The sequence below is a fragment of the Paraburkholderia sp. BR10936 genome (assembly GCF_040965735.1).
In the GTDB taxonomy this organism is placed as follows: Bacteria; Pseudomonadota; Gammaproteobacteria; order Burkholderiales; family Burkholderiaceae; genus Paraburkholderia; species Paraburkholderia nodosa_A.
In genome coordinates, this window is record NZ_JBFRCM010000008.1 from 226,899 (window position 1) to 284,569 (window position 57,671).

40 protein-coding genes (2 of these 40 cut by a window edge) are annotated in these 57,671 nt (G+C 61.7%); 26 read left to right on the forward strand and 14 right to left on the reverse strand.

Translation table 11 applies throughout. From position 1 onward, the window contains the following. The 8 genes from AB4Y36_RS19025 to AB4Y36_RS19060 form a co-directional block, all read right to left on the reverse strand. Positions 1-969 carry the beginning of a hypothetical protein gene (locus AB4Y36_RS19025; RefSeq protein ID WP_368683807.1) on the reverse strand. Its footprint begins 1,029 nt before the window's first position, so 969 of the gene's 1,998 nt are visible here — the first part of the coding sequence; it begins with the start codon at positions 967-969; the stop codon falls past the left edge of the window. Positions 970-1,391: 422 nt separating this feature from the next. Further along, complete coding sequence (locus AB4Y36_RS19030; protein WP_368603914.1) at positions 1,392-1,850, reverse strand: GtrA family protein; 459 nt, start codon at positions 1,848-1,850, stop codon at positions 1,392-1,394. Beyond that, complete coding sequence (locus tag AB4Y36_RS19035) at positions 1,843-2,925, reverse strand: glycosyltransferase family 2 protein (RefSeq protein WP_368683808.1); 1,083 nt, start codon at positions 2,923-2,925, stop codon at positions 1,843-1,845. Before AB4Y36_RS19035 ends, AB4Y36_RS19030 begins: the two co-directional genes overlap by 8 nt. Before the next feature lie 59 nt (positions 2,926-2,984). Next, a complete protein-coding gene (locus AB4Y36_RS19040) occupies positions 2,985-3,971 on the reverse strand; it encodes a cupin-like domain-containing protein (RefSeq protein ID WP_368683809.1) in 987 nt (328 codons plus the stop codon). A gap of 115 nt (positions 3,972-4,086) precedes the next feature. Then, positions 4,087-5,232: an SGNH/GDSL hydrolase family protein gene (locus AB4Y36_RS19045; RefSeq protein WP_368683810.1), complete on the reverse strand. Its 1,146-nt coding sequence runs from the start codon at positions 5,230-5,232 to the stop codon at positions 4,087-4,089. Between the two features lie 31 nt (positions 5,233-5,263). Further along, positions 5,264-7,567 (reverse strand): condensation domain-containing protein, encoded by a 2,304-nt coding sequence (locus tag AB4Y36_RS19050; RefSeq protein ID WP_368683811.1) that lies wholly within the window; start codon positions 7,565-7,567, stop codon positions 5,264-5,266. Positions 7,568-7,570: 3 nt separating this feature from the next. After that, positions 7,571-17,488: an amino acid adenylation domain-containing protein gene (locus AB4Y36_RS19055; RefSeq protein ID WP_368683812.1), complete on the reverse strand. Its 9,918-nt coding sequence runs from the start codon at positions 17,486-17,488 to the stop codon at positions 7,571-7,573. Positions 17,489-17,919: 431 nt separating this feature from the next. Further along, on the reverse strand, positions 17,920-18,630 hold the full coding sequence (locus tag AB4Y36_RS19060; RefSeq protein WP_368683813.1) for a 4'-phosphopantetheinyl transferase superfamily protein: 711 nt from the start codon (positions 18,628-18,630) through the stop codon (positions 17,920-17,922). Positions 18,631-19,230: 600 nt separating this feature from the next. On the opposite strand from AB4Y36_RS19060, the gene AB4Y36_RS19065 reads away from it, so the two are divergent. The 3 genes from AB4Y36_RS19065 to AB4Y36_RS19075 all read left to right on the forward strand — a co-directional run bounded on the left by AB4Y36_RS19065 (position 19,231) and on the right by AB4Y36_RS19075 (position 23,678). Continuing rightward, a complete protein-coding gene (locus tag AB4Y36_RS19065; RefSeq protein WP_368683814.1) occupies positions 19,231-20,169 on the forward strand; it encodes a glycosyltransferase family 2 protein in 939 nt (312 codons plus the stop codon). Between the two features lie 306 nt (positions 20,170-20,475). Further along, complete coding sequence (locus tag AB4Y36_RS19070) at positions 20,476-22,347, forward strand: HAD-IIIC family phosphatase (RefSeq protein WP_368683815.1); 1,872 nt, start codon at positions 20,476-20,478, stop codon at positions 22,345-22,347. A 134-nt stretch (positions 22,348-22,481) separates the two neighbouring features. After that, a complete protein-coding gene (locus tag AB4Y36_RS19075; protein ID WP_368683816.1) occupies positions 22,482-23,678 on the forward strand; it encodes an acyltransferase family protein in 1,197 nt (398 codons plus the stop codon). Between the two features lie 102 nt (positions 23,679-23,780). Here the strand turns inward: AB4Y36_RS19075 and AB4Y36_RS19080 are convergent, their stop codons facing one another. The 3 genes from AB4Y36_RS19080 to AB4Y36_RS19090 all read right to left on the reverse strand — a co-directional run bounded on the left by AB4Y36_RS19080 (position 23,781) and on the right by AB4Y36_RS19090 (position 27,553). Further along, complete coding sequence (locus tag AB4Y36_RS19080; protein WP_368683817.1) at positions 23,781-24,962, reverse strand: hypothetical protein; 1,182 nt, start codon at positions 24,960-24,962, stop codon at positions 23,781-23,783. Between the two features lie 483 nt (positions 24,963-25,445). Then, the gene (locus tag AB4Y36_RS19085; protein ID WP_368683818.1) at positions 25,446-25,871 is read right to left on the reverse strand and encodes a GtrA family protein; all 426 of its coding nucleotides are present in this window, start codon (positions 25,869-25,871) and stop codon (positions 25,446-25,448) included. A 593-nt stretch (positions 25,872-26,464) separates the two neighbouring features. Further along, the gene (locus AB4Y36_RS19090) at positions 26,465-27,553 is read right to left on the reverse strand and encodes a TAXI family TRAP transporter solute-binding subunit (protein ID WP_368683819.1); all 1,089 of its coding nucleotides are present in this window, start codon (positions 27,551-27,553) and stop codon (positions 26,465-26,467) included. Between the two features lie 1,760 nt (positions 27,554-29,313). Here AB4Y36_RS19090 and groES point away from each other — a divergent pair. Continuing rightward, entirely contained in the window at positions 29,314-29,604 is a 291-nt protein-coding gene (groES, locus tag AB4Y36_RS19095; protein ID WP_028202123.1) for a co-chaperone GroES, read from the forward strand. Positions 29,605-29,648: 44 nt separating this feature from the next. Further along, on the forward strand, positions 29,649-31,289 hold the full coding sequence (gene groL, locus AB4Y36_RS19100; RefSeq protein ID WP_042262253.1) for a chaperonin GroEL: 1,641 nt from the start codon (positions 29,649-29,651) through the stop codon (positions 31,287-31,289). 209 nt (positions 31,290-31,498) lie between these two features. Here the strand turns inward: groL and AB4Y36_RS19105 are convergent, their stop codons facing one another. Further along, positions 31,499-32,344 (reverse strand): hydroxymethylpyrimidine/phosphomethylpyrimidine kinase, encoded by an 846-nt coding sequence (locus tag AB4Y36_RS19105; RefSeq protein WP_069267691.1) that lies wholly within the window; start codon positions 32,342-32,344, stop codon positions 31,499-31,501. 283 nt (positions 32,345-32,627) lie between these two features. Here AB4Y36_RS19105 and AB4Y36_RS19110 point away from each other — a divergent pair, with 283 nt between their 5' ends. The 9 genes from AB4Y36_RS19110 (at position 32,628) to AB4Y36_RS19150 (ending at position 40,451) form a co-directional block, all read left to right on the forward strand. Beyond that, positions 32,628-32,798, forward strand: a complete 171-nt coding sequence (locus AB4Y36_RS19110; protein WP_008342674.1) for a rubredoxin — start codon at positions 32,628-32,630, stop codon at positions 32,796-32,798. Between the two features lie 194 nt (positions 32,799-32,992). After that, positions 32,993-34,510 (forward strand): hypothetical protein, encoded by a 1,518-nt coding sequence (locus AB4Y36_RS19115; protein ID WP_368683820.1) that lies wholly within the window; start codon positions 32,993-32,995, stop codon positions 34,508-34,510. Positions 34,511-34,744: 234 nt separating this feature from the next. Beyond that, positions 34,745-35,323: a YqgE/AlgH family protein gene (locus AB4Y36_RS19120; protein ID WP_028202127.1), complete on the forward strand. Its 579-nt coding sequence runs from the start codon at positions 34,745-34,747 to the stop codon at positions 35,321-35,323. Beyond that, positions 35,320-35,754 (forward strand): Holliday junction resolvase RuvX, encoded by a 435-nt coding sequence (gene ruvX, locus AB4Y36_RS19125; RefSeq protein WP_342947778.1) that lies wholly within the window; start codon positions 35,320-35,322, stop codon positions 35,752-35,754. The genes AB4Y36_RS19120 and ruvX overlap by 4 nt, the downstream gene beginning before the upstream one ends. Positions 35,755-35,787: 33 nt before the next feature. Further along, complete coding sequence (pyrR, locus tag AB4Y36_RS19130) at positions 35,788-36,309, forward strand: bifunctional pyr operon transcriptional regulator/uracil phosphoribosyltransferase PyrR (protein ID WP_368683821.1); 522 nt, start codon at positions 35,788-35,790, stop codon at positions 36,307-36,309. A 92-nt stretch (positions 36,310-36,401) separates the two neighbouring features. Beyond that, the gene (locus tag AB4Y36_RS19135; RefSeq protein ID WP_368683822.1) at positions 36,402-37,421 is read left to right on the forward strand and encodes an aspartate carbamoyltransferase catalytic subunit; all 1,020 of its coding nucleotides are present in this window, start codon (positions 36,402-36,404) and stop codon (positions 37,419-37,421) included. Between the two features lie 34 nt (positions 37,422-37,455). Next, the gene (locus AB4Y36_RS19140; RefSeq protein WP_368683823.1) at positions 37,456-38,754 is read left to right on the forward strand and encodes a dihydroorotase; all 1,299 of its coding nucleotides are present in this window, start codon (positions 37,456-37,458) and stop codon (positions 38,752-38,754) included. A gap of 55 nt (positions 38,755-38,809) precedes the next feature. After that, positions 38,810-39,586: a lysophospholipid acyltransferase family protein gene (locus tag AB4Y36_RS19145; protein WP_368683824.1), complete on the forward strand. Its 777-nt coding sequence runs from the start codon at positions 38,810-38,812 to the stop codon at positions 39,584-39,586. Between the two features lie 49 nt (positions 39,587-39,635). Further along, positions 39,636-40,451, forward strand: a complete 816-nt coding sequence (locus AB4Y36_RS19150; protein ID WP_368683825.1) for a 2OG-Fe(II) oxygenase — start codon at positions 39,636-39,638, stop codon at positions 40,449-40,451. A 21-nt stretch (positions 40,452-40,472) separates the two neighbouring features. Here AB4Y36_RS19150 and AB4Y36_RS19155 read toward each other — a convergent pair whose 3' ends face one another. After that, positions 40,473-41,324 carry a symmetrical bis(5'-nucleosyl)-tetraphosphatase gene (locus AB4Y36_RS19155; RefSeq protein WP_368683826.1) on the reverse strand — a complete coding sequence of 284 codons (852 nt, stop codon included), beginning with the start codon at positions 41,322-41,324 and terminating at the stop codon, positions 40,473-40,475. 419 nt (positions 41,325-41,743) lie between these two features. Here AB4Y36_RS19155 and rfbB point away from each other — a divergent pair, with 419 nt between their 5' ends. The 12 genes from rfbB (at position 41,744) to AB4Y36_RS19215 (ending at position 57,010) form a co-directional block, all read left to right on the forward strand. Next, entirely contained in the window at positions 41,744-42,805 is a 1,062-nt protein-coding gene (rfbB, locus tag AB4Y36_RS19160; protein ID WP_368683827.1) for a dTDP-glucose 4,6-dehydratase, read from the forward strand. 11 nt (positions 42,806-42,816) lie between these two features. Beyond that, positions 42,817-43,710 carry a glucose-1-phosphate thymidylyltransferase RfbA gene (gene rfbA / locus AB4Y36_RS19165; RefSeq protein ID WP_368603894.1) on the forward strand — a complete coding sequence of 298 codons (894 nt, stop codon included), beginning with the start codon at positions 42,817-42,819 and terminating at the stop codon, positions 43,708-43,710. Continuing rightward, positions 43,695-44,246, forward strand: coding sequence for a dTDP-4-dehydrorhamnose 3,5-epimerase (rfbC, locus tag AB4Y36_RS19170; RefSeq protein WP_368683828.1), 552 nt, complete (start codon positions 43,695-43,697; stop codon positions 44,244-44,246). The genes rfbA and rfbC overlap by 16 nt, the downstream gene beginning before the upstream one ends. Further along, entirely contained in the window at positions 44,239-45,138 is a 900-nt protein-coding gene (gene rfbD, locus AB4Y36_RS19175) for a dTDP-4-dehydrorhamnose reductase (protein ID WP_368603892.1), read from the forward strand. Before rfbC ends, rfbD begins: the two co-directional genes overlap by 8 nt. 97 nt (positions 45,139-45,235) lie before the next feature. Beyond that, on the forward strand, positions 45,236-46,186 hold the full coding sequence (gene rfaE1, locus AB4Y36_RS19180; protein WP_368683854.1) for a D-glycero-beta-D-manno-heptose-7-phosphate kinase: 951 nt from the start codon (positions 45,236-45,238) through the stop codon (positions 46,184-46,186). A 32-nt stretch (positions 46,187-46,218) separates the two neighbouring features. Beyond that, positions 46,219-47,205, forward strand: a complete 987-nt coding sequence (rfaD, locus tag AB4Y36_RS19185; protein WP_368683829.1) for an ADP-glyceromanno-heptose 6-epimerase — start codon at positions 46,219-46,221, stop codon at positions 47,203-47,205. Between the two features lies 1 nt (position 47,206). Next, complete coding sequence (locus AB4Y36_RS19190; RefSeq protein ID WP_368603889.1) at positions 47,207-48,106, forward strand: glycosyltransferase family 2 protein; 900 nt, start codon at positions 47,207-47,209, stop codon at positions 48,104-48,106. Between the two features lie 58 nt (positions 48,107-48,164). Beyond that, the gene (locus AB4Y36_RS19195; RefSeq protein ID WP_368603888.1) at positions 48,165-48,947 is read left to right on the forward strand and encodes an ABC transporter permease; all 783 of its coding nucleotides are present in this window, start codon (positions 48,165-48,167) and stop codon (positions 48,945-48,947) included. A 9-nt stretch (positions 48,948-48,956) separates the two neighbouring features. Then, the gene (locus AB4Y36_RS19200) at positions 48,957-49,706 is read left to right on the forward strand and encodes an ABC transporter ATP-binding protein (protein WP_368603887.1); all 750 of its coding nucleotides are present in this window, start codon (positions 48,957-48,959) and stop codon (positions 49,704-49,706) included. 1 nt (position 49,707) lies between these two features. Next, positions 49,708-51,600, forward strand: coding sequence for a glycosyltransferase (locus tag AB4Y36_RS19205; RefSeq protein ID WP_368683830.1), 1,893 nt, complete (start codon positions 49,708-49,710; stop codon positions 51,598-51,600). Between the two features lie 32 nt (positions 51,601-51,632). After that, complete coding sequence (locus AB4Y36_RS19210; protein ID WP_368683831.1) at positions 51,633-55,064, forward strand: glycosyltransferase; 3,432 nt, start codon at positions 51,633-51,635, stop codon at positions 55,062-55,064. 2 nt (positions 55,065-55,066) lie between these two features. Beyond that, positions 55,067-57,010, forward strand: a complete 1,944-nt coding sequence (locus AB4Y36_RS19215; RefSeq protein ID WP_368683832.1) for a glycosyltransferase family 9 protein — start codon at positions 55,067-55,069, stop codon at positions 57,008-57,010. Here the strand turns inward: AB4Y36_RS19215 and AB4Y36_RS19220 are convergent. After that, positions 57,007-57,671 carry the 3' portion of an acyltransferase family protein gene (locus tag AB4Y36_RS19220; RefSeq protein WP_368603883.1) on the reverse strand. 553 nt of this gene lie beyond the right edge of the window, so 665 of the gene's 1,218 nt are visible here — the last part of the coding sequence; its start codon lies off the right edge, out of view — the gene reads right to left on this strand; its stop codon occupies positions 57,007-57,009. The two genes, AB4Y36_RS19215 and AB4Y36_RS19220, sit on opposite strands and share 4 nt — an antisense overlap.

Consider the following 57,671-nt stretch of genomic DNA (forward strand, 5'->3'; position numbering starts at 1 on the left):
CAATTGCATCTTCAAACTGAAGAACGTCTTGAAGCCTTTGTACCAATATGCGACGTCGTTATAGGGTGGGTACGTCGTGTGGAAAGGCGTACCGAAGCCGAACACCGGCAAGCCCGCCACAAGTTGACTGGTCGGGTGGATTGGCCGACCGAACTGCGCCGGTCCGCCTTGCCAATTGGTCAGGTGAGGAAGCTCGTTTACGTGCCAGGGGACATTCAAGGCGCCCGAGGCGCCAAGCGTAAATTCCCCATAGGACCAGGAAATCCCGGCGATGTAGACGGCAAAGAGAACACCGAAGGTTCCCGCAACCGCACCGAATGACTTCCACAAGCCGCCCCTCATGCAGCAATAGATGAAAAGCGTCAACATGAAGAGACAGGCAAATGGAGTGAATACCCCTTTCACCCAAACACCGAGACCAAGGACCAGACCGAGCAAAGTTGCGGTCAAAAGGTCTTTGCGACGAATCAGGGAGAGAAGCAGGCCGGAAGCCAGGAGGAAGCCGGTGGTCACAAGCAAGTCTGGACACGCGGCTGAAACGGAATCGAGCGCGAGACAGGCGCCAAGAAAAACGCAAACCCCAATCCAGACGGTGAAAGGGTGCTTGCCCAGCGCAAGCGAACCAGGCCAATACAGCGCGAGCGCACTCCGGATCAGTCCGCGCCAGGCGGCATAGGCAACGAGATAGATTACCCAGTTGACTGCCGTAATGGCATACCACTCGCCGTCCGGCGTGGGCGCGGCCAGTGCCCGGGCGCCGGCAACCAATGCGGGATAGCCGGGATTCCAGAAGGGGTTGAAAATTTCGCGCCAGTCGAGGTGCGTGACGGCCCAGCTGACATTGAGATAGGAAATCCAGTCGCCATAATATTGCGTCCGACCGTAGAGGCCTTCGACGATACCGAGTATGCCGACGACGATCCAGGACAGGATCAAATGCACATTCCCCCGTGACCACTTTATTGTCATGTAGCACCTCCACGCTTGCAGCTAGAAGATCAGTAGATAAGGGAGTTAACCGCCCAGTGGCCCAATCAGCAAAATGAGCTATTAACGCCCAATATCAGTCGAGGTGTGAGCACGGGCCGCTGTTCGCCTTGTCGGACGCAAACGCCGGTACGGTCCGGAGCGATCCAGCACAATGTGGCGAATCCTCGGAATGGATGGCGTGTTTCTACACGCCCGTTCGTCGCTCGATGTCGTCCCGGCCGTCACATGACAGCAGGGCGTCTCGCTTACGGTCGTGCAGGCAAGTCACGCGATGAATTTAGCCGGTCGAATCGAACCTCTCTGTGCGTTGGGCAACGCGGGCTTTCGATCGAGCGAGGCAGATTCATCGGCGTGTGCGTGCGCACAGACAATTCCCAGGTTCGCCGAAAGGGGAGTGGCGTTCAGGACGGCGGTGCATCGCCTGCCGTCGGGACCTGATTCGACGCATTGGAGGCCGCTCCGGAAAAGCGCGCCTTTTCGTTGAACGTCCACGCCGAGTTGAGCAGATAAGTCAAGCCGAGAACGAGGGCAGTCGTGACCAGCTGCGCAATGAGATAGTTCAAACCAAGGCTGGTGACGAAGAACTTCATGCACACACCGTTCATCAATACGCCGAGCAAGGCGATGATGGCGAACTTCGGTGCGGTCGACAGGGGATTGCTCTTGCTTCGGAACGTGATCTGGCGGTTGAGGCTGTAGTTGACGATCGCGCCGACGGTCGCCCCGGCCATGGAACTGACCGCCGGGGAGGCAAGACCGGAGTGGACCATCGCAATCAAAATCGCATACTGTGCGACGGTGCCGATCGCACCGACGCCCGCATAGACCACAAACCTTCTTGCCGCGCGCAGATCAGGCATCGCTCGTGCCCGCAGATTGATAGCGGTGGCGGATCAGGTAAACCGGCCGATTTTTCGATTCGTAGTAGATGCGGCCGATGTATTCGCCAAGTACGCCTATACCGATCAACTGAACCCCGCCGAGCAGGAGCACGGCCGAGATCAATGACGCGTAGCCAGGTACGGCGACCCCTTGAATCAAGGTTCGCACAATGAGAAACGATGCATACAGTATCGCGATACATGCCACGAAGCTGCCGACGTAAGTCCATACGCGAAGCGGCAGCGTGCTGAAACTCGTGAAGCCCTCCAGCGCGAAGTTCCACAGTTTCCAACCCGAAAACTTCGATCGGCCGGCGAGGCGAGGCTCACGCACATACTCGACGACTGCGGTCCGGTAGCCGACCCAGGCAAACAGCCCCTTCATGAACCGCCGCGTCTCGGGCAGTTGTTTGAGGGCGTCCACGACCTCCCTCGTGATCAAACGGAAGTCACCCACGTTCTCCGGGATCTTCGTGTCGCACATCGCGTTGTGTATGCGATAAAAGATTGCCGCGGTCTGGCGCTTGAGGAAGGAATCCGTGAGCCGGCTCACACGTTTGGCAACGACGACATCGTGGCCTTCGCGCCATTTCTCGACCAATAGCGGAATGATTTCTGGCGGGTCCTGCAAATCCGCGTCGAAAGGAATCACAATGGCGCCGCGTGCTTCGTCGAGTCCTGCCGAAAGTGCGGCCTCCTTGCCGAAGTTGCGCGTCAGGTCGATGACACGGATGCGGCTGTCTTGCTTCGACACGCGAATCAGCATGCCCAGCGTGTCATCGCGGCTGCCGTCATTCACGCAGACGATTTCAAACCCGGTTCCGTCGATCGATTCAAGTACAGGAATGACCGTGCTGAAGAACGCGCCGATCATCTCCTCCTCGTTATAGAACGGCACGACGAGCGACAACAGGCAGGGCTCACTAACCGAGGGAACTTCCGCAAGCGCTGGGTTGGACCGCGCCGTCGTCTCGCGCGCGCCTGCCGGCGAGGTTGACGCTTCCCTCAGGAGCGGCTCCCGAGCCAGAAAGTGAGGGCGGCCGATATAGTCCATGATTACCTCGCGCAGATGCCGCGGTTGTCCGACTGGCGTAACGATTTCATCGCAGTCGTTCAGCGTTTGACCAGGCGCCGAACCGCGTTCAGCGGGGACTTCAATCGGGTTACCGGCGAGTGAACGACTTCCGCAAATGTTTTGGGATGGCGATGTTCGAGCGTCGAGATGACTTTTCGTTTCAAGCTGTCGCGCAATGGCGAAACACCGGGTGGCAACGGCTTCAGCCCCATCATGCGCAGAACGTAGTTAGCCTGGTAAACCCGCGCGCGTCGCTCGAGCGACTTCATGCAGTAGTTGATGCTGATACTCACTGAAATGTTGTCGTCGTTCTTGACCCAATGCGGCGCCAATGGAGGGTGATGCACCACTTCGCCCGGGTTGAGCCGGAAGATCGTGCCGCGACTCTGCAGTTGACGACGATAACGCGCGGCCTCGAAGTTGCCCGCGTAGTAGCGTTCGACTTCCTGGTCCGGAACCAGCTCGCGATCGGTAGCCGGGAAGAGGCATACGTCTTTCGAGCCCTGCAACTGGAAGAGGAAGTTGGTTTCGTGATCGATGTGGAAGGGCGTCGAGATATTCGGCGACGAGACCAGCAACGTCATCGTCACCAGGGTGATGTCGCTGCGCAGCGGGTAATCGGACAACGCCTCGAGCTCGGCTGTAATCGTGTCAAGGACCTGGGCGTAGTCTGCGTCGTAAAGGTGTGCCTGAGTGAGCTTGATCCAGGAGTCGTTTTCGTGAACGCTCGCAAACGCTTCTTTCAGCCGCGTGCTGTGGGGCATGGCGCTGAATCTGGCTTCCAGCGAACTATTCTTGAAGTTGATCGCGCGGACGTTGCCATTCTTTTCAAGCATCCGCAGGGCGACCTCCTCGATCCTTGGGATCTCGAACAAGCCGCTTTCATGCAACAGGTGATTGAATTTGAACGGATGCAGATTGAAGTTGCTTTTGAATTCCTTGTTGCAGGCGTGCAGGATTTTTCCGTCTGAGGCGAGTTGGGGTGATGCATCGTCCAACGCCGCACTATGGCTAGTCACAGACATGGCACACCTTTGCAGGTTAGAGGGTATTGCTTGCAGGCTACTATCGCGCCCGTGGGCCAGATGTGCGTTGACGAACATCCAGGGCGATTTAGGGCGTTTACCCGCGATGAGCGGTCTAGTTGACAGCTTCCTGCCTGGTCGCCGAAGGTGTGTCGGCGGCTCTGAAGCTTGGCCGGAGAAAATCGACGACCTCGGCGTCCGTGATCGGTTTGATATGCAGCCCGAAAGCGGCGTTCAGTGAAGTGACAAGGTACTGTGCCCAAAGGGTATTCCAGACGACGCCGGCATGAGTGTCTGAAAGGTAGGTGTTGTGCGGATCGTCGCCAGTGGTATTGGTGATTGCCCAGCCAGGCCCCAGATGCACGGTCTTGTAATTCGGGCGGCCATGATCATCTCGATCGCCCCACAGGCTTCTGAACCACAAGCCAGCGTCGAGAACATGGACATGGCGGTTCGCTGAGGCGAGCGCGCGCATGCCATTGTTGAAACGATCAATGCCGGCATCGATATTGGCGATCTCCCTGGCGGATTGCCAGCTGTTGAACTCGCCAGGCCAATCGGCGTCGCTGCCCCCGGTCACAAGCACGACATAGGTATCCGGATGATATTTTTGGATTAGCGCGACGGCTTCGCCAATGGACTTGATGCAGGCATTGATTGCGCTCGCGGGGCGCACTGCATCGGGATCGCGGGACAGCTCGTCAAAAAGCTCGTGGCTGCTGAGATCGTTGTCGCCAATCTGGATCAGTACGACGCCGCCTCGCCACGCTAGGGGTTCCATGTCCATCAAATCGACGAGTCGGATCGCCTGGCGCTGCGATTGCCCCATCAACTGGCTGCAGGTCGCGCCGCTAACCGCAAAGTTATAACGGTAGTCCTCTTTGGGAGGCGTGCGGGCGAGCGCACCCAAAGCTTCGCTGGCAATGGCCCGATACTTGCCGGTTCCCCAAACGCCCCATTTGCCCTGGTCGATCTGGTCTCCCCGCAACTGCGCGAGCACCTCGGTCCACTGCCACGTGGTCGCGCGCCACTGGCCTCCTCGCGCGTGCGGATCGCTCAACATGACCGTGTCGTGGTAGGACTGGCTATTGGAGTCACCAAGCACGGCTAATCGCACCCTTCCAGATGGCGATTCCGACGCGCTGGCGACGGTGACCGGCACACGGCGAAACAGGCCGGGAACGGCTAACCTGACAAAAAGGCCGGTGACGGACAGTACGCCGAACAGCGCGATCAGCAACACCCTACGCGAACGGGACATAGGCCATTTACCCTATCGTGGCGCACCGAGATCATGACCCTTCGAGGGCGTTTTCCTGTTCGTCGTGCGCGGTTTCGGCAAAGCGGTCGAGCAGTTGCTTGCCCATCACCGCCGCGCCGGCCGCGCGGAACATCTGGTTGTGCATGCCAGGAACCTCGGTGACGACCAGTTTGCCGCTGATCACTTCACCCCAGCCCATGTCGTGCGCAAACAGGCGGCCCTTGAGCACCTGACCGCTGCGGAAGATCTGGACATTGCCGTCGTAGGGCTTCGGACGATACCGTACCTGCTGCTCGCGCAGATAGCCGATATTGCGGCCATACCAGAGATTGTCGTCGATCATGTTGTTCGCGCTGTCGTTCTTCAGGAGACCGAACTTCACCGCAAGCTGCGTCAGACGAAGCCAGCGAACGGTCCGAAACTGCTGGAGGAACGCAATCATGGAGATCTCGCCACGCTTCGCCAGGCGGTAGTCGCGCGGGATGTCGTCCATGCGCACCTGGACTTTGCGCAAAAGGCGATCGTACCAGGGCATCGATTCCCGATACCCCGGGCACCAGGAGTCGGTGAGGACGACGAGTTCCACCGTTTCGCCTTCGCGGCGCAACTGGTGAGCCGCCTCCAGCGCCATCGCGCCCAGCACACAATAGCCCATGAGAATATAAGGGCCGCTTGGCTGGATCAGTCTGATGAGTCGCACGGCGTCCGCGGCGAGATCCTCGAAAGCGCGCAACGGGAAGTTGGGCTGAGGCGTCTTCGGCACCATGGGAACGTCGACGATGGGCCGCACGTCGCCGACCTGTTTGGCCAGTTCATACAGGACCGCGATGTTGTTGAGCACGATGACGGGCGTTTGCGAACCCTCCTCGTTGAAGCGCACGACGTTGTGCGCTTTCGCCTCCAGCTCCGCACGGCTCATAAAGCCGCTCACGCCCACGCCCCCCGCGACTTGCGCCGTGTCGTTTCCGGCGGCGGGCGCGGGCGCTCGCTGCGGCATGACTTCGGCGGTTTCCAGCACCTCGCGCCATTGGGCCAGATGCCGGTCGATCGTCTCGATGTCGTAGAGGTCGGTGTCGCCCTCACAGGAGATGCGCCAGCCTTCCGGGCGCCGCACCATGAAGAAGTTGAGGTCGTAGAGCGCGCCCGCGTTGAAGGAGGGCGAAGTCGTCGCGGCGAAATCCTGGCGTCGGACCTCATCGCCCATGCCGACGAAGCTTTGCTGCAAAGCGAAGTTGACCGAGCATAGCGGCGGCCGGTTCATATCCGACACTTCGCCGGCCATCTCCATCATCTCTTCGAACGGCACGTGCAGATGCTCGATAGCGTCGCTGAGCTTGGCGCCACACTGTGCGGTGATATCGGCAAGCGTGCTGCCCTGGGTCACATCGAGGCGCAGGATCACCGTGTTGATGAGCGGCCCGATTACACCTTCGAGTTCCTGCTGATCGCGCACCGACATCTGCGTGCCCATGGCGACTTTGGGCTGCCCAGTCGTCTTTTGCAGCGACATCGCAAGGCCCGCGGCCGCCACGCTGAAGAGCGTCACGCCTTGCGCCTTGGCTGCCGTGATCAGACGCTCGCTCAAGTCGCCCGGCAACAGAATCGAGCGAATGACGCCCTGGAAGCGCCGCTGCGGCGGCCGGGGGCGGTCGCCCTTTACGTCGAAGCGGCTGAACCCTTTAAGCTCCTGGCGCCAATGGACGCGAGCGCGATCGATCGCCGCACTAGCCAGGAACTCACCCTTCCATAGCGCGTAATCGCCATGGTGCAGCTCGACGTCCGCGTACTCGGGATCATGGCCCGCGTGCAACGCCGCGAGTCCTTCCACGAGTTCGCGCACGAGGATCGCGAAGGACCAGCCGTCCATCACCAGCGAATGGAAGGTCAGCTGCAACTCGCCTTGCGTCCTCGACCTCGGCAACCACACGGCGCGGAAGAAGGACGCCGACGACACGTCGAAAGGCGTGCGTGCCTGCTCTTGACCCACACGCTGCGCCTCGGCCAGCGCCGCTTGTTCGTCCAGACCGCCGAGATCCACCACCGCGAGCCGGAAGGGGGCGCGGCTCCAGACCTGCTGGCGCAGCCCCGCGCCCGTCATCAGGAAGCCGGTGCGCAAGATCTCGTGCCGCGCGACCAGTTCGCTGAGCACCTGTTCGATGCTCGCGGCAGTAAGCGGGCCCGACAATTGCAGCCGGAAGGCGATGTTGAGCGCGGAGGCCTTAGGCGACGCCTTCTGCTCGTGCCAGTAACGTACCTGGCAGGCGGTCGCGGGGAACAGGGCGTGGCCCGCCTCGACCTCCTGCACAGGTGCGATATTCAAGGCTATCGAGTTCATCGCTCAGGCTCCCTCGGCAATCCTGCGCTTGAAGTTGAGGATCGACGGCCGCGCCGCCGCGGGCGCCTCGACCGGCTCGTCCGTCTGCGTGCCGTCAAGGCTCGCGGCCAGCTGCTCGATCGTGACGTTCTTCATGAGCTGACGCGCATCCACGCCCAACCCGCGCTCGTTCATTCGTGCAACGATGCGGAAGAGCTGGAGGCTGTCTGCACCGAGGCTGAAGAACTTCTGGTCGATGCCCACCTGCTGCAGGCCGAGCACCTCGCCCCAGATCGCGGCGATGGTGGCCTGTGTCGGCGTCATGGCCGCGGGTTCGGCTGCAGCGACCACGATTTGCGCGGCCTCGCGCGCCGCCGGTTCGATCGGCACCGGCGCTTGCGGCACGACCTTGAGCGCGGCATGCGGCTGGCGCACCGGCGCGGCCACCATGTCCGCCGTCGGCACGGGCAGGGCCTTGCGGTCGAGCTTGCCGTTGCTGGTCTGAGGCAGCGCGTCGAGCGTCATCCACAGTGTCGGCACCATGTAGGACGGCAGTTGACCGGCGACATGCGCTGCGACTGCGCTCTGATCCGGTTTGTCGGAGCCAGCGCCAACCAGGTAGCCCACGAGGCGCGCGCTGTCGGCCACGGTATGCAGGGCGACGGCAGCCGCGGCAACACCGGGAGCCTTGCGCAGGGTGGCCTCGATATCCTCGATCTCGATGCGGAAGCCGCGCAGCTTGATCTGCTGGTCGCGACGGCCCAGGTGCTGGAGCGAGCCGTCGGCGAGCCGCTTCGCGAGATCGCCGGTACGGTAGAGCCGGCGCGGCGCGGCGCCTTCGATGGCAACCGACTTGAAGGCGGCATCGGTCAGGTCGGGGCGGTTGAAATATCCCTTCGCCAGGCCTTCACCGCCAATCCACAGTTCGCCACTCACGCCTTCGGGCGCCAGATGCAGGTCGTCGGTCAGCACGTGCAGGTCGGTATTGGCGAGCGGCGCGCCGATCACCACCGGTGCGTTCGCAACGACACGCGAGGCGGAGGACCAGATCGTCGTCTCGGTCGGGCCATAGAGGTTCCACACCTCCGCGCCGGTCGCGAGCAGGTCGTCGGCGAGGTCACGCGGCAACGGCTCACCGCCGCACAGGATCTTGAAGCCCTTCGGCGCCTTGAAGCCGGCCTCGAGCAGCATGCGCCACAGCGAAGGCGTCGCCTGGAGCACGGTGGCGGCTTCTTCCTTCAGGCGGGTCACCAGTTCGAAACCGGTGCGCACTTCCGCGTGGCCGGCGATGAAGGTCCGCCCGCCGGCGATGAGCGGCAGGAACAGCTCGAGACCCGAGATATCGAAGGAGAACGTCGTCACCGCGACGATGGTGTCCCTGACCGTAAAGCCCGGCGCGTGCGCCATCGAGAGCAGGAAGTTGCTCAGCGCGCGATGGCCGATCTCCACGCCCTTGGGCTGACCCGTCGAGCCCGACGTGAAGATCACGTAGGCCGAATCCGCGTCCGTTACGGCGGGCAGCGCCACAGTCTCGTCATCGTCCTGCGCGAGGAGCGCCTCCACGTCCAGCACGCGATGCGCGCCCGGTTCCAGCACCGTGAGGCTTTGCTCATCGCTGAGGATCGCGGCGATGCCGGCGCCATCGAGAATCTGACGCAGGCGTGCAGGCGGCATCGTCATGTCGAGCGGCACGTAGGCGCAGCCCGCGCGCCACACGCCGATCATGGCGGCCACGATCATGGCGCTGCGTTCCATCGCGATGGCGACGCGTGAGCCCGACGCGATACCCGCCGCCATGAGCCGGCGCGCGATCTGGCTGGCGCGCGCATCGAGTTCGCCGTAGGTCAGGCTCGTCGAGTCGTCCGACACGGCCGTCGTATCGGGAGCCTGCCAGGCCTGCGCGGCGATCAGCGCGGGCGTCGTCTGCGAGAGATCGTAGTCGCGCTGGGAAGCGTTCAGCTCGTCACGCAGATGGTGGATTTCCGCATCGCTCAAGAGCGGCAGGGCTGCGACAGGCGTTTCGGCATCGCGGGCGATCGCCGTCAGCAAGGTTTCGTAGTAGCCGAGCCAGCGCTGGATCGTCGTTTCGTCATAGACGTCGGTGTTGAAGTCGCAATCGAGCCGCAGGCCCTGGGCCGATTCGATCACGTTCAGGAACAGATCGAAGTTGCTGTAGGCCTTCGCGTTCGGCGCGAAGTGCGTGGTGACGCCTGCCATGTCGAGTTCGCCGTCGACCTTTTCCAGGTTGAACTGCAGATCGGTCAGCGGCAGCCGGTTGAGATCGCGCTTGATGCCGAGGTCACGCACGAGTGCGCCGTAGGTGTAGTTCTGGCGGTCGCCTGCGTCGTAGAGGTGATCGCGCACCGCCTTCATGTGCGTGGCGAAAGGCTTCTCGCGGTCGAACTTCACGCGCAGCGGCAGGAAGTTCACGCAGTGCCCGACCAGCAGCGCTTCGCCCGCTTGCGACTGGCCGGCCATCGGTGCGGCGATCACCACGTCGTCATTGCCGGACAGACGGCCGAACAGCACCTGGGCCGCGCCGAACAGCGTGGCGAACAGCGAGCAGCCCTGCTTCGACGAAGCGGTCTTCACCTGCTTGAGAAGATCGGCTCCGAGATGGCGGGTCGTCGACGCGCCGTTGAAGCTCTTGCGTTCCGGACGCGGGCGGTCGCCGGGCAAATCGGGTTGCGGCGCCGGGATGCGATGGACGTTCATCCAGAACTCGCGCGTTTCCTTGTCGACACCGATTTCGTCCTGCGCCTTGGCGAAGGCGAGGAAGCTCTGCACCTCGTCGAGTTCCGGCTGCGTACCCCAGACTTCTGCGGCGTAGAGCGCAGCCAGATCGCGCAGGATGATGTTGATCGACCAGCCGTCGCAGACGATGTGATGCGCCGTGAACACGAACGCCCACTTCTGCGCTTCGAGGCGAACCAGTGCGGCGCGCGCGAGCGGGCCTCGGGTCAGGTCGAAGACCTCGCGGGCTTCCGCGTCGATGATGGCCTTGAGCTCGCCCGCCGGATCGGCGTGAGTGGAAAGGTCGATCGGGACCAGCGGCACGGTCGTCGTCGGTTCCGCGAACATCATGTCGCCCACGCGCGAGAAGTGCACGCGCAGCGCATCGTGGCGGGCAACCGTCGCGGCGAAGGCCCGTTCGAACGCGGCCTCGTTCAGCTTGCCATTGAGTTCGAGCGTGAACGACTCATTGAACGCGAGCGAGGCTTCGTGGCCCTGCTGGGCCGACATCCAGATTTCCTTCTGCGGCTCGGTGAGCGCCGATTGCGTGAGCGCCGGTTCGACCTGCGTCAGCGCCGCGGTGTCCTGCGCGCCGCCGAGAATGCCGACGCGCTGGAGCGCATCGATGCTCGCGATGAAGGCGTCGCCGATCTTGCGGATGTCCTCGTCCGAATGGCTCGTCGTCAGGAAGCAGGGGAAGCCCTCCATGATATGCACGCCGAGGTAGCGCATATACGGATAGAAGAGGCTGCCCAGGCGATCCTCGCCCGCGAGATTCACATAGAACCAGCTCGAGAAGGATTCGGCCCGCGTAGCGATGCCGACCTTCTCCAGATGCGCGTTGACGCGCTGCACGAGGCCGGCCATGCGTTCGCCGAGGCCTTCCTGCAGCGCCGGGCCCGCTTCCTTGAGGTGCAGGAGGACGGCCTTCATTGCGGCCAGCACGACGGGATGGCGCACGAACGTGCCTGCGAAGAACGTCGGCGGAACTTCGGGTACCGAAGCATCGCCGAATTGCCACTGACCACCGTCGAGCGCGTCCATGTACTGCGTGGTGCCGGCGAGCACGCCAATCGGCAGGCCGCCGCCGACCACCTTGCCGTAGGTCGCCATGTCGCCCTGGATGCCCCACAGGCCTTGCATGCCGGCCGGGTGGACGCGAAAGCCCGTCACGACCTCGTCGAAGATTAGGGCCGACTCATTGGCGGCCGTCACGTCGCGCAACTGCTGCACGAACTCCTTCGGACGCAGATTGGGATGGCGCGACTGCACCGGCTCGATCAGGACGGCTGCGATATCGTCGATGTTTGCCTTGATCCACTCGAGGCTTTCGGGACGCGCGTAGGGCAGCACGACCATGTTGCCCACGGAGGTCTGCGGAATTCCCGGGGCGAGCGGGAATGCGCGCGGCACGCCCGCTTCGCTGCCAGGCTTCACGAGCACTTCGTCGAACTGGCCGTGATAGTCGCCGTCGAAGCAGACGACCTTGTCCTTGCCGGTCACCGTGCGCGCGAGACGCATCGCCGCCATCACGGCTTCCGAGCCGGTATTGCAGAACGTGACGCGCTGATGGCCCGTCATGTCCGAGAACATCTGGGCGACTTCGCCCGCGAGCGGCGACTGCGGTCCGATAGCGAAGCCTTCCGCCAATTGCGCGTTGACCGCCTCGACCACGAAATCGGGCGTGTGGCCGAACGCGGTCTGGCCGTAGCCGTTGACCACGTCGATGTATTCGTTGCCGTCCACGTCCCAGATCTTCGAGCCCTTCGAGCGCTGGGCGACGATCGGATAGACGAGCTCCTTCCATTCCTCGCGGAAGCCGCTGGCGGTACGCGGATCGGCAAGCACCGACCGATAGGACTGCGTACGGGACTTGGAGGTGGCGGTTTTCGCCGAGTAGCGCGTGGCCAGATCGGTGATGAACGCCTGCTGCGCGTCGGTCATCTGGGCCGAGTGCGAGGCGCCGGGCTTGTACGCGGTGAAGCGCGACGGGCGGTTCTCCTCGAACTTGATCTCCGGGCCGGCGGCGTGCGCGGGCGCGGTGGCAGGCGCGGGCGCTGCAGCGGCAACGACCGGCGCGGCGGCGACGGCTGCGGGCACCACGATTTGGGCCGCTGCGGGCTGCGGCACGGCCAGCGGCGCACCTTGCAGCACCTCGAGCTGACGCGCCATCACCGACTGCATCGCGGCGAGCTGGTCGCGGATCACCGACTGGAGGTCGCCCGTGGCTGGCTGAACAGCCACAGGTGCACTCACTTGCACTGCCGCAGCGGCGACCGGAGCAGCCGAGACTTGAACAGCGACCGGCGCAGCGACAGGTGCAGCAACCGGCGCAGCCTCAGCCGGCACTTCCGGATCGGGCGGCATGGCGCCATCGAGGAACTGCGCGAGAGCGGGCAGCGTCGGATAGTCGCTCATGATCTGCCGGAAGCTGATCGTGACGTCGTAGCGGCGGCGCAGCTGCCGGGACACTTGCCCCATGAACAGCGAGTCGTAACCGAGATCCCAGAACGTCACGTCCGGATTGGACGTATCCGGTGCTTCGCCGGACATTTCGGCGAGCAGCGACGCCAGTTCGGCAATGAGACGCGGTTTGCGGTCGATTTGGACGGTTTGGGCCATGGCGGTCTCAGGAATATCGATTAGGGCTTCGGACGGGGCTTGTGCGGCAATCGCTGGGGCAACGGTCGTCGGCTGGCGTGAAGAGGCGGTTGCCGGGGCGTCAATCCAGTGCCGTTCCGGCTCGAAGGGGTAGGTCGGTAGCGAAACGCGGCGGCCGGATTCAGCGCGGAGCGTTTGCCAGTTCGGCTTGACGCCGTTCAGCCACAGGCGCCCGGTTGCCTCGGCGAGGACGGCAAGCTCGCGCTCGCGCGTCGCGAAGTCGGGCAGCGAGGCAATCGCGCCCTGATGCCGGTCCTTGGGCAGGCCCTGCAGGACAAAGGTCGAAAGCGTGCGGCCGGGGCCGATTTCAAGCAGAAGCGGCTTGGCCTCTGCCGTGACCGTGGCCAGCGCGTCGCTAAAGCGCACGACATTGCGGCAATGGCTGGCCCAGTACTGTCCCGAGACGGGCTGATCCATCGCCGCCCACTGCCCGGTCACGGAGGACACGTACGGAATCTTCGGCCTCGCGAAAGAAAGACCGTCCGCGACCTTGGCAAGATCGTCGACGACGCTGGACATCACGCTCGAGTGGAACGCGTGCGAAGTGTGCAGACGTCGATGCTCGATGTCGCGCGCCTTGAGCGTGGCCTCGAATGCCTCGATGGCCGCGAAGGGGCCTGCCACGACGCTGAGCGTCGGCGCATTGATCGCGGCGAGATCGACGTCGGCGGGCAGCATCGCGCTGAGTTCGGCCTCCGACAGGCGCACGACCAGCATCGCGCCCGGTTCGGCCGACTGCATGAGCGCGCCGCGTTGCGCGATGAGGCACAGCGCATCCTCGAAGGCGATCGCCTCCGCCACGCACGCCGCGACCAGCTCGCCGACGCTGTGGCCGATCATGGCTGCCGGCTTGATGCCGCGCGAGATCCACAACTGCGCGAGCGCATATTCGACGAGGAAGAGCGCAGGCTGTGCGTAGATCGTCGAGCGGATCGGGTGCGGGGTGTCGTCGCCTTCCGGGGCTTCGCTCAATAGCAGCGTGCGGATGTCCAGGCCGAGATGCGGGGCGAGTGCCTCGGCGCCCCTGTCGATCCACTCGCGATAGACCGGCTCGGTGCGATAGAGCGCGGCGCCCATGCCCGGATACTGTGCGCCCTGGCCGGGGAACATGAAGACGACTGCAGGCGTGGCCTGCGGGGCCTGTGCTTCGATCGCGCCTTTCTGCAGCCTGGCCTGGGCCTGCTCCACGCTCTCGGCGACCACAACGGCGCGGTGCGTGAAATCACGGCGTCCCGTTTGCAGCGTCGCGGCCACGTCGGCCAGTGCGATCTCCGGATGGTTTGCGAGGTGCGTGGCGAGATTCGCCTTCGCGCGCTCGAGTGCGGCGGCGCTGCGGGCCGATATCGGCAGGATCTGGAGTTGTCCGCTTTGCTCGCCCGGGGCGGTACGGCTAGGCGCCTCTTCGAGCACCACATGCACGTTCGTCCCGCCGACGCCGAGGGAACTCACGCCGGCCCGGCGTGGCGTAGCGCCCTCAGCCCAGGGACGCTCGGCCGTATTGAAGAAAAACGGACTGCTGGCCAGGTCGATGCCGGGGTTGGGCGAACGGAAGTGCGTGAGCGGCGGCAAGGTGCGGTTGCGCAGCGCGAGCGACGCGGCGATGAAACCCGTCACACCTGCGGCCGCGTCGAGGTGCCCGACATTGGCCTTCGCCGAGCCGAGTGCGCAGAATTGACCGCCCTCGGCGCCGCCCAGGCGAAACGCCTGCACGAGGCCCGCGAATTCGATCGGATCGCCGAGCGGCGTAGCCGTGCCATGGGCCTCGACATAGCCAATCGAGGCCGGATCGATGCCGGCCTCGGCGTGCGCGATCGCAATGGCGCGGGCCTGGGCATCGACGCTCGGCGCGGTGAAGCCGACCTTGTCGGAGCCGTCGTTGTTGATGCCCACGCCGCGGATCACGGCATAGATCGGATCTTCGTCGGCGATGGCGTCTTCGAGACGTTTGAGCAGGACGACGCCGGCACCGCTGCCGAAGACCGTGCCCTTCGCATCGGCATCGAACGGACGGCACACGCCGTCTGGCGCGCCCATGCCGCCTTCTTCATAGAAGTAACCGCGCTTTTGCGGGAAGGTGATCGAGACGCCTCCGGCCAGCGCCATGTCGCAGCGTCCCGCACGAAGGTTCTCGACGGCGAGGCTGATGGCGGTGAGCGAGGTGGAGCATGCCGTCTGCACGGAGATGGCCGGCCCCGTGAGTCCGAGCTTGTAAGCGGTGCGGGTCGCGACGAAATCACCGGCCCCGACGAGCTTTTGATACTCGCCGATCTGGAACTGGCTCGTAAATTCGTCGATGACCGCGCGATCGGAGAGGATGTGCTTGAGGAAGTACGTGTTCATCGACGTGCCGGCGAACACCCCGACGGCGCCGGTGATCGTCGCCGGGTCGTATCCGGCATCTTCGAACGCTTCCCAGGCGATCTGGAGGAAGAGGCGCTGTTGCGGGTCGGTCAGCGCGGACTCGCGGGCGAGCATGCCGAAAAAGCCGGCGTCGAAGTGATCGACATCCGCCAGGATCGGCCGCGCCTTGACATAACTCGCGTCGCGGCGCGACTTGTCGTCGAAACTGTCTTCCAGTTCCGCCAGGTCGAAATGCGTGATGCAGTCGCGCCCCGCGAGGATGTTCGCCCAAAATTCGGAGACATTGCACGCACCCGGAAACCGTCCGGACATGCCGACGACTGCAATCGCTCCGCTTTGCGCGCCTCGGCGTGGACGGATCGCCTCTTTGCTTGCTGCCGGGAGCGTCGCGCGCAGTTGCGCAGCCAGCGCCTCGACATTGGGGTGGCGGAACAGATCCACCAGCGCGACCTTGGCCGCGACGTCGCGCGCGATGATCGCGTGTGCGCGCATCAGATCGAGCGAGCGCAAGCCGAGGTCGAAGAAGTTCGCACGGCGGTCGACGGATTTGCCGAGGAGCCCTTCGAATACAGACGCGAGCTTGTCGGCAATGTCGTCGTCAACGGGCAAGGGTGCTACCGATGATTCGGATTGCGTATCGATTTCCGCAAGCAGCGCTTTGCGGTTGATCTTGCCGTTGGGCGTCAGCGGAAAATCCGGCAGCACACGCAGCTCCGACGGCATCATGTAGTCGGGCAGGGCGGACTTGAGATAGGCGCGGATTGCATTCAAGAGGGCCGAGGCGTCCGCTGCATCGGCCTTCACGAATCCCGCGATGGCCTTGCCCATGCGGCCATCGAATGCCGCCACGGCCGCGTCGGCCACGCCGGGCGCCACGCGCAACGCATGTTCGATTTCGTCGAGTTCGATGCGTTTGCCTGCAATCTTGATCTGCCGATCGTTGCGGCCCAGAAATTCGATTGCGCCGTCCGCGCGGCGGCGTACGAGGTCGCCCGTGCGATAGAGCTTGGCACCGGGAGCGAAAACGTCGTCGACGAACTTCTCTGCCGTCAGTTCGGGGCGGTTGAGATAGCCAAGCGCGACGCCGTCGCCGCCGGTGACCAGTTCGCCGATCTCTCCATCGGCAACAGGCATGAGCTTCTCGTCCACGATGTAGGCGCTCGTACCCGCGATGGCGTAGCCGATGGGAATGGCATCGCCATGCGCGAGCGCCTCGCCGTCACGCGGAATGCGGTAGCAGCAGGTGAAGGTCGTGTTCTCGGTCGGACCGTAGCCATTGATGATCTGCAGACCCGGATGGGCCTCCATGACCTTGCGTACGTGGACGGGGGACAGCACGTCCCCGCCGGTCAACGCCTCCTTGAGCGGAAGAAAGGCTTCCAGCCGATAGTCGGCGAGCGCATTGAAGAGGCCAGCCGTGAACCAGGCGCTGGTAACGCCAAGTCGCGCTATCTCGGACGCGATCGTGTCGAGAGAGGGCTGGACCTCGTTGATGATGGCGGCACAGCCGCCGTTCAGGAGCGGTCCCCAGATCTCCAGCGTGCTTGCATCGAAAGCGAGCGGCGCGAGGTTGAGGAAACGCGTGTGGGGCGAAAGCTCGGTGAACGTCTGGCCCTGCACGAGGCGCAGAATCGCGCGCTGCGGCACGATCACGCCCTTGGGCTTGCCGGTCGAGCCAGAGGTGTACATCACGTAGGCAGCGTCGTCACGAGCGCTAGCGTAGAGCGGTGCGGGCTCGGCCGCCTCCGCAGCCGCCACGACATGCTCGAGATCGACCGAGACGCCGTTCAGTTCGCCAACGCTGGCGAGCGCGGCCGCTTCAGCGATGATGAGCTTGGGCGAGCAGTCGGAAACGATGAAATCGAGCTGCGCCTTCGGATAAGCGCGGTCCAGCGGCACGTAGACGGCGCCCAGCCGCAGGATCGCCAGCATCAAGGCCAGCGTGTCGCGGCTGCGGGAAATCATGATCGCGCAGCGCTCGCCCGGCTCGAGTCCCATTTCGTGCAGGACGGTTGCGAGCCGCGCCGAACGTTCGCCGAGGGCGGCGTAGTCTTCCTCGCCCGTCGCGTCAATCACAGCAAGATGATTGCCGAACTCGGCACATACGGCGTCGAAGCGCGCTGCCACGCCAGGCACATGATCGGTCCCGCCCGGCAAGACGCCTGAAAGTCCATCTCTGTGTGACATTTGCTACTCCCCCACGATTTTGACGAAGGCCGCTGCTGAGCAAGGCTTGGCGATGCGCTCGCCGCACTTGCGCAGAACGGCAGCCGGTCACAGGAAGCACAAGCGCCAGGCGGTTTTGCGCACCGGCTCGCGTCCCAAATTTGAAATTTGCTGTAGGAGGAAGTTAATCTTCCGTGGGATGCCTATCCGTTCGCCGTCGCACACACGATGTGCTGCAGCAACACATCACGCCGGGACTGCGTGGGCGCATCGGCGCGCAGGCCGCGGACTGCATTCCGCCATGCGAGCGGGTTTGGCGGTATTCGCGGCGGGGGGCCAGGGTGCGTTGTTTCGAGGCGAAGACTGGCGATTCCTGTGTTGCGTTGTGCGTGGCAACAAGCGGCTGGTGCGGCCGGAATGGACGATGCCGGCGTTCCCGAGGCCTTGGGAAGTCAGTTCATGTCGATGATCGACCAGCCACGGTGGCGCGCCGCCACTGCGCCCGCGCAGCTCGGACTGGGTGACAGGGCGCGAACGCGCCAATGCGAGGCTTCCTGAGCCGCGCCGCCGACGAAGCGCGGTGTCGTGTCGCCATGAACGGCAAGATCGAACTCGAAATGCTCCGGCGGCAGGATGAAGCCGGTCCCGAGCGCTTTCAGGCAGGCTTCCTTGCGCGCCCAGGTTTCAAAGAAAACCGTTTGCCGTTCCGATGCCGGGAGCGCGTCGAATTGTTCGCGCTCCCTGGCGGAGAAGACCTGGAGCGGCATGCTTTCCTCGATCGCACGAACCCGTTCAACGTCGATGCCCACCTCGAAGCCGTTCGAAATGACGAGCGCCGCCGTATTCTCGCTGTGGCTCAGGTTGAAGCAGATCCGCCATCCAGCTGGTTGGCTCGTGCAAAACGGTTTGCCTTCCGGACCATACTCAAGTGCGACCGCCCGCGGGGATCGCGCGAGATAGCGGCCAAGAACTTGTCTGACTTCTCCCCGGCCAATTACGTAGCGGCGGCGATGCAACTCGAAGCGAAAGTTGCCGGCGCGCTCGTGTTCCTGCGCGGATAGCATCGCCCAGTACCGATCAAAATCGCTCCCACAGGCATCGAGGTCCCATTGCCAGACATGGACTTCTTGCATGGTGGGCGGCGTGAGGGGCGACGAGGACATTGAGGGCCTGGTTCGACTTGCGGTTGGGAGTGTCGGCGCGCAGGGGCTTCGCGCCCATCCGGTTGCGTGCGCAACGAGCGGCTGACACACAAGAGAATGTACAGATACATCTCTCGCGGATTTGTTGGGCAACCCACGGAACGGGACTTCCGACACGGCCTACGATTCATGAAAGCGTGATGAAATAACGCTGCACTGCGTGCGCGCATGTGTACGGGGTTCGACTAGCCGACGCGGCAATTGCCGAAACAAGGCGACGACACAAAACCTGTGAGGCTCTCCGAAAGTAGCTGGGCTGCAGAGTCCTTTGCGACTCGATGCGGCGCCGGACGAATCGTCTATTGCTTCGGCTTCCAGAACGCCTCCCGGTTACGTTCGTTATTGGTCCGAAGCCCGTTTGGGGAAGGGTTGTCAATCGATTCTGCATGGAATTAGAAAGTATGATTAATTTATATGTAAGACATATTTCTGGACTCCCAACGGTAGCCCTGCTCCGGTAAGGAACGGTAAGAATATGTGTGATTGACGTGCTATCAGATCGAGACCGATAGTTTTACTCTTTGCACGAGGAAGTTGTCGAAATTCAGATCGAGGTGTGGGATGCAGTGTGATTTTGACAATGTCTACAACGTGAGTGTGATCATTCCACACTACAACAGCCTTGATTTGCTTTGGGTGGCAATAGACTCGATTTCCAGTCAAACCGTTGTTCCGCGGGAAATCATTGTCGTCGATGATGCATCGGGGCTGCAGTTCGAGTTGCCGGGTCGTTGCGGAGACAACATTGCCTTGCGCCTGATTCGCGAAAGCGAGAACCATGGTGCGGCGTGGTGTCGAAACCGGGGCATTGAAGAGGCCACCGGTGATCTGATCGCCTTCCTCGACGCTGACGACCGATGGCTCCCGAACAAGCTCGAGCGCTGCATCGCCGCGTTCGGCCCCAGGCCTGTGGGGAACGAAGCGAAGGTGCTCTTCAGCAACGTCGTGCTAACGGACGCAGGGCGGCGCATCGTGGGCAACCGCTCTCCCTACGATGGGCAGTCGATGCTCGACTTCATCCTGCTGGAGGGGGGCTATATTCAGACCTCGTCGATCATGATGTGGCGCCATCAGTACCCGCTGATCAGCTTCGATGGATCGTTGCGCCGTCATCAGGACTGGGACTTCGCCATTCGAGCTGAAATGGCTGGCTGCGTATTCGTTTATCTGCACGATGCACTTGTGGAGTATTCCTTGAGCGAAAGCCCCGCCAGAATATCGAAGGCGATCAGTTGTGAGCCCAGTCTCGTATTTTTTAAAAAATATAACAAGCTCATGTCCAAAGGGCATGTCTCATCGTTTATATTTAATGTTTTGATTTACAAGAAAATGAGTATTGCCTTGAGGCTTGCCATTGTCGAGCGAGTTTTGTTAAGAGAGATAGAGATTCCCAGCAAGGATTGGGCGTCGCACTTTGCGAGGCTGCTCATCGGGTGGGGAGGTGTGAATTTAATCAAGCAGTTGAGACGAATAATCCAGGCTGAGGATTATTCGACTTGAGTGTCATCGGCCTCGAAAAATAAAAGTCATAGCCGGCGGCCCGGCAAGCGTGCATATCCCGTTTCTTCCCCCCCAGTTTTCCACTTTGAAGTTCGAAGCTCTCATCAAGGGCTGGTTCATTCCCCTTTTATCTCCCCAATCGGCACCGTTATGGCGAGGACGTTTATAAACGTCATGCGTGCCGTCGCAGGGATCATCCGGTCGGGGTTGTGTATGTCGGCGCACAGAGGGTGCATCTGCGCTCTGCTCTAATCTCAAGGCCGATGCCGCCTGCGGGTGGAGAACGTTTCGACTCCGAGGTCCTAAATGCGTCAATTTGTCCGCGATTTGTTTTACTCGTCGGTCGCCGATAAACAGGTCAACCTGCCGCTGCCACCGACGTCGCTCGCGATCCATTCGCGCAAGCTCAATATATTGCTGCTCGGCACGTGTTCTGTGGAGATGCTCGTCAAGCGAAGCGCAAACTCCGGGCACAACATCCGGCACATACTGATGGGATCGAAACGTTACGCTCCGATTCCAGACGCCGCGCCAACCGATGACGTCGTCGTCGCGAATCTCACGCTCCGCCACATTCTGGGCGAAGTGACGCAAACGTCCGAACCTGTGGTCGACATGGTCTTTTCGCGCCTGCGCTCGGACGAGGAAGCGCGCTCATTGCTGGAGAGAACAGGAGAATATCTCGCTGAGAAAGTGGCGCAGGTCGCCGCGCAGATCACGACGGCTCCTATTGTCTTCATGTCGTTTTTCGAGCCGAGCTTCAATTACGACGGCGATCTCATCGATCCATACGCTGTGACATCGCCCGGATACCTCGTACGTGAGATTAACCGGCTCTTGTCGGACGCTGTGCACAAGACAAACAATTGCTACTTTCTCGACGCCAACGAGATACTCAATTTTGTCGGCCGCCGGCACCTGCAGGACGATGTCCTGTTGAGCAGCTCCCACGCTTCGTTCATCAACGATTGGGACTTCAAGCTGGACGCGAATCGGCTGATTGCGCCCAAAGCGATTGGCCATATCCTGACATATGAGGTCGCGTCGCGCGAATTTACTCTCACGTTCCTTTCCCGGATCGAAGCGATAGTCAAGGTCATCGAGCAGCGAGACCCTGTGAAGCTGATTATCGTCGACCTCGACGACACCCTGTGGCGCGGCGTGGCAGCGGAAGGCGAGAGCGTGAGCCAGGAACAGCGCATCGAAGGCTGGCCTATCGGCCTCGCTGAAGCCTTGCTGTTCTTCAAGAAGCGTGGTGGATTGCTGGCGATCTGCAGCAAGAATGAAGAAGCGCCCACCGTTGAACGGTTCAACGCCATCTGGCGCGGCGCCATCGCCATGGACGACTTCGCGTGCGTTCGCATCAACTGGAAGCCCAAGTCGCAGAACATCCTTGAAATCCTCAAGGAGGTGAACCTGCTTCCGGGCAACTGTGTCTTTATCGACGACAACGACCGTGAGTTGTCGGAGGTGAAGGCGGCGATTCCTGCCATCCGCTGCCTCGGCGGCAATCATTACGACTGGCGACGAATCATTCTGCGATCGGCCGAAACGCAGGTCCCCATCGTCACCGAAGAGTCATCGCGCCGTACCGAACTCGTGCGCGCGATTTCGCAGCGCGAAGCGAGTGCCGACGCGAACAATGGTGTTTCGCGGGAAGAGTGGCTAGCTTCGTTACAGCTTCGCCAGTCATTCTTCTTGATCAAGACGCCGCAATCCAGGCACTTCGATCGCGCGTTCGAGCTTATCAACAAGACGAATCAATTCAATACGACCGGGAAAAGATGGGAACGGTCGGAGTTCGAGGCGTTCATCAGCCATGGCGGGTACTGCGTGGTCTCTTCGCTGCGGGATAAATTGATCGACAACGGCATCATCGCTGTTTGCCTGATCAACGGCGAGAAGATTGTTCAGGTTGTCCTGTCGTGCCGCGTGTTTGGGCTCGGCGCAGAGTTGGTCGTGGGGGCGATTGCTACGCGGTTGGCGTTGAAATCCGGATCTGAAGTCCGCGCTGAGCTGGTCGATACCGGGAGGAACGCGACCTGCCACGACTATTTCAAACGGCTCGGGTTCTCCCAAACGGCCGTGGGTTTGTACTCGCGCGCCGCGAACGAGCTGCCGTCCTACATCGAGATCGAGAATCTGGGCGCGGCCGAGTTTCCACCTGTGCGGATTTAGTGCTGCGCTTGATTGAGGCGCTTGCGATACAACGCAAGCGCCTCAATCGCCCAATGAAGGCAAGCAGGTGGGAAGGCCCAGTATGCCGACGTGGCGCTCCCGCAGGCTGGCTCTTCTGAGAGGTCGAAAAAAGAATGATAACCCCGACTAGTCCTTTCCCGGTGTTTGCCGCGGTGCTCCTCGCACTCGCCACTGCCAGGGTTTTGATCTGGCGATTCGGCGCCCCCAACGCTGCAGGACGCTTTGCGACGATTGACGGATTGAGAGGGTACCTGGCGTTTTTCGTTTTTCTGCACCATTCCTGCATATGGTACTACTACATCAGGACCTCACAGTTTGACTCCCCCCCATCGACTTTCATGGCGAATATCGGACGAGCCAGCGTGTCCCTGTTTTTTATGATTACCGGATTTTTGTTTTCGACCAAAATAATCAATGACAAAGAGAACGGAGTTGGCTGGATCAAGCTTTACGTCTCCCGAGTCCTGCGGCTGACGCCGTTGTATCTGTTCACCATGCTGCTGCTTTTCGTTGCGGTCGCTTTTATGTCACGTTTCGCGCTAACGCAATCTCCTTTGACGCTAACGATCAACGCATCGAGATGGTTAGCGTTTTCAAGTTTTGGTGAGCCGGATCTCAACGGGGTCAAGGACACCAACCTCATTTTGTCGGGTGTGCCGTGGACGCTCGCCTATGAATGGGGATTCTATCTTTGCCTCCCTTTGCTGGCGGTGATGATTGGAGCTATTCCGTCGCTTGCGGTATTGATAATCGGATTTGTCGGCGTGCTCGATCTGGTCCATTTTCATGCGGAATCGAGATTCCTGGCACCGTTTCTTGGAGGGATCATTGCGGCACTTCTTTGTCGTCACGCCTGGTTCCGCCACCTTTCACAGAGGAGCATTGCCTCGATCGTTGCAATCGCTGCGATCACCGTGGCGGTTACCTTGTTTCCAACGACCTATGCGCGGATCCCGTTAGCGCTGCTTTCCATGAGCTTTGCCGTAATCGCGGGCGGCGCCTCCTTGTTCGGCGCCTTGACCAGCCAGCTATCCCGCATGCTAGGAGAGCTCGCTTACAGCATCTATCTGCTCCACGGGTTCATTCTGTTTACGCTTTTCAACCTTGTCGTTGGAAAGCAAAGCGCGCGCGTATTCACCCCTCTGGAGCACTGGTTCACGATCCTGCTGACCACCCCCGTCCTGGTTCTTGTCAGCTATACGACTTTTCGATTGATCGAGAAGCCCGCTATGCAATACACCGAAAGTGTTAGCAAGTGGGTACGCCAGGTCATCTTTGCGAAGCGTGGCGCGTTGGAAGAGTCGCTTTGAATGCGTTGGCGCGGGTTCCACCTTAGCGGAAGGTGTGCGAACGTCTGATGGATATCGGCCTTAATCCGGGGCAGGGGACTGAGTTCGTCGAGTGGCAGCGCATTACTTCTCATGCCCAACGCTGGCACGTGCTTTTGTCCAAGAGTTGCGCGGGGCCCAATGGCAGGCCACTGCGGCAACCAGCAGGACGTAGTTTGCGAGGAAGTAGTACGTTAGAGAATGCACTCGAATATCGAACAATGCTTCGAGGCATAGAGGCAGGATAGTCAGGAAAGGGAAAATCTTCAAAAATAGGCCCACCCACCCATCGCCTCGTGACGAGAGGATCATGGACAAATAGAGGCAAACCGCCAAAACGCTGAAATCATACGACATCAACCTCGGGTTGAGCAGAATGAGGATGGCGAGGAAATAAAACAACTCGCTGGCGGAGCTGATCTGCACAGCGCGTTGCCCATGCCTGTATCGAAGAGCTGCCGATATCAGTACAACGAGAAGCATCAGGAGAAGATGGAGAGCAAAGCCGACTTTCCCCATGCCGAACCTGGAAAACACGCCGAAAATTGTCAGCCCTGCATCCCCATGCTGGATGATCTGATTGTAGATGGCGCCCTGGAATCCAGCCCACAGCTGAGGATAGAGAGCAGGTTGCGCAATGTAGATTCCGGCAACCGATAGCAGCACTGCGACGAATGCGAGCAAACTGCGGCGGGGCAGAAAAAGATAGAGCAAGGCATAGGCAAGGAAGTAGGGCTTTATGGCAGAAAATAATATGATCGCGATTGCATGTGGCGCCAACGTGTAGGCCGACCGCCTCGTGTATAGAAAGTACGATAGCGAAACGAGAAGCAGGTGTGCGAAGACGCTGATGTTCCCCGTCTGGATCGAAGCAAAGCCCGAACCGCCAATCAGGAAGCCGAGAACCAGGCAAGGCGCCAGGCGATGGTAGGGAATTTGAGACTTGAGACTCAGGCTAACGCAGACGATGCCTGCGACAGAGGCTAGAACCAGGAAAGCAAATGCGCTCGGGAAGTCGACAACGGAAAACACTTTGAGGAAAGCTGGCGGGTAAACAAATGGAAAATCACCCGATGCGCACGCGTAGGGATCCGGTCCCTGCGAATAGCAACTCAAGCCTTTCTCATAGACATGGTAGTCCCAGAAAAACGAGCCGCTTGTTCCGCTGAATGCGAGAACCAAAATGAAACAAGTGGCGGCAGATAAGCTCCATAGAAGCCATGCCTTGTCGTCGTTAGCGCTCGCCATATCTAGCTTCAAGTCCATCCCCATCTCGGTTAATGACCGTCAAACACTATGGCGGCATAACGGCCGGACATGAGTCCCATCTTCGAATTCCCGAACGGTCGCTGCGCAGCTCACCCATTTTTTGACGGTGAATACGATCGCGTAATCGTGCACGCGTTGGCCAAACGTGAGAAACCCGCTATGACTTCGCCCATAGAGCGAAAGCGCGAGCACTGTCCTTGGGCTCGTGGGACGGCCGCACACGCGCATTGCGGGATTCAGTGGTCAACCATAGAGCATGGTCGTGAGTAGGTCTGTACGCCAGCGTACGTCACCCGACCATGTAAATGCGAAACGCCGCTCGACTTGCGGGTGTCTTGCACGGTACCAGCGCGGAAACAAATGGATCGCTCACGAGCGCGCCGATCGGGACGTGCCACCGGGTGCCCATGCGCGATCCGCGATCCTTGGCGCAACCGAAGCTATGGACTGCCTGCAGGCTCTGTACTGCTGCAATCGAACTCAAGCAAACGTAAAGCGTTTATCCAGCTGGTATTTTGTGAAATAGCCGATCACCAGACCGACTGCGCCACCGGCGAGCCGTCCGGCTTCGCCATGAAAGAGTGCGTTCGCGATGAATTCCACGGACCAGAAAAGGATCGTGGTGCCCAGCCCCATGACAACGTACAGCGAGAATGTGCGCACGCCGTGTGCAACACTCTGGTGCTCGTAGCGGAATATCCAGGCCTTATCGAGCAGATATTTGACGACAAGCCCAACACCGGTGCCTACGCACACTGAAAGCGGAATCGCAAACGGGCCCCGGTATAAGTGAAAGGCGAGGCTTTGACTGCCCAGATTGGCGCCGATAGAAATGGCGGCGAACGTCGCGTACCAGAACACGAGCCGCGAGCGGCTCAGTGACATGCTAGCAGCGGTGCTGCTCATAGCGTACTCCTCTTGAACGCCGCGCAGGGCAGCGCGCGCATGACAAGCGTGTACTCGGCACGTGAACCGCTCGCCTCACCACGCACGACGCCGGTTATCCAGTCCATCGCGATAAAGCGATCGTAATGGCCCCAGAAAGCAGGCATCGGGATGCTGATGATGTGTGCTCGCCGGACAAAGGAATAACGGTCAACGCATGTTAGGCAAACTGCCCCGGAGCCACCGTTCGCCGGAGCACAAAGCATTGCCTTCTTGCATGCGCGCTCATCCTTGTCGGTCGCGTCTCGAATACAAGCAGCGTCAGATTCGATCGCGATGCGTACCTCAGGAAAAGCGAAGCGTGGCGACGTAGACCGCGACGCGATCGAAATACGCGGCGATTTCGTGGTCAGCGCGCAGTATTTCTATCGCATCCGTGAGCGGAGTTGCGTGCCGTGGCGGAACAAGCCTGCCATTTGTCGGGACGCAGGGGATCGCGATTGTGCGTGCTGAGAAAGCAGTACCGCGGGGCCGCTGCCAGGCGCTCTAACCGCGTCGAGCGGTTCGATGTGCGCGGTCCGCGGCCTGGTGGAAGATGTCCATTCCGTGTCAAGTTACTTGCAAAGCAGAAGCAGGCGCTCCTGGTCCGAACACGGCCGTGCATTGACTTGTTCTGTGGCGACGGCGCGCGGCGGCGCGGCCGCCTGCATCGCGGCGCGATGCGCGAAGCACGCCTTCAGGCGTCGCTCAACGGGCGGATAGTATTGCCAGCCTTTGCCGAGGCCCGGCAGTTCGAGCTTCACTTGCTTCCATTTCGGATGCCCGTGCTCCTGCAGGTTGTCGAAGTTCGCGCAGAGCGAATCGGCAAAGCGCTTCAGGTTGCCGACCGTATCGCGCAGGTTGTAGTCATAGGTGACGAGAAAGGCCTTGACCGTCCATGTCGGCACGTCTTCCTTGAGCCAGTTCGGGTAGCTCGACACGTGAATCGTCGCGGGATAGTAGGTCTGCTTTGCGCGCGCCGTTTCCGGCGCGTTCGCATCGACGCGCAAGAAGCGGATCTGCTGAAGCAGTTCGGGGTTCATGTCGGTAAAGAGCTTGGCGGGTTGCCCGGCGACGATGATGGCCACATCGATCTTCTTGACGATGAGCGCGGCCAGCGCGTCCTCGTTGCTCAGGTGCTGCGCGTTCTGCTCAGGGATCGGCTGGCCGAACATGAGGCGGTACAGCGTCGTCGCCGACTGCGCGGTGCCGCTGCCGATCAGCCCGACGCTCATTACCTTGTCCTTGATTTCGTTGATCGTCTTCATCGGCGAGTCGTTACGCACCACGAAGTAAATCTCTTCGTCGTAGAGCGGCATGATGAGCCGCAGCGGCCGTATCAGCGTGCCGGCCTCTTCGTTGCCGGAATTGGCCATGTCGACGTAGGCCTGGTAGACGTCGGACTGCACGAGCGCGAGCTTCACGCCGGGCTCGAAACGCATGCGCTGCACGTTTTCGGCCGAGCCTTTCGATGGGATCACTTCGAGATCGATGCCCGCCGGCTGCGCGACCCATTTCGCCAGGTCCTGGCCGATCTGAATGTACGTCCCGCGCTCCTGGCCAGTCACGATCTTGTAGTTCGCGTCTGCGGCAGCGGCGAGCGCGAGTGTCGAAAAGAGCAGGGCAATCAGCGCCGCCAGTCCTGCGAGCATCGTTTTCAGCATGGTCTCTCTCCCGCCTTGGATACGTTCTACAGCAGACTTCGATTTAATCTGTAATCGTTTTCAATGCGTGCCTTCGGAGGATGGGGCGTCCTTCCACCCAAGTTGGCGAATCGCGCGCTCCTGGGTATCGACGCCGTCGTCGTTGCTGCCAGGGACGGTGGCGCCGGCGGCAGCGGATTGATTCGCAGCTGCCGATGTGACGCTCGTATCCGCACTTTCGACGTCCGTTGGATGTCCATTGGCTGGCGTGCCACTCGCGCTCGGCAGCGGGGGAGGTGACGTGACTATGGCCGGGGCGTTCGGCGCGGCCGGCGCAGCGGCGCCCCAATCCCGCGACGACGGCAGCGGAACGCTGCTTGCATCGCGCGGCCGCGGCACAGCCGCGTCCGATTGCGCGGGGCCGATCGGCGTACGAAGCGGCGACCAGCCCGTCGCCAGGATGGCGCGCTCCATCAGCGATCGTGCGTGCGGGCTGGCCGGATCTATCGCGAGCGCCAACGATGCCTGTTCTCGCACGCAATCCCAGGCACGTTGCGAGGCACATCGGTCCGCGCTTTGCAGGGCATCATCGCGGCGTTGCTCCGCAGGTGCGCTGTCGCGCTGTATCTCGCGCGCTGCCTGATTGCTCGCGCCACGTGGAAGTGTGGCATTCGCGCTTGGCAAGCTTTTCTCCGCGAGGCTCGCGCGCGTGACGCGTACTTCTCTTTCCTGGCCGCGCCTTTCGCCGTATAGCAGAAACGCAGCGTATGCGATTGCGACAATGAACCAGGCGAGCAAAACGCCCTTCACGAAGCGCCCTTTACCGGTGCGCCAGAACGGCCGGTGTTCCTCGAGTTGATAGTGGTGCAAATAGTCTGCGTGCACCGCCGGGCGATGGGATGCGGCCGCGCCGGCGAGCGACACCTTTGCAACGGCCGGCATAGGCGCTGCCGCGGAACCGATGACTCTTAAGGTGGCTTTCGGGCGCGCGTGCGCAGCCGCGTCGAGCGGGCGATCCGTGCCGCAATAAGGGCAGGAATCGACGTGCTGATAGAGCGTCCCGCCACAGAACTTGCATGGTGTGGGGAAACTCTGGTTACGAGTCATCTGAACTGACATGCTGTCGTTCCACCGTCATGGCGACGCCATTTCGGCATGTTCAGGATCGTCGTTGAAGCGATCGGCGAAGCCTCGCGGAACTCACGATCTGCATGCGCAGGAGAGCGGCGGTGCCTCACCGGGCGCAGCCGCTCGAAAGATCATATGAGTGATTTTCCGTTCATACGCACCTTGGCAGTGTTGTCTACCGCACATATGCGCTGCCTGCGAGCAGTAGGTCGCCAACAAACCTGTTTGTCGGTCTAAATCGTGCCGGATCATGGCAAGATCGGGGATTTCCCCGAGAAGCGTCCCAGAGGACCCGGCGGGCCGGGGCCAGCTTGCTGGACGCCGTTGCTTCCAGAGTCATGCGGTTTCTTGTCGCGTGGGTGTTGAGACGACCTATCTTTTTGTTTTTATTGGAAATATTTTGATATGGCACTCAATCTTGACATCCGATAGTTCCCACCTGAACTCGCAAGAATGCCTTTGGGGTTCAATCAATTTCAACGGAAATTCCCCATTCCGCCCCTTCTTGAATTTGTCACTCCCCGTCCATATAATTAGCACTCACCGCATGAGAGTGCTAACAACTCCGGTGCGAACAACATCTCTGGCTGGCGGTAGTCGGCAGCCAGGTTTTCTTGAGTCGCTTCAAGTCCTAATCAAGAGAGGATCTATCCATGAACCTTCGTCCTTTGCATGATCGCGTGATCGTCAAGCGCCTGGATCAAGAAACCAAGACCGCTTCGGGCATCGTGATCCCGGACGCAGCGGCAGAAAAGCCGGATCAAGGCGAAGTCCTGGCCATCGGCCCGGGCAAGCGCGACGACAAGGGCGCCCTGATCGCGCTCGACGTGAAGGTCGGCGATCGCGTTCTGTTCGGCAAGTACGCTGGCCAGACCGTCAAGGTCGATGGCAACGAACTGCTCGTGATGCGTGAAGAAGACATCATGGCCGTGGTGAACAAGTAAGTTCATTCCACCGCTCACTATTCAAGAATTCAAGGAGTTAGAAGATGGCAGCTAAAGACGTCGTGTTCGGCGATTCCGCCCGTTCCAAGATGGTTGAAGGCGTGAACATTCTCGCCAACGCAGTGAAGGTCACGCTGGGTCCGAAGGGCCGCAACGTGGTGCTCGAGCGCTCGTTCGGCGGCCCGACGGTCACCAAGGACGGTGTCTCGGTCGCAAAGGAAATCGAGCTCAAGGACAAGCTCCAGAACATGGGCGCGCAAATGGTCAAGGAAGTTGCTTCCAAGACCAGCGACAACGCCGGTGACGGCACGACGACGGCTACGGTTCTGGCCCAGTCGATCGTTCGCGAAGGCATGAAGTACGTCGCATCGGGCATGAACCCGATGGACCTGAAGCGCGGCATCGACAAGGCCGTCGCAGCAGCAATCGAAGAGCTGCGCAAGGTCAGCAAGCCCTGCACGACCAACAAGGAAATCGCTCAAGTCGGCTCGATCTCGGCAAACAGCGACACGTCGATCGGCGACCGTATCGCTGAGGCGATGGACAAGGTCGGCAAGGAAGGCGTCATCACCGTCGAAGACGGCAAGTCGCTGCAAGACGAGCTGGAAGTCGTCGAAGGTATGCAGTTCGACCGCGGCTACCTCTCGCCGTACTTCATCAACAACCCGGACAAGCAAGTCGCCGTGCTGGAAAGCCCGTTCGTCCTGCTGTTCGACAAGAAGATCTCGAACATCCGTGATCTGCTGCCGGTTCTGGAACAAGTCGCGAAGGCTGGCCGTCCGCTGCTGATCATCGCCGAAGACGTCGAAGGCGAAGCGCTCGCAACGCTGGTCGTCAACAACATCCGCGGCATCCTGAAGACCGTCGCCGTCAAGGCTCCGGGCTTCGGCGACCGTCGCAAGGCCATGCTGGAAGACATCGCGATCCTGACCGGCGGTCAAGTCATCGCTGAAGAAACCGGCCTCACGCTCGAAAAGGCAACGCTGGCCGAACTCGGTCAAGCCAAGCGCATCGAAGTGGGCAAGGAAAACACGACGATCATCGACGGCGCAGGCGAAGCCGTGAACATCGAAGCGCGCGTGAAGCAAATCCGCACGCAGATCGAAGAAGCGACGTCGGACTACGACCGTGAAAAGCTGCAAGAGCGCGTTGCCAAGCTGGCAGGCGGCGTGGCAGTGATCAAGGTTGGCGCTGCGACCGAAGTCGAAATGAAGGAAAAGAAGGCACGCGTGGAAGACGCGCTGCACGCAACCCGCGCTGCCGTTGAAGAGGGCATCGTCCCGGGCGGCGGCGTTGCGCTGATCCGTGCACGTACGGCAATCGCCAGCGTGAAGGGCGCCAACGCAGACCAGGACGCCGGTATCAAGATCGTCCTGCGCGCCATGGAAGAGCCGCTGCGCCAGATCGTCACGAACGGCGGCGAAGAAGCTTCGGTCGTCGTGGCAGCAGTTGCTGCTGGTCAAGGCAACTACGGCTACAACGCAGCGACCGGCGAGTACGTCGACATGGTCGAAGCCGGCGTGGTCGACCCGACGAAGGTCACGCGTACCGCACTGCAAAACGCAGCTTCGGTTGCCGGCCTGCTCCTGACGACGGACGCAGCCGTTGCTGAAGTGCCGAAGGAAGATGCTCCGATGCCTGGCGGCATGCCCGGCGGCATGGGCGGCATGGGCATGGACATGTAATCGCGATCCGGAGTTGGTGCTTCAGCGCCTACTCCGGTCCCATGCAGAGCCAGGCTCACGCCGAAATTACATCGAAGTGCAGAAGTGCAGGGGACGCGCCGTGAGGCGTGTGCCCCTAGCCCGAAAAGAAGAGCCCGCAGCGATGCGGGCTTTTTTTCGTCTGTGCGGTTTGCACGCCTGGCCTCCGCGTAGAACGCCAGGCCGTGGTCTTATTGCTTCGCTTCGCCGGGCGACGCTTCGTCGGCGTCCGTGTCGTTGCTGCGCGCCCAGAAAAACCGGTCGGGCAGCCACGCGCCCATCCCCGGCCTGAACGCGTTCTGCACGGCCTGATACACATATTCCTGCGCTTCGCGCACGGCCTCTGGCGGCTCTTGCCCATTGGCAAGCAGCGCGGCGATGGCGGCGCCGAGCGTGTCGGTCACGCCCATCATCGGCTGCGTCGAGCGGTCCCACAGGTCCTGGCGCAACTGGCCATCTTCGCAATAGAGCGTGTTGACCACGCGATGGGTGCCCGTTTCCATCGCCAGGATGTACTCGCAACCGGTGGCGAGCAGGTGCGCAATGGCCGCGTCGACGCTGGGCGCTTCCGCGTCGCCGTCCGGCTGTGCGAGCGCGATCAGCGTGGCAGAGTCCGCCACGAGCAGCGTGGTCTGCGGCACGAGCAGGTCGGCCATCGCTTCACGCAGTTCGTCGGCGGCGAGGACGTGTTCGTCGTCGAGCGTGAAGTCGGGGGCGAGGATGAGCGGCAAGTCGTCATAGTCGGCGACCACCTCGGCGATCGCGCTCACGACCTCGGCGCGCGCGCCCGCGCCGACCTTGAACGCCGCGATGGGCATGTCTTCGAGCAGCATGCGCGCCTGGGTGGCGACGGTTTCCGGGTCGAGCCCAGTCACTTCGTCGCAGCCCGCGGAGTCGCGCACCGTGTAGCCGGTCAGCGCGGTGACGCCGTGGCAACCCATGCTGGCGAGCGTGAGCAGGTCGGCTTGAAGTCCGCCGCCGCCGGTCGGGTCGGAAAGGCCGAAGGTGAGGACGATGGGAGGGGTGTCGCTGGGCATGAACGTGGCGAGATGGATTGGACTTCGGGCGCGGCGTACCGTGCCGTCATAAGCGAATGCTTTAATTATGCGGCTTATCGACGAATCCGGGGGACGGATGGCCCCGGCGCGCGCGAGGATTTCTCCGCGCTGCACGATCCGCTCGCGTCAGCGCATGCTGTTTGATCCCGTGCAGGCCAGTTTTCCTCTTGCTAGGCATGGAAACGGCAACAAGGTACCATCATGGCTCTCGTTTCCCCGATTTTTTTCCGACTGGTTTCGGACTTTTCGACGCGGCATAAGAATGGAATATAGAAGCTGGATGTGCCTGATCTGCGGCTGGATTTACGACGAAGAAGCCGGTTTGCCAGACGAAGGCATTGCCCCCGGCACGCGCTGGGAGGATGTCCCGATCAACTGGACCTGTCCTGAGTGCGGTGCGCGCAAGGAAGACTTCGAGATGGTCCAGATCTGAGCGCGTTGCCCGGATAGCTGGCGATAGCCGGCGCGCAGTCTGGCTGCAGATTCCAGAAGTGTGGCGGGCATGGAGTGCGGTGTCGCAACAGCGGGCACCGTATTTGCGCTTGCCGTCGCGGTTGTCGACGTCAGCGTCGACGCCATTGTCGATTGCCCGCCTGGTCGGCCCGCTAACGTTTTCGGCGCTGCCCTATGAGTCATCCTTCAAGCTCTGATGTGCGGTTCGAAGCGTTGCCGAATCCGCGCGGCGGCACGGTGCCGTTCGCGCACGGCGCGCTCGCCCAGGCGCTGGACGCGCTCGAGGAGCAGCGTGATGTGGCCCGGCCGCTGCGCCAGGCTGCCCGCACGCTGCACGACGCCGGCTGGCTTGCCGCCGCGCGCTTTGCCGATACGCTGCTCCTCGCTTCCCCGCTCGCGCTCGCTGCGCCCGTGCCCGTAGAGCCGCCGCCGGGCTTGCCCGTGCGGCCGCTCCACGCACCCGAGGAAGCGCAGGGCGCTGAATTCCGCGTCCTGTTCAGCGAGGCGCTCAAGGAACTCGTCGCCGCGCTCGAGCGCCGCAATCTGCGCGAGCTGGCGTGCTCGCCCGCGCTTTTTGCGCGGCAGCATGCGCTCGTGGCCGCGCTCGCGGAGCACGTGCCGGGCATCGCGCTCGCCTATGAGGACGTGGCGCTGCAGGGCCGGCCGCTCGCGCCTGCTTCGCTGCATCCGCAGCCAGCCCAACGCTTCGGCCAGGTGCGCGCGCGCTTCGAACAGGCGCTGCTGCATGCGCTGAAATCGCACGTCGGCAACGGCAGCCGTGCGGCCAACGCGCTCGCGCTCGCGGCATTCGACGAGATGGACGCCTGCATGGCCGAGCTATCGAGTCCCGATCCCTACGACTTCTGGCGGCTTGCATCCGCGTGTGGACGTGCGCTGCGACGTGGAGTGGCGTCGTGGGGCGACGAGGGCGTGCGGCGGCTTTACGCGCGCTGCAATCTGCTGATCGGCGAGCACGCGCGCGGCCTGCGCTTCGCGCCGCAAACGCTCGTGCGCTCGACGCTGGCGTTGCTCTGGCGGGACTACGCGCTCTTTGGGGCCGCCGCGGAAGACACCGCGGACGTCGATCTGCTGCACGACTACGGCTTGACCGTGGAATGGCACATTGCCGGCACGCAAGCCTCGGAGGCGCTGTGGGAAGCCGGCAGCGCGCAGGCCGGCGCGCTCGCGGCGCGCGTGGCGCCCACGCGCGAGCTGGGCGCGCTGGTCGTGAACGGCAACGCGTATGAAGATTTTCTGCAGACCGCCGACGCGGCGATGATCGCGCTCGGCACGCACTCGCGCACGCTGACGTTGCGCGGGGCGGGCGCTGCCGCGGAGCCCGCCGACGCGCTGGTCGCGGCCGAAGCGGCGTACCGCATCGGCGCTGCGGCCTGGGCGCTCGGGCTCGGTCATGTCGGCCAGCTCGCAGATGCGCTGGGCCTCGCCTGGCGGCGCACCGCGCATGCGGCAACGCTCGCGGCCCTCGAGGCGCGGGGCGCGCCGTCGATACAGGCGCCCGGCGCCGAGGCAATCGAGCACGCCAGCGAGGCGTTACGCGCCATGCTGCACAAGGTCGCGGCGGGCATCGCCCAGCCCGACGCCACGCCGGCGGTGCGTGCGCTTGGGGCGGCGATCGTCGGCGGCGCGGCGCAAACCGCGGCGCTGCCCGCAGTGCAATCCATTGCGCACTGAATGCACGGGGCGGGCGGATCCACGGCGCGCGTCTTGCTGCCGAGGCACCGGGCACCGGCCTTGCGCCATCGGCCCAGTGCCTTGCAAGGGCACAGCGCGCGCGTGTTAGAGTGAGCCATTCCCTGCAATGCGCAACGCGTAGCGGCCGGCAAAGTGCGAGGCGGCCATCGGGCGCCCGACTTCCGGCCTGGCAGCGCGCCGCCATTGCGCATCGTCTTTGCTAGAATTCAAACCATGTCCAAGAGTACCGATCGCATCAATCTGACCAACCAGTTCCTGATCGCCATGCCGAACATGGCGGACCCAACGTTTTCAGGAACGGTGGTCTACCTTTGCGATCATTCGGAGCGCGGCGCGCTCGGTCTCGTCATCAATCGGCCCACCGACATCGATCTCGAGGCACTCTTTTCCCGCATCGACCTCAAGCTCGAAATCGAGCCGCTCCTGCACGTGCCCGTCTATTTCGGCGGCCCGGTGCAGACCGAGCGCGGCTTCGTGCTGCACGCGCCCGCCGAGGGCACGAGCTATACGTCTTCGATGTCGGTGCCGGGCGGGCTCGAGATGACCACGTCGAAGGATGTGCTCGAAGCCGTTGCCAACGGCAGCGGCCCCGAGCGCTTTCTGCTCACGCTCGGCCATGCCGGTTGGGGCGCGGGTCAGCTAGAAGACGAAATCTCGAAGAACGGCTGGCTCACGGTCGAGGCCGACCCGAAGATCGTGTTCGACGTGCCCGCCGAGGAGCGCTTCGAAGCGGCGCTCGCGCTGCTCGGCATTTCCTCGACGATGCTGTCGGGCGAGGCGGGCCACGCATGAGCGTGGCCGCGGGGCGAGGGGCCGGCGAGGCCACCTTGCTTGCGTTCGATTACGGCGAAAAGCGCATCGGTGTGGCGCTCGGCAATGCGCTCACGCGCCGTGCCCGGGCGCTTACTGTCATTCCCAACAAGAGTCGCGACTACCGCTTCGAAGCGATAGGCGAGTTGCTGCGCGAATGGCAGCCCGATGCGCTCGTGGTCGGCTTGCCGTGCCATCCGGACGGCACGCCGCACATCATGACGCAGCACGCGAAGCGCTTTGGCAACCAGCTCAACGGCCGCTTCGGTCTGCGGGTGGTCTGGGTGGACGAGCGCTATTCGTCTGTCGACGCCGAAGCACAGCTGCGCGAGCGCGGCGAACGCGTCGAACATGTCGACGCCGAAGCGGCCTCCGTGATTCTCCAGCAGTACCTCGACGAACTCCCGCTCTGATTAGCCCGCGAGTTGCCCGATGCGAGTTGCCTGATGACTACTCCCGACGCTGAAGCGCTGTACTTCGCCCTTCTCGACGAGATTCGCGCGGCGTATCACGCCGATGCGTTTGGCGCGCCCGGTGGCGTGGCGATCGTCGGCATTCATAGCGGCGGCGCGTGGATCGCCGAGCGGCTCGCGCAGGACGTCGGGACGCACGAATGGGGCGTGCTCAACGTAGCGCTGCACCGCGACGACTATGCGAAGAAGGGCTTGCACAGCAAGGCGAGCCCAACGGCGCTGCCGTTCGCGGTGGAAGGCCGCCACATCCTGCTCGTCGACGACGTGCTGTACACGGGCCGCACGGTGCGCGCCGCGCTCAACGAACTCTATGACTACGGGCGGCCGGCCTCCGTCGAACTCGCGGTGCTCGCCGAGCGCGGCGGGCGCGAGCTGCCGGTGTCTGCGCGTTTCACCGGCGGCGCAGTGAGCGTCGGCGCACACGAAACGCTCGTACTTGCACACAACCCCGACGGCCGCTTTGCCTTTGAAGTCGAGCAGGGTAGCGGCAGCTGACGCGCGCATCGAATACATTCTGCGGCAGCGACGGCAGACGCACAGGCATGCACGCTGGCCACACGCCGCCCATCACATCCAGGATTCAAGCGATGAACACACAGCCCAGGCCCGCCGCGTCCTCAGCGGACGATACGCGTTTTCGCTACGGCTTCCTCAAGGGCAATCCGCAGCTCACGAAGAACGGCGAGCTCAAACACCTGCTGTCGATCGAGGGCCTGTCGCGCGCGATCCTCACGCATGTGCTCGATACCGCCACGCAGTTCGTGAGCGTGACCGACCGCGACGTGAAGAAGGTGCCGCTGCTGCGCGGCAAGTCGGTGTTCAACCTGTTTTTCGAGAACTCCACGCGCACGCGCACCACGTTCGAGATCGCGGCCACGCGTCTCTCGGCCGATGTGCTCAACCTGAACATCAACGCTTCATCGACGAGCAAGGGCGAGTCGCTGCTCGACACCATCGGCAATCTTTCGGCGATGCACGCCGACATGTTCGTCGTGCGCCACGCGTCAAGCGGCGCGCCGTACCTGATCGCCGAGCACTGCGCGCCGCACGTGCACGTGATCAACGCCGGCGACGGCCGCCACGCGCACCCGACGCAGGGCCTGCTCGACATGTACACGATCCGCCACTACAAGCGCGATTTCACGAACCTGCGCGTGGCGATCGTGGGCGACATCCTGCATTCGCGTGTGGCGCGCTCGGACATCCACGCGCTCACCACGCTCGGCGTGCCCGAGGTGCGCGCCATCGGCCCGCGCACGCTGTTGCCGGGCGGCCTCGAGCAGATGGGCGTGCGCGTGTTTCATAACCTCGACGAAGGCCTGAAGGATGTGGACGTCATCATCATGCTGCGCTTGCAGAACGAGCGCATGAGCGGCGCCCTGCTGCCTTCCGCGCAGGAGTACTTCAAGAGCTGGGGCTTGACGCCCGAGCGGCTCGCGCTTGCCGCGCCCGACGCAATCGTCATGCATCCGGGGCCGATGAATCGCGGCGTGGAGATCGACTCGCAGGTCGCTGACGGCCCGCAGTCGGTGATCCTCGATCAGGTGAGCTTCGGCATTGCGGTGCGCATGGCGGTGATGGGCATCGTCGCCGGTAACAACGATTGAAGCGCTCACGCGGCAAGAACGACAAGGGCAGCAGATGAAGATCCATATTCAAGGCGGCACGCTGATCGATCCGGCAGCCGGGACGGAACAGCAGCGGGACGTGTACATCGAAGCCGGCAAGATCGCGGCGCTTGGCGCGGCGCCCGCGGGCTTCCAGGCGGACCGCACGCTCGACGCGCGCGGCCTCGTGGTCGCGCCTGGTCTCGTCGACCTGAGCGCGCGGCTTCGCGAGCCAGGCTACGAGCACAAGGCGACCCTCGACTCGGAGATGAACGCGGCGCTCGCGGGCGGCGTGACGACCCTCGTGTGCCCGCCCGACACCGACCCCGTGCTCGATGAGGCCGGCCTCGTCGAGATGCTCAAGCATCGTGCGGACAAGCTCGCGCGTGCGCACGTGCATCCGCTGGGTGCGCTCACCGTGGGCCTGAAAGGGCAGGTGATTACCGAGATGGTGTCGCTGACTGAAGCGGGCTGCATCGGCTTCACGCAGGCCGACACGCCGATCGCCGATACCCAGGTCCTCCTGCGCGCGCTGCAGTACGCGAGCACCTATGGCTACGCCGTGTGGTTGCGGCCGCAGGACGCGTACCTCTCGAAGGGCGGCGTGGCCGCGAGCGGCGCGCTGGCTTCGCGCCTCGGCCTCTCCGGCGTGCCGGTGAGCGCGGAGACGATCGCGCTGCATACGCTCTTCGAACTGATGCGCGTGACGGGCGCGCGCGTGCACGTGCAGCATCTTTCGTCGGCGGCGGGCGTGGCGCTCGTGCGCGCCGCGAAGGCCGAGGGCCTGCCCGTGACCTGCGACGTGACGGCCAACCATCTGCATCTGATCGACATGGACATCGGCTATTTCGATCCGCAGTTCCGGCTCGACCCGCCCCTGCGCCAGCAGCGCGATCGCGAGGCGATTCGCACGGGCCTCGCCGATGGCACGATCGACGCGATCTGCTCGCAGCACACGCCCGTGGACGACGACGAAAAGCTGCTGCCCTTCGCTGAAGCGACGCCGGGCGCGACGGGGCTTGAACTGTTCCTCTCGCTCACCGTGAAATGGGCGCAGGACGCGCGCATCCCGCTCGCGAAGGCGCTTGCCCATGTGACATCGGCGCCGGCAGCCGTGATGCAGCGTGACGTGGGGCGGCTCGCCGTGGGCGCGCGCGCGGACCTGTGCGTGTTCGATCCCCATGCGCACTGGCGCGTCGAACCGCGCGCGCTAAAGAGTCAGGGACACAACACGCCGTTCCTCGGCTACGAATTGCCCGCCGTGGTGCGCGCAACGCTCGTGGCGGGGCGCGTTGGCTTCGAGCGGGGGGGCGACGGAGTTGCAAGCGCATGACAGATTTGTGTCACGTAGGTCTGCTAGGATCTCGCGATTCAGCCTATCGTCAAACATGAGCCTCTTCATTCGCAAGACCCGCCTGCTCGCGCATCTGCTGCGCGGCGCCTGCACCGTGGCACTGCGCTTTCCGCGTGCGAGTGCCGATCAGCGCCACGCCATGAACCGCGCGTGGTCCCTCAAGATGCTCGAGCTGTGCGGCCTGAAGCTCGTCGTGCACAACGACGCCGCTCGGCTCGACGCGGGCGCGCTCGTCGTGAGCAACCACATTTCGTGGATCGATATCTACGTGATCAACGCGTGGCGGCCCACGCCGTTCGTCTCGAAGGCCGAGATCCGCAACTGGCCCCTCATTGGCTGGTTCGCGCAGAATCTCGACACGGTGTTCGTCGAGCGTGAGAAGCGCAGCGATGCGAAACGCATCATGCATGAGCTGGCAGCGCGGCTCCAGCGCGGCGAGCTGATGTGCGTGTTTCCCGAAGGCACGACCTCGGATGGCCTCGCGCTCAAGCCGTTTCATTCGAACATGTTCCAGGCGGCGGTGTCGGCTGGGCGACCCGTGCAGCCGCTGTGCATTTTGTATGAGGATGCGCAGGGGAGGCAGTCGGTGGCGCCGGCGTATATCGACGACCTTTCGCTCAAGGATTCGCTCGACGCGATGCTCAAGTCCGGGCCGTTGACCGCTCACGTTTATGTTGGTGAGGCGATCGAAGCGGGAGATGACCGGCGCAAGCTGGCGGCGCGTGCGCAGGAAGCGGTAGGGCAGGCGTTGGAGGCGATGCGGGGTGAGGCGGTGCATGTGCAAGGACCCGGGGCCGTTCAGGTATCGTGACGCCTCGACGCGTTATCGAAAATAAAACATCGAAAGCAGGACAGTCATCATGGATCGCACGGAACTCGGCGCGCGTATCGCGGAGCGCCTCGAAGCAGAACGCGCGCGATTGCGCGAACAGTGGACGCAGACGGCGCCCGTCAACCACTTCCATATCGACGACGTACTTCCGGAGGACGTTGCACGTGCAATTCGCGCGGCCTTTCCCGACACGTCGAAGATGATGCTGCGCAAGAGCTTGCGCGAGCTTAAGTACGTGTCGGCGCAAATGGACGCGCACGCGCCGTTGCTTGAAGAGATCATCTTCGCGTTCCAGATGCCGCGTGTGGTCGAGCTCGTCAAGGAGATCACCGGGCTGCGCTCGCTCCATCCGGATGAGCATCTCTATGCTGGCGGCATCTCGATGATGGGGCCGGGCCACTTTCTCAACCCGCATCTCGACAACTCGCACGACAAGGACCGCGAACGTTATCGCGTGCTGAATCTGCTCTATTACGTTTCGCCGGACTGGTCGCTGGAGAAGGGCGGCAACCTGGAAGTCTGGCCGCAGGGCACGAAAGCCCAGCCCACGACGATCGTGAGCCGCTTCAACCGCCTCGCCGTGATGGTAACCAACCAGCACTCGTGGCATTCGGTGTCGAAGAACGCGAGCACGGAGCAGCGCTGCTGCGTGTCGAACTACTACTTCTCTGATCACCCGGTGGGCGACGCCGAATACTTTCACCCGACCTCGTTTCGGGGGCGACCCGACGAGCCTGTGCGCGACGTCGTGCTTCAGGCCGACGCCGCGGCGCGCGGAATCGTACGCCGCGTCTTTCCCAAAGGTGTGAAGAGCACCACGCACGTGTACAACAAGAAGCGCTGAAGGGACGTGGCGGCGCCAGGTTCAGCCGCTCGTCGCTCGGCAGGTCTCGCACGGCACCTGGGTGAGGAGGCGCTGGGACGGATCGGCGTGGAGGTGCACCGCTGAAAGCTGTTCGCCCCAAACGCAGCCCGAATCGAGCCCAACCACGTTCTTGCGCAGGGTGAGGCCGAGCGCCGCCCAATGGCCGAACACGACCGTAATGTCGGCGGTCTTGCGCCCGGGAACATCGAACCACGGCATATAACCCGGCGGCGCCGAATCGAGGCCGCCGCTCGTGGTGAAGTCCATCGTACCTTCGCGATCGCAAAAACGCATACGAGTGAGCGCGCTGCAGGTCACGCGCAGCCGGTCGATACCCTTCAGGTCCTTCGACCAGCGGTTCGGCTCGTTGCCGTAGAGGCCCGCGAGCGTCTCCTTCCAGTTGTCGCGCCGCAACGCTCTCTCGAGCTCGTGCGCGAGTTCCATCGTGAGATCGACGTCCCATTGGGGCAACACGCCGGCGTGCACCATCAGCATGCCGTTTTCATAGTGTGCGATTGGACGGTGGCGCACCCAGTGCAACAAGTCATCGGCGTCGGGCGCGTTCAGGATGTCGTCGATGGTGTCGCCCTTTTTCGACTTGCGGATGCCCGCCGACACCGAAAGCAGATGCAGGTCGTGATTGCCCAGCACGGCAACGCCGCGCTCGCCGAGAGCGATCACTTCGCGCAGCGTCTCGAGCGATTCGGGTCCGCGATTGATCAGATCGCCCGCAAACCACAGCGGCGTATGAGCAGAGGGCGCAGCCTTGGCGAGCAGTTCGCGAAACGGTGTGAGGCAGCCCTGGAGATCGCCGAAGGCGAGTGGGACTGTAACGGGCGCATGCTTGGTCATTAAATCGGAATCAGTTGCAGTATGGCGCGGGAAGAGAGAATGACGGTATCACAGGAATGGTTTTGCCGCGTGGTGTGAAGAGTAGGTGACGCGAGTGATTAATGCGGCCCGGAGTGACCATCGGAGGTGCTGCGGATTTGTCGCTATCGTACGACAGGCGCAAGCATTAGCCGGAGGCGTATACCTGTGAGAGTGTCGAATCGGAATTTGTCAAGCTGTTTCAAGATGTTAGCGGTATGGTTTTCGCTCTGGCTGGCCTTATAATTGTCGGGGCATAAAATCAGAGCCAGAGTATGCAAGGTGGTTAAAAGGCGCGCATTCACTCGCCAAACGGCCATTTTTACAGCATTCTTTCGGGCACTCTGCGTCCGGGGGCGTCAGGCCAGAGTCGCTATCAAACAGAGCTATAAAGGAGTTCCATGATTCTCGTAACGGGCGGTGCCGGCTTTATCGGCGCCAACTTTGTGCTTGACTGGCTGCGTCAATCGGATGAAGCCGTTCTGAACGTAGACAAGTTGACCTACGCGGGCAATCTCGGAACATTGCAGTCGCTGCAAGGCAATCCGAAACACGTATTCGTGCGTGTGGACATCTGCGACCGTGCGGCGCTGGATGCGCTCTTCGCCGAGCACAAGCCGCGCGCGGTGCTGCATTTCGCCGCAGAAAGTCACGTCGACCGTTCGATTCATGGTCCCGCTGATTTTGTTCAGACGAATGTGGTCGGTACCTTTACGCTGCTCGAAGCGGCGCGCCAGTACTGGAACAGTCTGGCCGAAGCCGACAAAGCCGCATTCCGTTTTCTGCACGTCTCCACCGATGAGGTGTTCGGCTCGCTCTCCGCAACCGACCCGCAGTTCTCGGAAACCACGCCGTACGCGCCCAACAGCCCGTACTCGGCGACCAAGGCTGGCTCGGACCATCTCGTGCGTGCGTACCACCACACGTATGGGCTGCCCACGCTCACCACGAACTGTTCGAATAACTACGGCCCGTACCAGTTCCCCGAAAAGCTCATTCCGCTGATGATTGCCAACGCGCTCGCCGGCAAGCCGCTGCCCGTGTATGGCGACGGCCAGAATGTGCGCGACTGGTTGTATGTGGGCGATCACTGCAGTGCGATTCGCGAAGTGCTCGCGCGGGGCAAAAGCGGCGAAACGTATAACGTCGGCGGCTGGAACGAGAAGAAGAATCTCGAAGTCGTGCATACGCTGTGCGACCTGCTCGACGAACTGCGTCCGAAGGCGACCGGTTCGTACCGCGACCTGATCACCTATGTGACCGATCGGCCCGGCCATGACCGCCGCTACGCGATCGACGCCCGCAAGCTTGAGCGCGAGCTCGGCTGGAAGCCCGCAGAAACCTTCGAAACCGGTCTTGCGAAGACAGTGCGCTGGTATCTCGACAACCAGGCGTGGGCTGACGAAGTTGCTTCGGGCGACTATCGCAAGTGGGTCGAAACGAACTACGCGCAGCGCGCGTAAAGGCGGTAGACATGGCGCGCAAAGGCATTATTCTCGCCGGTGGTTCCGGCACGCGGCTCTATCCGATCACCCATGCGGTTTCGAAGCAGCTGCTGCCGGTGTACGACAAGCCGATGATCTATTACCCGCTGTCAACGCTGATGATCGCGGGTATTCGCGATGTGCTCATCATCTCAACGCCGCAGGACACGCCGCGTTTCGAGTCGATGCTCGGCGACGGCAGCCAGTGGGGCATGAACATCCAGTACGCGGTGCAGCCGTCGCCCGATGGTCTCGCGCAGGCGTTCATCATCGGCAAGGAATTCGTGGGCAACGATCCGTCGGCGCTCATTCTTGGTGACAACATCTTCTACGGTCACGATCTCGCAAAGCAGCTCGAGCGTGCGGACGCACAAGAGTCGGGCGCAACAGTATTTGCCTACCACGTGCACGATCCGGAACGCTATGGCGTGGTCGAGTTCGACAAGGGCTTTCGTGCGCTGTCTATCGAAGAAAAGCCTGCGCAGCCGCGTTCGAATTACGCAGTGACGGGTTTGTACTTCTACGATAACCACGTGTGCGATATCGCAGCCGACATCAAGCCGTCGCCGCGTGGTGAGCTGGAAATTACGGACGTCAATTCGCGCTACCTGAGCGATGGCGCGCTGAACGTCGAGATCATGGGCCGCGGCTATGCGTGGCTCGACACCGGAACGCACGACTCACTGATCGAGGCGGCGACCTTCATCGCGACGCTGCAAAAGCGCCAGGGGCTCGTGGTCGCATGTCCTGAGGAAATTGCGTATCGCCAGTCGTGGATTGACGCGGAGCAACTACAGGCGCTGGCCAAGCCGCTCGCCAAGAACGGCTACGGGAAGTATTTGTTGAACATTCTTATGGATCAGGTCGCATGGCCATCACGGTAACCGCTACGGCACTCCCGGAAGTCAAGATCATCGAGCCGAAGGTGTTCGGCGATGCGCGCGGCTATTTTTACGAGAGCTTTAACGGCCGCGAGTTCGAACAGCTGATTGAGCCGGGTGTCGTGTTCGTGCAAGACAACCATTCGCGCTCGGCGAAGGGTGTGCTGCGTGGCCTGCATTATCAGATCTTGCATGCGCAGGGCAAGCTCGTGCGCGTGGTGGAAGGTGAGGTGTTCGACGTGGCCGTCGACCTACGCCGCAGCTCGCCTAATTTCGGCAAGTGGGTGGGTGTGCACCTCTCGGCCGAGAATCATCGTCAGTTGTGGGTGCCACCCGGGTTTGCGCACGGCTTCGTAGTGATGTCGGAATCCGCGCAGTTCCTTTACAAGACGACCGACTACTGGTTCCCCGAGCACGAGCGCAGTGTAGTGTGGAACGACGCGGATATCGGAATTGAATGGCCGATTGACTTCGAACCGCTGCTGGCGGCCAAGGACGCGGCGGGCAAAAAGCTGGCCGAGGCCGAAGTGTATGCGTGAGGGGACGATGGACAAGCAGCCGACGATTCTCGTCACGGGTGTGAACGGACAGGTGGGCTACGAGCTGCTGCGCAGTCTGCAGGGGCTGGGTCGCGTCGTGGGTCGCGACCGCTCGGCGCTCGATCTCGACGACCCCGATGCGATTCGCCGCGTCGTGCGCGAGGTGAAGCCGACGATCATCGTCAATCCGGCCGCCTACACGGCGGTAGACAAGGCCGAAAGCGATGTGGACGCAGCGACGCGCCTGAACGTGCAGGCGCCGCGCGTACTCGCAGAAGAAGCAAAGCGCCTGGGCGCTGCACTCGTCCACTATTCGACCGATTACGTTTTCGATGGAACGAAAGATTCGCCTTATGTCGAGTCCGATACGGTGAATCCGCAGAACGTCTATGGCCGCACGAAGCTGGAAGGTGAGCAGGCGATCGCGGCAAGCGGCTGCGATCATCTGATCCTACGCACGAGCTGGGTATATGGCACGCGTGGAAAGAACTTCTTGCTGACGATGTTGAAGCTAGGCGCGGAGCGTGAAGAGTTGAGCGTAGTGGCCGATCAGATCGGCGCGCCGACGTGGTCGCGAACGATTGCGACGACGACCGCGCACGTGCTCGCACAGGCCGCCAGGGTCGACGATCGCGGTCAGTGGTGGGCACAACAAACCGGTGTTTATCATCTGACCGCCGGCGGCGCGACTTCGTGGCATGGATTTGCCGAAGCGATTTTCGAATTGTCATCTCTCGCGAAGCGTCCGGTCGTGAAGCCAATTCCGGCGTCGTCCTATCCGACGCCGGCGAAGCGTCCGGCCAACTCCCGGATTTCCAACGACAAGTTCGCTGCGGCGTTTGGGGTACGGGCACCGGACTGGCGAGAAGCATTGGCGCTGTGCGTGCAGTAAGGACAGGGCGCGCATGACGTGCCCGTGCGGCGAATCCTTTTTTCCGAAGTCTATGTCCGTAATCGAAAGTGTATTGGTGAAATCGAAGTTGGAATCCATGCTGCCCTCAGTTTCGCGTGAGCGGCTAGCGGGGGCTTCCGTGCTGGTCGTCGGCGACGTGATGCTCGACCGCTACTGGTTCGGCGACGTCAGCCGTATTTCTCCAGAGGCGCCTGTTCCGGTCGTGCACGTGCAGCGCAGTGAGGAGCGTCTGGGCGGCGCGGCAAATGTTGCCTGTAATATTGCGGGATTGGGCGCCGACGCCGCGCTCCTGTGCGTGGTGGGTGTCGATGAGCCCGGTGAGCGGCTCATGACTCTGCTCAGTGAAAGCAATGTGAAGGCATACGCCGAGCGCGACCGTTCGATCTCGACGATCATCAAGCTGCGCGTCATTTCCCGGCAGCAGCAACTCTTGCGCGTCGATTTCGAGGAAACGCCCACGAAGGAGATCTTGCTGGCCAGCCTTGCGCGTTTTGACGCGTTGGTCGGAGACGCACGCATCATTCTGCTCTCCGACTACGCAAAGGGTGGCCTGACGCACGTCTCAAGCATGATCGCAACCGCGCGTCGGCTCGGGAAGCGGGTGTTGATCGACCCGAAGGGTGCGGACTGGCAACGGTATCGCGGCGCGAGCCTGATCACCCCGAATCGCGCCGAACTTCGCGAGGTAATTGGCGCGTGGTCGTCCGAAGCCGACCTGACGTCTCGCGTTGCGCAACTGCGAAAATCGCTCGACATCGACAGCCTCCTACTCACACGGTCCGAGGAGGGCATGACGCTCTTCACGGATCACGATCCGGTGCACGTCCCCACGGCGGCTCGCGAAGTCTACGATGTCTCTGGCGCTGGCGATACAGTTATCGGCACTGTCGCGGCCATGTTGGGCGCAGGCGTGCCGCTGCTCGACGCTGTTGACTATGCGAATCGTGCGGCGGGAGTGGTCGTTGGCCGGGTCGGGACCTCGCCCATCTCTTACGAAGAATTGTTCGTAAACGAAGTCGCGGCCTGACCGCTTCATCACTGGACGACTCAAGAAATACTATGACCCTCATCGTCACCGGCGCGGCCGGCTTCATCGGCAGCAACATCGTCAAGGCGCTGAACGAACGCGGCGAAGACCGCATCATCGCCGTCGACAATCTCACCCGCGCGGACAAGTTCAGGAATCTCGTCGATTGCGAGATCGACGACTACATCGACAAGACCGAGTTCGTCGAGCGCTTTGCGCGCGGCGATTTCGGCGACGTGCGCGCGGTGTTCCACGAAGGCGCCTGTTCGGACACGATGGAAACCGACGGCCGCTACATGATGGACAACAACTTCCGCTATAGCCGCGCCGTGCTCGACACGTGCCTCGCGCAGCGCGTGCAGTTTCTGTATGCGTCGTCGGCGGCGATTTACGGCGGCTCGACGCGCTTCGTCGAAGAGCGCGAAGTGGAAGCGCCGCTGAACGTGTACGGCTATTCGAAGTTCCTGTTCGACCAGGTGATCCGCCGCGTGCTGCCCACGGCGCAAAGCCAGATTGCGGGCTTTCGCTACTTCAACGTGTACGGTGCGCGCGAAACACACAAGGCGCGCATGGCGTCGGTTGCGTTCCACAACTTCAACCAGTTCCGCGCCGAAGGCCGCGTGAAGCTGTTCGGCGAATACAACGGTTATGCGCCTGGCGAGCAGACGCGCGACTTCGTCTCCGTCGAGGACGTGGTGAAGGTGAACCTGTTCTTTTTCGATCATCCGGAGAAGACGGGCATCTTCAATCTGGGCAGCGGCCGCGCCCAGCCGTTCAACGACATCGCCACGACCGTGGTGAACACGCTGCGTGCGATGGAAGGCAAGCCTGCGCTCTCGCTCGCGGAGCAGGTCAAGGAAGGGCTGATCGAGTACATCCCGTTCCCGGACGCGTTGCGCGGCAAGTATCAGTGCTTCACGCAGGCGGACCAGTCGAAGCTGCGCGCGGCGGGCTACGACGCGCCGTTCCTGACGGTGCAGGAAGGCGTGGATCGTTACGTACGTTGGCTGGCGAAGTAAAGTGTCAGCGAAGTTGCAACCGGGCATCGTCGTGGTGCTGTATCGGCCCGACGAAGCGTGTATCGCGCGCGCCAACCGTCTGGCAGACTTTGGCCAGTGCGTCGTGGTCGACAATACCGAGGAGGCGCGCAGCGCCGCCGCACTGGGGCTGAAGCCGGACATTGCGTTTATCCCCAATGGTGCGAATCTCGGCATCGCAACCGCGCTCAATCAGGGCGTGGAGCACGTACGCCGCGCAGGTTGTCGCTTGGTGCTGCTCTTCGATCAGGATAGCGAACCCTCAGAGCAGTTGCTGCGTGAGCTGCCGGCAACGCTGTCGCGCGAGGTCGAAGCGGGGCGCCGTGTTGCGTTGATTGGGCCCGCTTACGAAGATATTCGTCTCGGCGGCATAGCGCCCTTCGTACGCTTCGGGTTTCCCGCTTTGCGCCGTGTCGAAGCCGACGGCGCGCGGCTGATCGACGTGGACTTTCTGATCACCTCGGGATCGTGTATCAATCTCGACGCGTGGCCAGTGATCGGTGCAATGGACGATTCGCTTTTCATCGATTTTGTCGATCTCGAATGGTGCATTCGAGCGCGTGCTGCGGACTATCGCGTCGCGGGTGCGCCGTGGCTACGTCTGGCGCACGAACTAGGTGGAGAGCCGGTGAGCATCATGGGGCGAAGTTACCCCAGCCATTCACCGATTCGGCACTACTACATGTTCAGAAATGCCGTCGCGCTGATGAAGAGGCGGTACGTGCCCTGGAGGTGGAAGGCGAATGAATTGTTGAAGATGCCGTTTCGCCTCGCCATTTATGGCATCTGGCTCAAGCCGCGGCGACGTCATCTCAAAATGGCATTTCTTGGCCTATGGCATGGGTTGAGGGGACGCAGTGGTCCGCTCGATTCCGTGCGGTGAAACAAGCAACGCGAAGCAAACGTGATTTCGCGAGCAATGCAATCCCACGATTACAGCTATGTTCAAACTAATATTTGCAGACTTGAAGCAGAGTGTCGCGTCCTATCGGTTGTGGACGCTGCTAGGCTGGCTCGAAATCCGGCAGCGCTACGCGCGCTCGCGAGTGGGACCGTTTTGGCTGACCATCAGTATGGGCGTCATGATCGGCTCGATCGGCGTGGTGTACGGGTCCCTGTTCGGCCAGAAAATGAGCGACTATCTGCCGTTTCTGGCGATCAGCCTCGTGATGTGGACGATGTTCGCGCAGACGGTGCAGGAAGGCAGCATCGCCTATATCAATAGCGCGACCTACATTCGTCAGGCGGCCACGCCGAAGCTGATCTACGTCTTCCAGGTCATGTGGCGCAACCTCGTCATTCTTGCGCACAACTTCATCATCGTGCTGTTGCTGCTCGTGATCTTTGGCGTGAAGAACTGGGCCGCGTTGTCGATCTTCCTGCCGGCGCTGCTACTTTATCTCGCCAATGCGCTCTGGGTCGCGATGCTGGCCGGTCTGCTCTCGGCGCGTTTCCGCGATCTTCCGCAGATCATTGCGGCACTCATCCAGATCGCCTTCTATGTCACGCCGATCATCTACCGCCCCGATTCGCTGAAGCGGTTTTCCTTCATCGTGGATCTGAATCCGCTTGCCCACCTGATCGAGCTGGTCCGCGCTCCGCTGATCGGGCAGTTCCCGTCGCTCACGACGTGGCTGGTCGCGATCGGCCTTGCCGTGATCGGATGGACGGTTGCGCTGGCAATGACCGGCCGATATCTCAAACGCATTCCGTATTGGGTCTAGGAGAGCACGATGGCATTTATTGAATTGAAAGGTGCGAGTCTGGACCTGCCTATCTACGACGTCCAGGGTCGGTCGCTGAAGAAGCAGGTGCTTCGCATGGGGCGCCGCAACACGATTGCTGAGGACAGCGATGGCGTGGTCGTCGTGAAGGCGCTCGACAACGTCGATCTGCGCTTCGAAGCGGGTGACCGCATCGGCCTGATTGGCAGAAATGGCGCCGGCAAGTCGACGCTGCTTCGTACTATGGCGGGCATTTACTCGCCGACTCGCGGTACGGTCGAGAGCAACGGCAAGATCGTTCCGCTGCTCGATATCAGTCTCGGCATGGACGACAATTCGACCGGCATGCAGAACATTCGTCTGCGGGGTCTCCTGCTCGGCATGACAGATTCGGAGATCAAGGAAAAGACCGAAAGCATCGTCCAGTTTTGTGAGCTGGGCGACTACCTCGATCTGCCGCTGCGCACGTATTCGAGCGGTATGCGGGTTCGTCTCGCGTTCGCTGTGTCGACGGCGGTCGACGCCGAAATTCTCTTGCTGGACGAAGTGATGGGCGTCGGCGACGCATCGTTCATGCACAAGGCGCAGGAGCGCCTGCGTGATCTGCATAGCCGCGCCGAGATCGTGGTGCTGGCTATGCACGCGAATTCGGAGATTCGCCGCGTGTGCAACAAGGCGCTGTGGATGGATGGCGGCCGCGTGCGCGCATTTGGTCCCGTGGAAGAAGTTGTCGCCGCGTACGAGCAGCAGGTCGGCTGAGATGCGCTGGAGTTCGGTGCCAGGTTCCGCATGCCGTGCCTGGCGCGCAGCCCGTCAGGCCGTGCGCTCGCGCGGCGGTGTCCTGCCGGTTGCGCGAGCGGCGATGGCGGTGATTCGCCGGCAAGGTCCGGGTGGTCTGCGCAGCCTTCTCGCGCGGGCCGCTAACACCGACGACTACGGCGCGTGGATTGCCCGGTTCGACACGATCGACGATGCCAGCCGCGCCTTGCTTCGCGAGAAAGTTGCACGGCTCGCGGCTCGTCCGCGTATCTCTATCGTCGTGCCAGTGTTCAACCCGCAGGCCGCACATCTGCGGGAAATGCTTGACTCCGTGCTGGCGCAGATATATCCCGACTGGGAACTGTGCCTCTGTGACGACGCATCCACCGAGCCTCACGTCGCGCAGATTCTTGCGCAATACGCTGCTGCCGATCCTCGCATCAAGACTGTGCGCCGCGCACGCAATGGTCATATTTGCGAGGCCAGCAATGATGCCCTTGCGCTGGCAACGGGCGCGTTCGTCGCACTGCTCGATCACGACGATCGGCTCGCTGAGCACGCGCTTTATATGGTCGCGCAATATCTGCAGCTGCATCCCGACGCAAAGCTGCTCTATAGCGACGAAGACAAGCTGACGCCAGGCGGCGAGCGAATCGAGCCGTATTTCAAGCCAGACTGGGATCCGGTGCTCATGCTCGGCCAGAACATGTTTTCGCACCTCGGTGTGTTCGACACGGCATTGGTGCGTGAGGTCGGCGGTTTCCGCGCGGGCTTCGAAGGCAGTCAGGATCTTGACCTCGTATTGCGTTGCGCAGAAAAAGTGCCTGAAAGCGCAATCGTTCATATTCCCCACGTGCTTTATCACTGGCGCATTAGCGAGCAAAGCACGGCACGTGAGGTGGCCGCCAAGCCTTATGTTCGAGAGGCAGCCAAGCGCGCAGTGAGCGAACATCTGCAAAGAACGGGGCGCGTCGTCGATGTCGACTGGTTGCGCACATCGTCGTCCATGCTGCGAGTGATCTTTTCGGTGCCGGAGCCGGAACCGCTGGTGTCGATCATCATCCCCACGCGCGATAAGCCGGAACTGGTGGCGCAATGCGTCGAGGGTCTGATGCAGCGGACCCGATACGCGAATGTCGAGATCCTGCTTGTCGATAATGGCTCGACCGATGCGCGCGCGCTGGCTTTGCTGACACGATACGCTGCGATGGAAAACTGTCGCGTAATACGCGATGACTCGCCGTTCAACTATTCCGCGCTGAACAACAAGGCGGCGGCACTGGCGCGCGGCAGCATGCTTTGCCTGTTGAACAACGATATCGACGCGCGCGATCCGGAGTGGCTCTCGATCCTGTGCGGCTATGCCTTGCAGCCGGGTGTCGGCGCCGTGGGCGCCGCTCTGTGGTATCCGAACGAACGGCTGCAGCATGGCGGCGTCGTCCTGGCGGGCGATGCGATTGCGGGCCATCTCCATCACATGCTCGGCCGCGACGAAGCCGGTTATTTCGGCCGCGCGCTGCTTGCGCACCGGGTCGCCGCGGTGACCGGCGCATGCCTCGTCGTCAGGAAGGCTTTGTTCGAACAGGTTGGCGGACTTGATGCGGCGAATCTTGGCGTTGCCTACAACGACGTCGATTTTTGCTTGAAGTTAAATGTGGAAGGCTATCGTAACGTCTATGTACCTTACGCCGGCCTTTATCATCACGAGTCTGCATCGCGCGGGACCGACCAGACCGGCGAGCGTGCCGCCCGACTGAACCGGGAGGCATCGTGGATGAGGCAGCGGTGGGGGCGCGATCTTGTATGTGATCCCACGTACAACCCGAATCTGGAAATCGATGGTGGAAGATTCTTCCGATTGTCGCAATCGCCGCGCATAGGCCAGTTCGATTAGCATCTAGTTAGCGGAAATTCAACGAAGGAATCATGAAATTCACCGGCGAACGCTTTGTGCCAGACCAGACAGGCAACATCGAGCTCGAACACGTGCACCGGTATCTTTGTGCCGCGGAGCTATGCGAAGGTAAAGACGTCCTGGATATCGCCTGCGGCGAAGGCTATGGATCGTCCCTGCTTGCCTCCAAGGCGGCTTCTGTGATCGGTGTCGATATCGCACAGGAAGCGATCGACCACGCATCGCGTCATCACTCTGGCGCCAACCTCGAATACCGGGTCGGCCCGGCGGCAAATATACCTGTCGCGGATGCGTCTATTGACGTTGTCGTGAGCTTCGAAACAATCGAGCACCACGATCAGCAGAATGAAATGATGGTCGAGATTCGGCGCGTCTTGCGACCGGGCGGCGTACTCATCATGTCGAGCCCAGATCGCGTGGTCTACTCCGAGTTGTCGGGCTTTAATAATCCGTATCACGTCAAGGAACTCACTCGCGAGGAGTTTCAGGCGTTGCTGCGCGCGTCCTTTAAGCACGTTGCGATGTACGGCCAGCGCGTGGTTTATGCCTCGGCGTTGCTATCAGAGCAGGACGGGCGCATCGAAAGCTTCCGCAAGGCGCCTGGCAGAGTCGAGCGCGGCACGGGGCTCGTCGCACCGATGTATCTTGTCGCCGTGGCGTCCGATGGCGATCTGCCTGTGTTGGCATCCGGTGTCTTCGAAACCGAAATCGGTGAGTCTGATGCCGTAACAGGACTCAAAGCGACGATTGCGGCGCGCGATCACGAGATTTTGGAGTTCCGTGAAGGCCGTACCGCGCTCGAAGCCGCGTTTCAGCAGGTGCGTGCGGCCGAGGAAGAGGCCCGTGCAGCTCACGCGCGCGCCGATGAGACGCGCGTTCGCCTCGAAGAAGCTTTGCAAAGCGCTAATACGCGCATCGAAGAGCAAGCCTCGCAACTGGATAGCGTTAACTCCACCGTCAACACGCTGCGTACCGTGGCTCGTTCACAGCGAACGGAGTTGACGCGATTGCAAACCGAAAAGCAAGAACTCGAAGCCTCGCTCAATCGGATGGGCGCATCGGTTGAGCAGCTCAATGCGTCCGTGCACGCTTATCGCGCGTCGTTCAGCTGGCGCGTTACAGCGCCAGTGCGCATGGCGAGCCGCGTGGCCCAGCGCGGGCGCAATATCGTTCGCGCGCTGTCAAGGTTGATGACCTCGGCGGGTACGCCGGCATTTACGCCTGTCCATGAGATGGAGCCGACGGGGGCTGATGGTTTCGTGTCCACGGGTGCCGATCCTCAAGTTGCCGTCGCGCCGCATTGGACGGGACTGCGTCCGGGTTGGGCCGTGCTCACCGTCGATATGGATTCGACGGAACCGAGCCTGAATCCAGTTCTCTACGCGTTTCACGGTGCGGACGGCGCGCAGGTTGCGTCGTATGCCATGCCTGGATATGGCAAAGGGCGCGAAAAGCGCCTGATCGTGCTGCCTCCGGAAGTGCGTTCGCTGCGTTTCGATCCGACCGATCGCCGCGATGTTTGCTTTCATCTGAGAGACGTTTCCGTTCGTAATGTCGGTAAGTGGGGTCTCGTGCGCGAGGGCTATGCGGCGCTGGCGCCGACGCAACGCGCCGAAGTCTGGCGTGCCTTGTTTGGCGGAAAACTACAACTCGCGAAAACGCTGGTGCGCTCGGGTATTGTCGGCAAATACGACAAGGGGGAATACCGCGCGTGGGTGGAGACGTACGATACGCTCACCCCTGAGGATCTCGTGCGCTTGCGTCAGCTTGGTGAAGAACTGCCGAACAAGCCACTCATTTCTGTTGTGATGCCCGTCTACAACACGCGTCCGAAATATTTGCGCAAGGCACTCGAAAGTGTCATTACGCAAACGTATCCGCATTGGGAACTGTGTATTGCCGACGATGCTTCGCCGAATCCGGAAGTTCGTGCGGTGCTGGAAGAATATATGCGCAAAGATCCGCGAATCCGGGTCGTCTTCCGTGAAAAGAATGGACACATTTCCGCATCGAGCAATTCGGCTCTCGAGATCGTCAAGGGCGAATTTGTTGCGCTGATGGATCACGACGACGCCATCCCGGCCCACGCGCTGTTCATGGTGGCGGACGAGATCAATCGTTACCCTGAGGTCGACCTGATTTATACGGACGAGGACAAGGTCGACGAAAACGACCAGCGTCACGATCCGCACTTTAAGACTGACTGGAATCGCGAGTTGTTCTACTCGCAGAATTTCATTGCGCATCTTGGCGTGTACAGAACGTCGATCGCGCGCCATATCGGTGGCTTCCGCGTGGGCTTCGAAGGTAGTCAAGATTACGATTTTGCGCTGCGCTTCCTCAAGCATACGGATGGCAGTCGTATCCGCCATATTCCGCACGTCCTCTACCATTGGCGCATTTTCCCTGGTGTGACCAGTTTCTCGACGGACAATCCGGATGCCTCTGTCGAGACCGCGCGCCGAGCGCTGGTGGAGTACTTCGCGGAAGTTGAGCCGACTTCGGAAGTAGTGGGGATCGACAGCTTCCCGGGCTGGTGGCGCATCAAGCGTCGACAACCCGCTGAGCTGCCGCGTGTCTCGCTCATTGTGCCGACCCGTGACCGGCTGGGCGTGCTGCGCGCCGCAGTCGATGGATTGATGCGCGAAACGAACTACGAGAACCTCGAAATCATCGTGGTCGACAACGACAGCGAAGAAGCCGAGACGCTCGAATACTTCGAGGAAATCAAACGCGACCCACGCGTGAAGGTGCTGCCTGTCCCGGGCGTATTTAACTTTTCGGGGCTTAATAACGCAGCGGTAGCCGTTGCCACTGGTTCGATCATCGGTTTCATTAACAACGATATCGAGATCATCCATCCCGACTGGCTGCTGGAGATGGTTACGCAACTGAGTCAGCCAAATGTCGGCGCGGTCGGCGCGAAGCTCTATTACTCCAACGACACGATTCAGCACGCTGGCGTGGTGCTCGGTCTATATGGTGTGGCAGCGCACGGACATCGCCATTTTCCGCGCAATACGATCGGCTATTTTGGTCGCCCGATGCTGGTGCAGAACGTGACTGCCGTAACGGCGGCCTGCATGCTGGTCCTCAAGGACGTCTTCGAGCGCATCGGCGGCTACGACGACGTCAATCTGACAGTGGGCTATAACGACGTGGATCTGTGCCTGAAGGTTCGCGAAGCTGGCTACGACATCGTCTACACGCCGTTTGCGGAGTTGTATCACCTTGAATCGATTTCGCGAGGCGCGAACCTTTCGGCTGCACAGATCGAGCGCGATGCTCGAGAGCGTGCATATATGATGTCCCGTTGGGGGAACGTCATAGCTCACGATCCTTTTTATAGCCCGAACCTCACAATTGCTGGCGAGAACTACGGCCTCGCCTTTCCTCCGCGCGCAATGAAGCGCTGGAAGTCGGCTAATATGCAGGTGCGATAGTCATGAAACCAAGTGCAAAGCGTGAATTGAAGCGCATCATCAGACGTGCTGCGCCGGGGATTGCGGATCGCCTGAGCGTGGCTTTGCGTGCGGCGCGTGGTGCCGCAGTGCGCAATGCGGCCAAGTTCGGAAACCTGATGGCGCATATTCAGGAGAACCAGAGCGCGTTCGATGAGCGTGTACTAATCGATGACGCAGATGTCGCGGCCCTTGCCGCCAGATCGTCGATCGTCGTGGTTGGCACCACGCCGTTCGACAACATATCGACTTTTATCGACGAGCTTCGCAGAGAGAAGCTGGACATTGCGGAGATCGTGGTGGTCGACGCGACGGCGGAACAACCTCGTCTCGTAGCGATTCGCGATCACATCGCGGCATGGCGGCGGCGCCTGCCGCTCACGCGCTTCAAGGTAGTGCCGTACTCGCTGCAGGACATTCGCTATGCCCATGCGCTCTCGCTGGGGTGGCATGAAGCGCAGCATGAGAACGTCTGGATTGTGGGTCGCTATGACGTACCTCTCGATGGCTGTTTTACCTATTTGCTCAAGACTCAGCTCGAGCAAAAGGGCAGTGCTGTGATCGTATCGGGGGCGGTCGCGCCGGATGCGAGCTTGCGCTCGATTACCGTCGACCCGAGCCAGTTGTTTGAGCAGGAAGCTGCGATTCTCGAGATAGAGGAGAGCGCCGCTCTGCTTGCTCGCGCGATAGCCGAACGCAAACTTCAGGCGGCAAAATTGCCGTCAAACCAGCCGGCAGGTGTCTTTTCGGAGGGCATTTTCGGTGGACCGCGCACGTCGCTGGCGGACGAAACCGGGCAATTGTTCGATACGAGCCTGCTTAGCAATCTCGCCGTCACCGCTCTCTCGCACAGGCTGAAGGCGGACGGCGTGCCGGTCGTGCGCAGCGGCTATGCGTATTCGCGCTCAATGTTGGCAAAAATCACCGATGGCGGACCGCCTTGGGAGGCCATCTACGATTTGCGTCGGATCGGTGACAATGCCGTTTCCGTGGAGCCGGACAAAAATGAAGCGATAGAAATCGTGTGTCCGTTTCATCGCGGGGACATGATCCTCGCTGTGCAAGTTGCTGCCAGTGTGGCCGCGTCTGGCAAGCGCGTTCGGCTGCATGTTGCCGAGCAACTCGTTCCCTGGGCCAAGGAATTCGGAACGGGCATCCATGTTGAGTCCGTACCCGTTCCGGTTGCAGCTGCGGAGGATACCTATCCCGTGCTGCTCGACGCCTTTCAGTATGTCTCGTTGCGTCGAGACGCAGCGCCGCGTATCGCTCGGTGTCATCCGAGCCGGAGCTTGTCTGAAACCGGGCGCAATCTCGTCGAATATATGCTGGAAGAGGTAGGCCTCCCGCTAGAAACCCGACTGCCCAATCTGCAACCGAGCAGCACCGACGCTCAGCAGCGTCGAGCACGTGAAATTGTCGCTGGTATCGGCGAAGACCTTGTCTTTGTGCATCCGGTCGGTGGGTGGAGTTTGAAATCGATTCCGCCCCACATCATGGCCGGTTTGGCCGAGGAAGTTCATCGCGCAGGGTTCAAGCTTATCCAGATTGGCGGCGCCAGTGACCGACGTGTAGCACATACCGATGGTGCGATTCTCCAAAATCTCATGCCGTCACAGTGGAAAGAGATACTCGCGCTTGGCCGGGCGTTGATTTGCGTCGATTCGTGGACATCGCACTTCGCGGCGATCCTCGACATCCCGCAAATCTGCATGTACGGCTCGACGCACCCGGATCATGTAAGTTCCAAGCGCTGGTTCCGCAGCCAGCTGAGTCCGTGCTTGAATCTCGGACCGATCGTCAATTGTTCACCGTGCAATTCATTGACCTGCGTTGCATATCCCGAGCGTGACTACTGCACGGGTTACACGGTTGATCGGTTTGCGCTGCAGGAATTCTTTTCGACGCTGCCAGCCGTCAGTGCGAGCTAGCGTTGCGTAGGCGATCCCCCGCCGTCGGGGCAAGGATCGCCGTGTCGAGAATGGCTCTCCGTGACGGAAGCGCTGCGTCGTGCCTGGATCGCCGGAAATTCGACGAAACGGTAGGTCAGCGCCGCTATCAGCACCGTGACGCCGACCACGCACGCGCCGAATCCGAGGTAGCTCTCGTGCGGGAGCGACGCGACAGGGACATAGTGATTAACGAGTCGTGAGGCCAAGTAAAGCACCCAATTGTGCAGTAAATAGACGCTATAGCTGAGCAGGCCAAGCAGGCGGGCTGCTTTGTTGCTCAGCAAGCCGATCAAGGTGTTGCCGCCGGCGATGATCAGGAATGGCACGAATAGCAGCGCAGCGCCGCCGGGCGAATAGACCAGCGGTTGCCAGTAGATGACGGAAGCCGTGCAGGCAATAGCTAGCGCCGTGGCAAATGTGTTTTGGCACATCCGGTGAATCGCTGGAGTGCGCACTGCCATCGCAGCCATGCAGCCCGCGACGAAATACCATTCGACCTGGCTCGGCGAGAACAGGGCAATGCACGCGCCCACGCCCAACGCGACCCCCGATGTTCCCCATCGAAAAGCGAGGGCACCGATCAAGGGCAGGACCAAGTAGAACTTCCACTCGTAGATCAAGGACCAGAAGACGGTATTGA

Coding starts and splice junctions, on each gene's coding strand:
- AB4Y36_RS19030 (WP_368603914.1), bottom strand. CDS start 1,850: ATGCCTGATCTGCGCGCGGCAAGAAGGTTTGTGGTCTATGCGGGCGTC.
- AB4Y36_RS19035 (WP_368683808.1), bottom strand. CDS start 2,925: ATGGACTATATCGGCCGCCCTCACTTTCTGGCTCGGGAGCCGCTCCTG.
- AB4Y36_RS19040 (WP_368683809.1), bottom strand. CDS start 3,971: ATGTCTGTGACTAGCCATAGTGCGGCGTTGGACGATGCATCACCCCAA.
- AB4Y36_RS19045 (WP_368683810.1), bottom strand. CDS start 5,232: ATGTCCCGTTCGCGTAGGGTGTTGCTGATCGCGCTGTTCGGCGTACTG.
- AB4Y36_RS19050 (WP_368683811.1), bottom strand. CDS start 7,567: ATGAACTCGATAGCCTTGAATATCGCACCTGTGCAGGAGGTCGAGGCG.
- AB4Y36_RS19055 (WP_368683812.1), bottom strand. CDS start 17,488: ATGTCACACAGAGATGGACTTTCAGGCGTCTTGCCGGGCGGGACCGAT.
- AB4Y36_RS19060 (WP_368683813.1), bottom strand. CDS start 18,630: ATGTCCTCGTCGCCCCTCACGCCGCCCACCATGCAAGAAGTCCATGTC.
- AB4Y36_RS19065 (WP_368683814.1), top strand. CDS start 19,231: ATGCAGTGTGATTTTGACAATGTCTACAACGTGAGTGTGATCATTCCA.
- AB4Y36_RS19070 (WP_368683815.1), top strand. CDS start 20,476: ATGCGTCAATTTGTCCGCGATTTGTTTTACTCGTCGGTCGCCGATAAA.
- AB4Y36_RS19075 (WP_368683816.1), top strand. CDS start 22,482: ATGATAACCCCGACTAGTCCTTTCCCGGTGTTTGCCGCGGTGCTCCTC.
- AB4Y36_RS19080 (WP_368683817.1), bottom strand. CDS start 24,962: ATGGACTTGAAGCTAGATATGGCGAGCGCTAACGACGACAAGGCATGG.
- AB4Y36_RS19085 (WP_368683818.1), bottom strand. CDS start 25,871: ATGAGCAGCACCGCTGCTAGCATGTCACTGAGCCGCTCGCGGCTCGTG.
- AB4Y36_RS19090 (WP_368683819.1), bottom strand. CDS start 27,553: ATGCTGAAAACGATGCTCGCAGGACTGGCGGCGCTGATTGCCCTGCTC.
- groES (WP_028202123.1), top strand. CDS start 29,314: ATGAACCTTCGTCCTTTGCATGATCGCGTGATCGTCAAGCGCCTGGAT.
- groL (WP_042262253.1), top strand. CDS start 29,649: ATGGCAGCTAAAGACGTCGTGTTCGGCGATTCCGCCCGTTCCAAGATG.
- AB4Y36_RS19105 (WP_069267691.1), bottom strand. CDS start 32,344: ATGCCCAGCGACACCCCTCCCATCGTCCTCACCTTCGGCCTTTCCGAC.
- AB4Y36_RS19110 (WP_008342674.1), top strand. CDS start 32,628: ATGGAATATAGAAGCTGGATGTGCCTGATCTGCGGCTGGATTTACGAC.
- AB4Y36_RS19115 (WP_368683820.1), top strand. CDS start 32,993: ATGAGTCATCCTTCAAGCTCTGATGTGCGGTTCGAAGCGTTGCCGAAT.
- AB4Y36_RS19120 (WP_028202127.1), top strand. CDS start 34,745: ATGTCCAAGAGTACCGATCGCATCAATCTGACCAACCAGTTCCTGATC.
- ruvX (WP_342947778.1), top strand. CDS start 35,320: ATGAGCGTGGCCGCGGGGCGAGGGGCCGGCGAGGCCACCTTGCTTGCG.
- pyrR (WP_368683821.1), top strand. CDS start 35,788: ATGACTACTCCCGACGCTGAAGCGCTGTACTTCGCCCTTCTCGACGAG.
- AB4Y36_RS19135 (WP_368683822.1), top strand. CDS start 36,402: ATGAACACACAGCCCAGGCCCGCCGCGTCCTCAGCGGACGATACGCGT.
- AB4Y36_RS19140 (WP_368683823.1), top strand. CDS start 37,456: ATGAAGATCCATATTCAAGGCGGCACGCTGATCGATCCGGCAGCCGGG.
- AB4Y36_RS19145 (WP_368683824.1), top strand. CDS start 38,810: ATGAGCCTCTTCATTCGCAAGACCCGCCTGCTCGCGCATCTGCTGCGC.
- AB4Y36_RS19150 (WP_368683825.1), top strand. CDS start 39,636: ATGGATCGCACGGAACTCGGCGCGCGTATCGCGGAGCGCCTCGAAGCA.
- AB4Y36_RS19155 (WP_368683826.1), bottom strand. CDS start 41,324: ATGACCAAGCATGCGCCCGTTACAGTCCCACTCGCCTTCGGCGATCTC.
- rfbB (WP_368683827.1), top strand. CDS start 41,744: ATGATTCTCGTAACGGGCGGTGCCGGCTTTATCGGCGCCAACTTTGTG.
- rfbA (WP_368603894.1), top strand. CDS start 42,817: ATGGCGCGCAAAGGCATTATTCTCGCCGGTGGTTCCGGCACGCGGCTC.
- rfbC (WP_368683828.1), top strand. CDS start 43,695: ATGGCCATCACGGTAACCGCTACGGCACTCCCGGAAGTCAAGATCATC.
- rfbD (WP_368603892.1), top strand. CDS start 44,239: ATGCGTGAGGGGACGATGGACAAGCAGCCGACGATTCTCGTCACGGGT.
- rfaE1 (WP_368683854.1), top strand. CDS start 45,236: ATGCTGCCCTCAGTTTCGCGTGAGCGGCTAGCGGGGGCTTCCGTGCTG.
- rfaD (WP_368683829.1), top strand. CDS start 46,219: ATGACCCTCATCGTCACCGGCGCGGCCGGCTTCATCGGCAGCAACATC.
- AB4Y36_RS19195 (WP_368603888.1), top strand. CDS start 48,165: ATGTTCAAACTAATATTTGCAGACTTGAAGCAGAGTGTCGCGTCCTAT.
- AB4Y36_RS19200 (WP_368603887.1), top strand. CDS start 48,957: ATGGCATTTATTGAATTGAAAGGTGCGAGTCTGGACCTGCCTATCTAC.
- AB4Y36_RS19205 (WP_368683830.1), top strand. CDS start 49,708: ATGCGCTGGAGTTCGGTGCCAGGTTCCGCATGCCGTGCCTGGCGCGCA.
- AB4Y36_RS19210 (WP_368683831.1), top strand. CDS start 51,633: ATGAAATTCACCGGCGAACGCTTTGTGCCAGACCAGACAGGCAACATC.
- AB4Y36_RS19215 (WP_368683832.1), top strand. CDS start 55,067: ATGAAACCAAGTGCAAAGCGTGAATTGAAGCGCATCATCAGACGTGCT.